Source organism: Rhodococcus sp. 852002-51564_SCH6189132-a (assembly GCF_001665495.1).
Lineage (GTDB): Bacteria > Actinomycetota > Actinomycetes > Mycobacteriales > Mycobacteriaceae > Rhodococcus > Rhodococcus pyridinivorans.
The window spans coordinates 169417-227087 of the sequence record NZ_LZMJ01000070.1; the positions used below are offsets into that span (position 1 = coordinate 169417).

The 57671-nt window shown below is 69.1% G+C and carries 48 protein-coding genes (2 of these 48 only partly in view); 17 read left to right on the plus strand and 31 right to left on the minus strand.

Annotated elements, in window-relative coordinates; all coding sequences use genetic code 11:
* From pstS to A5767_RS17420, 3 genes are all read right to left on the minus strand, one after another.
* Nucleotides 1–781, minus strand: partial view of a phosphate ABC transporter substrate-binding protein PstS gene (gene pstS / locus A5767_RS17410; protein ID WP_006551794.1) — the 5' portion only. The gene continues 344 nt to the left of window position 1, outside the view; the window shows 781 of its 1125 coding nt (coding positions 1–781); its start codon is at nt 779–781; its stop codon lies beyond the left edge, outside the window.
* Nucleotides 782–1057: 276 nt separating this feature from the next.
* Nucleotides 1058–1969, minus strand: a complete 912-nt coding sequence (gene mshD, locus A5767_RS17415) for a mycothiol synthase (protein ID WP_064852790.1) — start codon at nt 1967–1969, stop codon at nt 1058–1060.
* The gene (locus A5767_RS17420; protein WP_064852791.1) at nt 1966–2775 is read right to left on the minus strand and encodes a winged helix-turn-helix transcriptional regulator; all 810 of its coding nucleotides are present in this window, start codon (nt 2773–2775) and stop codon (nt 1966–1968) included. The genes mshD and A5767_RS17420 overlap by 4 nt, the downstream gene beginning before the upstream one ends.
* Before the next feature lie 165 nt (nt 2776–2940).
* Here A5767_RS17420 and A5767_RS17425 point away from each other — a divergent pair, with 165 nt between their 5' ends.
* The 7 genes from A5767_RS17425 (at nt 2941) to A5767_RS17450 (ending at nt 6954) form a co-directional block, all read left to right on the plus strand.
* Complete coding sequence (locus A5767_RS17425) at nt 2941–3723, plus strand: LmeA family phospholipid-binding protein (protein ID WP_024103018.1); 783 nt, start codon at nt 2941–2943, stop codon at nt 3721–3723.
* Nucleotides 3720–4145, plus strand: coding sequence for a thioredoxin family protein (locus A5767_RS17430; protein WP_006551798.1), 426 nt, complete (start codon nt 3720–3722; stop codon nt 4143–4145). The genes A5767_RS17425 and A5767_RS17430 overlap by 4 nt, the downstream gene beginning before the upstream one ends.
* 45 nt (nt 4146–4190) lie before the next feature.
* Nucleotides 4191–4274: a putative leader peptide gene (locus A5767_RS24200; RefSeq protein ID WP_363887211.1), complete on the plus strand. Its 84-nt coding sequence runs from the start codon at nt 4191–4193 to the stop codon at nt 4272–4274.
* A 118-nt stretch (nt 4275–4392) separates the two neighbouring features.
* Nucleotides 4393–4857 (plus strand): DUF4395 domain-containing protein, encoded by a 465-nt coding sequence (locus tag A5767_RS17435; RefSeq protein ID WP_064852792.1) that lies wholly within the window; start codon nt 4393–4395, stop codon nt 4855–4857.
* A 105-nt stretch (nt 4858–4962) separates the two neighbouring features.
* Nucleotides 4963–5799: a sulfurtransferase gene (locus tag A5767_RS17440; protein WP_064852793.1), complete on the plus strand. Its 837-nt coding sequence runs from the start codon at nt 4963–4965 to the stop codon at nt 5797–5799.
* Between the two features lie 2 nt (nt 5800–5801).
* A complete protein-coding gene (locus A5767_RS17445; protein WP_064852794.1) occupies nt 5802–6107 on the plus strand; it encodes a DUF1416 domain-containing protein in 306 nt (101 codons plus the stop codon).
* A gap of 184 nt (nt 6108–6291) precedes the next feature.
* Nucleotides 6292–6954, plus strand: a complete 663-nt coding sequence (locus tag A5767_RS17450) for an FABP family protein (RefSeq protein WP_059384261.1) — start codon at nt 6292–6294, stop codon at nt 6952–6954.
* A gap of 75 nt (nt 6955–7029) precedes the next feature.
* On the opposite strand, the gene A5767_RS17455 is transcribed toward A5767_RS17450, so the two are convergent.
* The 6 genes from A5767_RS17455 to A5767_RS17480 form a co-directional block, all read right to left on the minus strand.
* Nucleotides 7030–8823 (minus strand): BCCT family transporter, encoded by a 1794-nt coding sequence (locus tag A5767_RS17455; protein WP_370684060.1) that lies wholly within the window; start codon nt 8821–8823, stop codon nt 7030–7032.
* A 295-nt stretch (nt 8824–9118) separates the two neighbouring features.
* Nucleotides 9119–10765 carry a thiol reductant ABC exporter subunit CydC gene (cydC, locus tag A5767_RS17460; RefSeq protein WP_197483272.1) on the minus strand — a complete coding sequence of 549 codons (1647 nt, stop codon included), beginning with the start codon at nt 10763–10765 and terminating at the stop codon, nt 9119–9121.
* A gap of 17 nt (nt 10766–10782) precedes the next feature.
* Nucleotides 10783–12510: a thiol reductant ABC exporter subunit CydD gene (gene cydD, locus A5767_RS17465; protein ID WP_064852796.1), complete on the minus strand. Its 1728-nt coding sequence runs from the start codon at nt 12508–12510 to the stop codon at nt 10783–10785.
* A gap of 2 nt (nt 12511–12512) precedes the next feature.
* On the minus strand, nt 12513–13550 hold the full coding sequence (gene cydB, locus A5767_RS17470; RefSeq protein WP_006551807.1) for a cytochrome d ubiquinol oxidase subunit II: 1038 nt from the start codon (nt 13548–13550) through the stop codon (nt 12513–12515).
* A gap of 12 nt (nt 13551–13562) precedes the next feature.
* A complete protein-coding gene (locus tag A5767_RS17475) occupies nt 13563–15062 on the minus strand; it encodes a cytochrome ubiquinol oxidase subunit I (protein ID WP_039587673.1) in 1500 nt (499 codons plus the stop codon).
* Between the two features lie 241 nt (nt 15063–15303).
* Complete coding sequence (locus tag A5767_RS17480) at nt 15304–16158, minus strand: aminodeoxychorismate lyase (RefSeq protein ID WP_006551809.1); 855 nt, start codon at nt 16156–16158, stop codon at nt 15304–15306.
* Between the two features lie 56 nt (nt 16159–16214).
* On the opposite strand from A5767_RS17480, the gene ygfZ reads away from it, so the two are divergent.
* The 4 genes from ygfZ to A5767_RS17500 all read left to right on the plus strand — a co-directional run bounded on the left by ygfZ (nt 16215) and on the right by A5767_RS17500 (nt 19409).
* Nucleotides 16215–17345, plus strand: coding sequence for a CAF17-like 4Fe-4S cluster assembly/insertion protein YgfZ (ygfZ, locus tag A5767_RS17485; protein WP_064852797.1), 1131 nt, complete (start codon nt 16215–16217; stop codon nt 17343–17345).
* Nucleotides 17342–18046, plus strand: coding sequence for an MOSC domain-containing protein (locus A5767_RS17490; RefSeq protein ID WP_033096832.1), 705 nt, complete (start codon nt 17342–17344; stop codon nt 18044–18046). Before ygfZ ends, A5767_RS17490 begins: the two co-directional genes overlap by 4 nt.
* The gene (locus tag A5767_RS17495; RefSeq protein WP_033096833.1) at nt 18043–19023 is read left to right on the plus strand and encodes an asparaginase; all 981 of its coding nucleotides are present in this window, start codon (nt 18043–18045) and stop codon (nt 19021–19023) included. Before A5767_RS17490 ends, A5767_RS17495 begins: the two co-directional genes overlap by 4 nt.
* Nucleotides 19024–19217: 194 nt before the next feature.
* Entirely contained in the window at nt 19218–19409 is a 192-nt protein-coding gene (locus tag A5767_RS17500) for a DUF3073 domain-containing protein (RefSeq protein ID WP_006551813.1), read from the plus strand.
* 225 nt (nt 19410–19634) lie between these two features.
* Here A5767_RS17500 and purM read toward each other — a convergent pair whose 3' ends face one another.
* The 12 genes from purM to A5767_RS17560 form a co-directional block, all read right to left on the minus strand.
* Complete coding sequence (gene purM / locus A5767_RS17505) at nt 19635–20708, minus strand: phosphoribosylformylglycinamidine cyclo-ligase (RefSeq protein WP_006551814.1); 1074 nt, start codon at nt 20706–20708, stop codon at nt 19635–19637.
* 137 nt (nt 20709–20845) lie between these two features.
* The gene (gene purF / locus A5767_RS17510) at nt 20846–22429 is read right to left on the minus strand and encodes an amidophosphoribosyltransferase (RefSeq protein WP_006551815.1); all 1584 of its coding nucleotides are present in this window, start codon (nt 22427–22429) and stop codon (nt 20846–20848) included.
* 98 nt (nt 22430–22527) lie between these two features.
* Nucleotides 22528–22914: a sterol carrier family protein gene (locus tag A5767_RS17515; protein WP_024103011.1), complete on the minus strand. Its 387-nt coding sequence runs from the start codon at nt 22912–22914 to the stop codon at nt 22528–22530.
* An 11-nt stretch (nt 22915–22925) separates the two neighbouring features.
* On the minus strand, nt 22926–23612 hold the full coding sequence (locus A5767_RS17520) for a CPBP family intramembrane glutamic endopeptidase (protein ID WP_082937734.1): 687 nt from the start codon (nt 23610–23612) through the stop codon (nt 22926–22928).
* On the minus strand, nt 23609–25384 hold the full coding sequence (locus A5767_RS17525; RefSeq protein ID WP_006551818.1) for an alpha/beta hydrolase: 1776 nt from the start codon (nt 25382–25384) through the stop codon (nt 23609–23611). The genes A5767_RS17520 and A5767_RS17525 overlap by 4 nt, the downstream gene beginning before the upstream one ends.
* A gap of 2 nt (nt 25385–25386) precedes the next feature.
* The gene (gene purL, locus A5767_RS17530; protein WP_064852798.1) at nt 25387–27666 is read right to left on the minus strand and encodes a phosphoribosylformylglycinamidine synthase subunit PurL; all 2280 of its coding nucleotides are present in this window, start codon (nt 27664–27666) and stop codon (nt 25387–25389) included.
* A 67-nt stretch (nt 27667–27733) separates the two neighbouring features.
* Nucleotides 27734–28324 (minus strand): Uma2 family endonuclease, encoded by a 591-nt coding sequence (locus tag A5767_RS17535; RefSeq protein WP_006551820.1) that lies wholly within the window; start codon nt 28322–28324, stop codon nt 27734–27736.
* An 80-nt stretch (nt 28325–28404) separates the two neighbouring features.
* The gene (locus A5767_RS17540) at nt 28405–29700 is read right to left on the minus strand and encodes a M18 family aminopeptidase (protein ID WP_064852799.1); all 1296 of its coding nucleotides are present in this window, start codon (nt 29698–29700) and stop codon (nt 28405–28407) included.
* Nucleotides 29701–29772: 72 nt separating this feature from the next.
* Nucleotides 29773–30123 (minus strand): VOC family protein, encoded by a 351-nt coding sequence (locus A5767_RS17545; protein WP_024103006.1) that lies wholly within the window; start codon nt 30121–30123, stop codon nt 29773–29775.
* A 346-nt stretch (nt 30124–30469) separates the two neighbouring features.
* The gene (purQ, locus tag A5767_RS17550) at nt 30470–31147 is read right to left on the minus strand and encodes a phosphoribosylformylglycinamidine synthase subunit PurQ (RefSeq protein WP_006551823.1); all 678 of its coding nucleotides are present in this window, start codon (nt 31145–31147) and stop codon (nt 30470–30472) included.
* Nucleotides 31144–31389, minus strand: a complete 246-nt coding sequence (gene purS, locus A5767_RS17555) for a phosphoribosylformylglycinamidine synthase subunit PurS (RefSeq protein ID WP_006551824.1) — start codon at nt 31387–31389, stop codon at nt 31144–31146. The genes purQ and purS overlap by 4 nt, the downstream gene beginning before the upstream one ends.
* A 126-nt stretch (nt 31390–31515) precedes the next feature.
* Complete coding sequence (locus A5767_RS17560) at nt 31516–31911, minus strand: LLM class flavin-dependent oxidoreductase (protein ID WP_064852800.1); 396 nt, start codon at nt 31909–31911, stop codon at nt 31516–31518.
* 188 nt (nt 31912–32099) lie between these two features.
* Between A5767_RS17560 and A5767_RS17565 the strand changes: the two genes are divergently transcribed.
* Nucleotides 32100–32744, plus strand: a complete 645-nt coding sequence (locus A5767_RS17565) for an MBL fold metallo-hydrolase (protein ID WP_064852801.1) — start codon at nt 32100–32102, stop codon at nt 32742–32744.
* 94 nt (nt 32745–32838) lie between these two features.
* On the opposite strand, the gene A5767_RS17570 is transcribed toward A5767_RS17565, so the two are convergent.
* Nucleotides 32839–34482 carry an FAD-binding dehydrogenase gene (locus A5767_RS17570; protein ID WP_064852802.1) on the minus strand — a complete coding sequence of 548 codons (1644 nt, stop codon included), beginning with the start codon at nt 34480–34482 and terminating at the stop codon, nt 32839–32841.
* 58 nt (nt 34483–34540) lie between these two features.
* Nucleotides 34541–35245, minus strand: coding sequence for a DUF2334 domain-containing protein (locus tag A5767_RS17575; RefSeq protein ID WP_024103003.1), 705 nt, complete (start codon nt 35243–35245; stop codon nt 34541–34543).
* A gap of 138 nt (nt 35246–35383) precedes the next feature.
* Between A5767_RS17575 and A5767_RS17580 the strand changes: the two genes are divergently transcribed.
* Entirely contained in the window at nt 35384–37510 is a 2127-nt protein-coding gene (locus tag A5767_RS17580; protein WP_064852803.1) for an oxidoreductase, read from the plus strand.
* Nucleotides 37511–37592: 82 nt separating this feature from the next.
* Here the strand turns inward: A5767_RS17580 and bluB are convergent, their stop codons facing one another.
* The 3 genes from bluB to A5767_RS17595 all read right to left on the minus strand — a co-directional run bounded on the left by bluB (nt 37593) and on the right by A5767_RS17595 (nt 40341).
* Nucleotides 37593–38252: a 5,6-dimethylbenzimidazole synthase gene (gene bluB / locus A5767_RS17585; protein ID WP_019290034.1), complete on the minus strand. Its 660-nt coding sequence runs from the start codon at nt 38250–38252 to the stop codon at nt 37593–37595.
* 1 nt (nt 38253) lies between these two features.
* Nucleotides 38254–38748 (minus strand): glutathione peroxidase, encoded by a 495-nt coding sequence (locus tag A5767_RS17590; RefSeq protein WP_019290035.1) that lies wholly within the window; start codon nt 38746–38748, stop codon nt 38254–38256.
* 228 nt (nt 38749–38976) lie between these two features.
* A complete protein-coding gene (locus A5767_RS17595) occupies nt 38977–40341 on the minus strand; it encodes a cation:dicarboxylate symporter family transporter (protein WP_033096838.1) in 1365 nt (454 codons plus the stop codon).
* A gap of 261 nt (nt 40342–40602) precedes the next feature.
* Here A5767_RS17595 and A5767_RS17600 point away from each other — a divergent pair, with 261 nt between their 5' ends.
* Nucleotides 40603–42156 (plus strand): sensor histidine kinase, encoded by a 1554-nt coding sequence (locus A5767_RS17600; protein ID WP_064852804.1) that lies wholly within the window; start codon nt 40603–40605, stop codon nt 42154–42156.
* Nucleotides 42153–42845, plus strand: coding sequence for a response regulator (locus A5767_RS17605; RefSeq protein WP_064852805.1), 693 nt, complete (start codon nt 42153–42155; stop codon nt 42843–42845). Before A5767_RS17600 ends, A5767_RS17605 begins: the two co-directional genes overlap by 4 nt.
* A gap of 83 nt (nt 42846–42928) precedes the next feature.
* Here the strand turns inward: A5767_RS17605 and A5767_RS17610 are convergent, their stop codons facing one another.
* Both A5767_RS17610 and A5767_RS17615 read right to left on the minus strand, forming a co-directional pair.
* A complete protein-coding gene (locus tag A5767_RS17610) occupies nt 42929–45076 on the minus strand; it encodes a S9 family peptidase (protein WP_064852806.1) in 2148 nt (715 codons plus the stop codon).
* A gap of 6 nt (nt 45077–45082) precedes the next feature.
* Nucleotides 45083–45970, minus strand: coding sequence for a phosphoribosylaminoimidazolesuccinocarboxamide synthase (locus A5767_RS17615; RefSeq protein WP_006551836.1), 888 nt, complete (start codon nt 45968–45970; stop codon nt 45083–45085).
* 108 nt (nt 45971–46078) lie between these two features.
* Between A5767_RS17615 and A5767_RS17620 the strand changes: the two genes are divergently transcribed.
* Nucleotides 46079–47512, plus strand: a complete 1434-nt coding sequence (locus A5767_RS17620; protein ID WP_064852807.1) for an MDR family MFS transporter — start codon at nt 46079–46081, stop codon at nt 47510–47512.
* A 74-nt stretch (nt 47513–47586) separates the two neighbouring features.
* The gene (locus A5767_RS17625; protein WP_006551838.1) at nt 47587–47985 is read left to right on the plus strand and encodes a hypothetical protein; all 399 of its coding nucleotides are present in this window, start codon (nt 47587–47589) and stop codon (nt 47983–47985) included.
* 68 nt (nt 47986–48053) lie between these two features.
* Here the strand turns inward: A5767_RS17625 and entS are convergent, their stop codons facing one another.
* The 3 genes in view from entS to A5767_RS17640 are tightly spaced (at most 10 nt apart) and all read right to left on the minus strand, a layout consistent with a single transcriptional unit that may run on beyond the window.
* Entirely contained in the window at nt 48054–49304 is a 1251-nt protein-coding gene (entS, locus tag A5767_RS17630; RefSeq protein ID WP_024102995.1) for an enterobactin transporter EntS, read from the minus strand.
* Nucleotides 49305–49314: 10 nt separating this feature from the next.
* The gene (locus tag A5767_RS17635; RefSeq protein ID WP_006551840.1) at nt 49315–49536 is read right to left on the minus strand and encodes a phosphopantetheine-binding protein; all 222 of its coding nucleotides are present in this window, start codon (nt 49534–49536) and stop codon (nt 49315–49317) included.
* On the minus strand, nt 49458–57671 hold the 3' portion of the coding sequence (locus tag A5767_RS17640) for a non-ribosomal peptide synthetase (RefSeq protein WP_064852808.1). The gene runs 1164 nt beyond the window's last position; only the last 8214 of its 9378 coding nucleotides appear in the window; its start codon lies beyond the right edge, outside the window; it ends in the stop codon at nt 49458–49460. Before A5767_RS17640 ends, A5767_RS17635 begins: the two co-directional genes overlap by 79 nt.

A 57671-nucleotide genomic window follows, 5' to 3' on the forward strand; every position in this document is an offset into this window, starting at 1 on the left:
CGATGCTCAAACCGTTCTGGTCGGCGAAGGACTTCTCGACGTAGGTGATGGAGTTCGGCGAGCCGGAGACGGCCTGCGCGACACCCGCAGAACCCTTCGCGCCCTCACCGACACCGCCGGTGAAGTCCGAACCGGCACCGGAGGTCCATGCGCCGTTCGACGCGGTCTCGAGGTACTGCTGGAAGTTGTCGGTGGTGCCCGACGAGTCCGAGCGCACGATCGGGGTGATGTTCGCGTCGGGCAGCTCAGCGCCCTCGTTGAGAGCGGCGATGGCCGGATCGTTCCACGTGGTGATCGAGCCGTTGAAGATCTTCGCGGCCGTCTCGGCGTTCAGCACGAGCTCGTCGACACCCTCGACGTTGTAGGCCAGTGCGACCGGGCCGAAGACCAGCGGCAGGTTCCATGCGGGATTGCCGGCGCAACGCTCGGCGGCCTGTGCCGCCTGCTCGTCCTTGATGGCCGAGTCCGAGCCGGCGAAATCGATCTGGTTCGCGATGAACTGCGTGCGGCCGTCACCGGAACCGGTGGGGTTGTACGCGACGTTGACGTTCGTGCCCTTCTCGGAGCACACCGCGATGTAGGTGGAGACGAACTGGTCCATCGCGTTCTTCTGGGCCGACGAGCCGGCACCCGAGAGGTTGGACTTGCCGTCGCAGGCTGCAGCGGACGCGGACGCATCGACGTCGACCGACCCGGCATTGTTGTCGGTACCGCACGCGGCGAGCGTGAGGGCTCCAGCGGCCACAACACCGAGCAGGGCGCCATTGCGCTTGAGGTTCACCTGTTCTCCTCCGGAAGTAACTTCACACGACCGCGGCGCCGAGCGGCGGCGGCATCGAGGCGCGGGCGACGCCGGCGCCGGGTCTGCGGCACTCGACCCGCTAGTGAAGTTAGGAGGAGACGGTGGACACTCGGACTACCGAAGGTTAACGCCGGATGAACACGCCGGATACACCTGGCGATGGTGTTGCGACCATCACTCGAATCCTGACCGCGATCGGCGTGTCGGGTGGCAGAGTCCACCCTTCACGCCGTTCGTCCACCCGATCGGAGAGGGTCACGCCCGGGCGTAGGCGACGTCCACGTGGAACCGCTCGAAGCCGAGTTTGCCGTAGGTGTTCAACGCCGCGGTGTTGTCGCCCTCGACGTAGAGCAGGACACCGGGCAGACCCCGATCGCGCAGATAGTGCAGACCCGCGAGGGTGAGCAGGCGACCGAGCCCTCTGCCCTGCGCGGACGAGTCGATACCCACGACGTAGACCTCGCCGAGCTGCGGGTCGGACGCCGTGGCCGGGTGCACCTTGGTCCAGTGGAATCCGAGCAGCTTGTCGGGCTCGGCGGGATCGAACGCGAGGAACAGGCCTTCGGGATCGAACCACGACTCGCGTCGGCGTTCCTCCACGTCGGCGGCCGTCCAACGCCCCTGCTCGGGATGCCACTCGAAGGCCGCCGCGTTGACGCGGAGCAGTTCGGCGTCGTCCTGCGGGCCGCCGTAGGTGCGCAGCAGCACCGAGTCGGGCACCTCGAGGGCGGGAAGATCGTCCTGCTCGAGGGATCGACGCAACTGCAGGAGTTCGCGGACACCGGTCAGACCGAGACGGCGCGCCACCGCCTGCGCGGCGGGCAGGTCGCCGTGTGCCCACACGCGGGTGCCGTCGCCGCCCTCGGTGAGTGCACGCTCGACGAGTTCGCGGCCGAGTCCGTGCCCGCGCTGCGGCGGGTCGACGACCACCTCTGCCATCGCCGGATGACCGTCCTGGGCAGGCACGACGTTCGCGTAGCCCGCGACCTCACCGTCCTCTCCGAACGCGACGAGATGCCGGGCCGCGCCCTCCCGTCCGAGGGAGTGCACCGCCTGTTCGGAGATCGGCGCGGTGCCGTCGGTCTCCGTCGCCCGCGACACCACGGCGCGTACGGCTTCGGCGTGGTCGGTGGACGGGTGGTCGACGAATTCCGTATCGGTGCTCACGGAACGAATTGTGCCCCGGACTCCCCTGCGCCCGAGTCACCCGCGCCGGATTCCTCCGCACGGGGGTCGTCGAGAAGCGTGTCGTCCACATCGTCGTCGTCGACATCGGGAGTGGCATTGCCACCCTTGCCCACGCGGTTGGAGGGACGCACCGCCTTGTAGCCGACGTTGCGGACCGTTCCGATCAGCGCTTCGTGCTCGGGGCCGAGTTTCGCTCGCAGACGTCGGACGTGGACGTCGACGGTGCGGGTACCACCGAAGAAGTCGTAACCCCAGACCTCCTGCAGCAGCTGGGCGCGGGTGAACACCCGACCCGCGTGCTGGGCGAGGTACTTGAGGAGTTCGAACTCCTTGTAGGTGAGGTCGAGGGGACGTCCGCGCAGGCGGGCGGTGTAGGTGCCCTCGTCGATCGTGAGATCCCCGAGAGTGATCTTGCCGGTGTTCTCCGGTCCCACCGCGACACCCGAGCGGCCCATGAGCAGGCGCAGGCGCGCGTCGAGCTCGGCCGGTCCGGTGCTGGACAGCAGGATGTCGTCGAGTCCCCATTCGGGGTTGACGGCCACGAGTCCGCCTTCGGTGAGCACGGCGACGACGGGCAATGCCGACCCGGTGCTGCCGAGCAGTCGGCACAGTCCTCGCGCGGCCGCGAGATCGGAGCGGGCATCGACGATGGCGATATCCGCCGAACCCGCCTCGAGCAGCGACGAAACTTCTGTAGGAGCCGGCCTGACCGAATGCGGGAGCAGCGCCAAGGACGGCAGGACCGCATCCGGATTCGGGTCGGAGGTCAGAAGGAGCAGCTCCACCGGGCCTCCAGTTCTTCGCGCGACCAGCGCGGATAGGGGTCGTAAACGTCGTGCAACAGACTAACGCCCCGATTGTTACCGCTATGTAAGCACGAGAATTCCGTGGACGGCCTCGGAGCGGACGGGCGCGGCCCGACCGACGGCGCGTCCGACACAATGGTGGGCGTGCGCAAACTGATCTTCGGTCTCGTAGTCCTGCTCGGACTCGCAGTCCTCGCCGACTTCGGCGCGGCGGCGTGGTCGGAATACCGCGTCTCGCGTGCGCTGCGGGAGGGTGGCGTTCTCGAATCCGATCCGGCGGTGACCATCCACGGCTTCCCCTTCCTCCTCCAGGCCCGCGACGGTCACTACGAGAACGTCGAGATCGTGGCCGACAACGTCCACACCGATCTGCTCGGGGACATCACGGTCGAGGCCAATCTGATCGGTGCGCACGCCGAGGCCGGTGAGCTGCTCGACGGGTCGATCCGGTCGGTGCCCGTCGACCTGCTGTACGGCCGCGTCATGCTCGACGCCACCGAGCTCGGACAGCTCTACGGCATCCCCGACCTGCAGGTTTCGGCTCCCCCGGCGAGCAAGTCCGACGGGACGGGCGGATCCGGCGGGTCCGGTCCGACGACCGCCGGCGGGGTCGTCCTCACGGGGACGGTGCCGGTCGGACCGGTGGAGGCGACGGTGAGTGTCCAGGCCGATCTGGTGCTCGACGGCGACCGCGTCCACATCGTCGCGTCGGATCTCTACTTCGGCCCCGAGGGACGCGCCGACTTCTCGGTTCCCGACGTCCTGAAGCCGGCGGTGCTCGGACTGTTCACGACGACGATCGAGCCGCAGAATCTGCCGTTCGGCGTGCGGCCCACCTTCGTCGAGGCGCGGGGCTCCCGGATCGTCATCGAGGGCGAGGCCCGCGACGTCGTCATCGATCTGCAGGAAGTGCAGACGCCCGCATGATCGCAGTGATCGTCCTCGTGGCCGTGATAGTCGCCACACTGGCGGTGGGAACGGCCCTGCGCACCCGTTCCGGCAAGCTCCGCACCACCGGCGCCGGCGCCTCGGCGGGCACCCACGAACTCCATCCCGCGCTGGCCACAGCGGGTGTCGGTGACGGCGTACCGGTGGTCCTGCATTTCTCCGCGCCGTGGTGCGGACCGTGCGCGGCCGTGCGACGGGTCGTCGTGCAGGTTCTCGACCGCGATCCCGGTCGGGCACGCGAGGTCGAGCTGGATCTCGACGAAAATCCGGTCCTGGCACGGAAACTCGGGGTGCTGTCGCTGCCCACTACCTTCGTCTTCGACGGCGAGGGGCGCGAACGGTTCCGCGCGTCCGGCGTTCCGTCCGTCGACGACCTGCGCACAGCCCTGTCGTCGTTGTGATCCCGGGGGTCCACCCCCGAGGGGACGTGCGTTAAACTCCCTCGCGTGCAGAACCGCCACGAGCTGATGCTCACCCGACGCCGCGCAGTCGATCTGTGCCGCCTCGGTGGCTGTTGTTGTCCCTGCTGAACGCATCGACGGGCTGGCCCCGATCCTTGCGGCACCGATGCCGCCGAACCGATGCGTCGCCCCGCGGTCGTATGAATACCCTCCGCCCAGCGAATCAGAATCCAGCAGGAGATTCCCCATGTCCGTATCCACTCCCCGCACGTCCGGTCGGCAGGTCGACGTCCGTGGCCCGCGTTTCGCGGCGTGGATCACCACCGGCGTCCTCGTCCTCGCCCTGGTCGTCGCCACCTTCTCTCCCGTCGCAGCGGCCGTGATCCTGGCCCTGCAGACGATCGTGTTCGCTCTCGGAGCGGCACTCGGCCCGCGACGCAGCCCGTACGGTGCGCTGTTCGCGAGGCTCGTCGCTCCCCGCCTCGGTGCTCCGATCGAGACCGAGCCGGTGGAGCCGCTGCGGTTCGCGCAGCTCGTCGGATTCGTCTTCGCCCTCGTCGGAACGGTCGCGTTCTTCGCCGGCGCGATCGTCGTGGGCTCGGTGGCCGCAGGCTTCGCGCTGTTCGCGGCGCTGCTCAACGCCGCCTTCGGCGTGTGTCTCGGCTGCCGGATCCACCCGCTGGTCGCTCGAATGCGTCGCGTGCCCGCCTGACCGGCGGTCACCGAACTCGACATCCCACACCTCACCCTGGCACGGACCCTCGCACGGGTTCCGGTCACGGAAACCTCCCGGATTCCCTCACCGAAAGGAACACCCATGGCTCGCTCCGACGTCCTGGTCTCCGCCGACTGGGCAGAGCAGAACCTCACTGCGCCGAAGACCGTCTTCGTCGAGGTCGACGAGGACACCTCCGCCTACGACGGCGGCCACGTCGAAGGTGCCGTCAAGCTCGACTGGCGCAAGGACCTGCAGGACGCCGTCCGTCGCGACTTCCTGAACCGTGAGCAGTTCTCCGAGCTCCTCTCGCGCAAGGGCATCGCCAACGACGACACGGTCGTGCTCTACGGCGGCAACAACAACTGGTTCGCCGCCTACGCCTACTGGTACTTCAAGCTCTACGGCCACCAGGACGTCAAGCTCATCGACGGCGGCCGCAAGAAGTGGGAGCTCGACGGCCGTCCGCTGTCGAAGGACGAGGTCACCCGTCCGGCCACCGAGTACAAGGCCGCCGAGCCCGACTACTCCATCCGCGCCTTCCGCGACGAGGTCATCGAATCGATCGGCACCAAGAACATCGTCGACGTGCGTTCGCCCGACGAGTTCTCCGGCAAGATCCTCGCCCCGGCGCACCTGCCGCAGGAGCAGGCGCAGCAGCGCGGCCACGTCCCCGGTGCCATCAACATCCCGTGGAGCACCACCGCCAACGAGGACGGCACCTTCAAGTCGGACGAGGACCTCGAGAAGCTGTACGCCGAGAAGGGCTTCGACGACAGCAAGGAGACCATCGCCTACTGCCGTATCGGTGAGCGCTCGAGCCACACCTGGTTCGTGCTCCAGGAGATCCTCGGCAAGAAGAACGTCAAGAACTACGACGGCAGCTGGGTCGAGTACGGCTCGCTCGTCGGTGCACCCATCGAACTGGAGGTCAACTGATCATGTGCGGAGCCCCTGTCCAGACCCAGACCCTGCCCGCCGGCGTCGACACCGAGAAGGAGACGGTCATCACCGGCCGTGTCCTGAACGCCGACGGTGAGCCCGTGGGCGGTGCCTTCGTGCGCCTGCTCGACGGCACCGACGAGTTCACCGCCGAGGTCGTCGCCTCCGCGACCGGCGACTTCCGTTTCTTCGCCGCCCCCGGCGACTGGAAGATCCGCGCCCTGTCGAGCTCCGGCAACGGCACCTCCACCGTGAACCCCACCGCTCCCGGCGTGCACAACGTGGACGTGACGGTCGCGAAGTAATCCGGCCGGAACACCTCGTCGAAGGGCTCTGCTCCATCAGGAGCGGAGCCCTTCGTCGTACCCGAAAAGACGTTGTCTAGAATGACCGCGTGGTCATCTTCTTCGAAATTCTGCTGGTCGCCGCGGCGCTCCTCATCACCTGGTTCGCGCTGTACACCATCTACCGCGTGGTCTCCGACGGATCGTGACGAACGACGGATCGGACGCCCAGCGGCGTAGCGGCGACGAGGCGATAGCCCGGGCCGCCGAGCGCGCTCGCGTCACCGCCGAGCTGAACCTTCCCGTCCTGGCCGGGCTGCCGGGCGCCGAGGACACCGCGAACCTGCGGCTCGGCCCCGACCTGAGTCCTGCCCTGCTCGCCGTCCTTCCCTTGGTCGGTGTGTGGCGCGGCGAGGGTGAGGCCAACGATCCCGAGACCGGCGACTATCCGTTCGGTCAGCAGATCACCGTCGCGCACAACGGCGGCGCGTATCTGGTGTGGGAGTCGCGCACGTGGCGTCTCGACGACTCGGGTGAATACGTGGGCGAGGATCGGCGCGAGAGCGGCTTCTGGCGCGTGTCCGGAACGGGCGCGCCCGACAGCGACGATCCCGAGACGCTCGAACTGCTGCTGACGCACAGCTCCGGCGTCGTCGAGCTGTACTACGGCACCGCACTCACCCAGTCCTCGTGGGAGCTCGCGACCGACGTCGTGATCCGCACCAAGTCCGGTGAGGTCGTCGGTGGCGCCAAGCGCCTCTACGGCATCGTCGACGGCGGCGACCTCGCCTACGTCGAGGAGCGCGTCACCGCCGACGGCGAACTGAAGCCCCGGATGTCTGCCCGTCTGTCACGCCACATCGGCTGACCGAGCCTCTTTCTTCCGAGATTCGAACGGTCCGTGTCTGTTCCCCTGTGGAGGAACAGACCCGGACCGTTTTTCTCAGTTCTCCTCGACGACCGTCGTGCCGGTGGTGCTCTTCTTGTCGGCATGCTCACCGTCGCCTCGTGCACGGAGCGCATCGGGTTCGCCGGCATGGACCCGGTGGACGCCGACGTCTTCGGCATCCTCGGCGGCGTTCTCGTTCTCGTTCTCGTCGGGGATGGCCCTGGTCTGGACGACGACCTCGGGAGCGGGCAGTTCCTCGGCCGCCTCGAGTTCCTCGGCCGATCGCACCTCGGGCCACTGGCGGGTGACCGGTTCCGGCCGCTCGCCCAGGTCCTCGCGGATGCCGCGTACCAGGCTGTACATCATGATGAAGCCCATCACGAAGAACGGCAGGCCCACCACGGTGATGACCTGTTGCAGGGCGTCGAGCCCGTCCTTACCGGTAGCGACGAGCATGGTCGCTGCGACCAGGCCCATGAGCACCGCCCAGAACAGGCGCTGGTGGATGGGCGCCTTCTCCTCGTGCCCGGAGGCCATCATGTCGAGCACCATCGACGTCGAGTCCACCGAGGTGACGAAGAAGATCACCACCAGGATGATCGCGATGCCGGACACCAGGCCGGTGAGCGGGAAGTTGCCGAGGAACTCGAACAAGGCACCCGGGATGTCGCCGGCGTCCACGACACGTTCGACGAGTCCACCCTCGCCCTCGAGCTCGATGTGGAACGAGCCCATCCCGAAGATGCTGAACCAGATCACCGAGAACAGCACGGGCAGACCGAGGACACCGCCGACGAACTCGCGGATGGTGCGGCCTCGCGAGATGCGAGCGATGAAGATACCGACGAAGGGCGACCAGGTGATGGTCCACGCCCAGTAGAAGACGGTCCAAGTGTTCTGCCAGCCCGAGTCGGCGAAGGTGTCGTTCCAGAACGCCAGACGCGGCAGGGCCTCGGCGTAGATCCCGGCAGACTCGATCATGCCCTTGAGCAGGAACAGACTCGGTCCGGTGACGACCACGAAGACCAGCAGCATGACGGCCATGCCGATGTTGATGTTCGACAGGCGTTTGATGCCCTTGTCGAGACCGAGGGCGACCGAGATGCCGGCCATCACCGTCACGAGCGCGATGAGGGCGATCTGGACGACCCCGGATTCCTGGATGTCGAACAGCTGCGCGAGACCGGCGTTGATCTGCAGGGTGCCCAGGCCGACCGAGGTCGCGACACCGAAAACCGTGCCGATGATCGCGACGACGTCGATGGTCTTGCCGATCGGGCCGTAGATGCGGCCCCCGAGCAGGGGCGCGAAGATCGAGCTGACGCGCGGCGGCAGGTGCCGCTTGTAGATGAAGTAACCGAAGCCCAGGCCGGGCAGGGCGAAGATCGTCCAGGTGTGCAGTCCGAAGTGGTAGAGCGCGAAGCCCATGGCCTCTTCCGCGGCCTCCACGGACTCCGGCTCGACGTCCTGCATGGGCGGGTTCGCGAAGTGGGAGATCGGCTCGGCGACACCCCAGAACATGAGGATCGTGCCGATACCGGCGGCGAACAACATGGCGAACCACGCCAGAGTCGAGTGCTCGGGTCGCTCGTCGTCACCGCCGAGCCGGACCCGACCGTAATGAGTGAAGGCGATTCCGACGAGGAAGAGCAGGAAGGTCGTGACGCCCAGGATGTAGAACCATCCGAGGTTCGTCATGATCCAGTTGGACGCGGTACTGAAGATCGAATCGACGCCGTCGGTGAACAGGATCGTGAGTACGACGAAGAGCAGCGCGATGAGCGCAGAAGAGAAGAAAACCCCCGGTGACGTGCGCAATCTTAACGAATCGTGAGCTTTTTGAAGTATCGGCACCAAACCGGTGTACCCAAAACGGACGAACTTGCACACCCGAAACGCCGATCTTGCCCGAAATGCGAACAGCCCCCGAGCCGCACCACCGCACGGATCGCTCCGCAGTCGGCGGTCCCGATCGGACGGACCGGGGACTCGGGGGCCGGGTGACTACCTGGGATTCGCCAGCCGCGCGCGGTCGGTGAATTCCGTCGTCTCGAGCAGCTAGCGGGTAGCCACCTCACGCGTCCGAATATCAATCACTTCCAGACCACCTCCTTCCTCGTGTACCAGCGAAACTACGCTTCGTTCACGAGGCGGGCAACGCATTTTTCTCGACGCGAACGACCAGGTCGGCGGCGGTATCCGCGGGCAGACGGTGGGTGACCACCACGACGGTGCGCTCGGGGCCGACCAAGCGTGCGTCGCGGTCCAGGAGGAGTCGCTGCATCAGGTCGGCGCTCTCGTCGTCGAGATGTTCCGTGGGTTCGTCGAGCAGCAGGATCCGTGCGGGCGACAGCAGAGCCCGGGCCAGCAGGAGGCGACGGCGCTGCCCACCGGAGACCGTGCGGGCTCCGGCCCCCAGGACGGTGTGGACTCCCTGCGGGAGTCCGTCCACCCACTCCCCCAGCCCCACGGTGCCGAGGGCGGCCAGTGCTTCGCCCTCGTCCACGTCGCCCCGCGCGACACGCAGGTTCTCGAGGATCGACGTGTCGAACAGGTGGGCGTCCTCCGCGAAGAAGCCGATCTTCCGGCGCAGGGCCGCGGGATCGATGTCCGCGAGGTCGACATCGTCGAGCGTCACTGCGCCTCCGCGTGGGGCGAGCAGGCCCGCGAGCGTCATGAGCACGGTGGTCTTGCCGCTGCCGCTGCCGCCCACGATCGCGACGCGACAGCCCGGCCGCAGGTCGAGGTCGACCGGTTCAGTGGACGGTCCGCCGGGCCATCCGCCTCGCAGACCCACCGCACGTAGCCGGCCGGGTCCGTCGGCCGGTTCGGTGCCGTGCGGCACCGTCCTGTCGGCGCGGTCGAGCATCTCCGTGACGCGACCGGCCGCCAGGCGTGCGCGGTTGAGGGTCTGCGCGGCTGCCGGGAGGACGGCGGTGGCCTCGAACGCCGACAGCGGCAGCAGGACGAGGATGCCGAGTGTCGTCGGGCTCATGGCCGCCGGACCGGAGCCGAAGACGGCGATACCGACGAGGAGCGCACCGAGCACACTCGCGCCGACCGCGAGGGGTGCGGCCGCCTCGGCGAACGCCGCGGGGACCGCGGAACGGTCGGTGGCACGGACGGAGGCGACGTTCGCGGCGCGGGCCCGCCGGGTGAGCGTGTCGAGCCGTCCCGCGACCCGCAGTTCCGCCGCGTGGTCCAGCACCGTGACCGCGTCCTCGGTGAACCGGGTCCGTGCGGCGTTCGCATCGGCGTCCGCACGGGCCGCGGCGCGGGCGGACAGCCACGGTGCGAACAGTCCGGCAACGAGCAGCGCCGCGGCGAGGACCGCGCCGGCAGCGGGAGCGATGACGGTGAGGGTCACGACCGCCGCGAGGGAGAGCACGGCCGCGACGGCGATGGGCACGAGTGCGCGCACCACGACGTCGCCGAGAGCGTCGACGTCGGCACCGGTGCGCGCGAGCAGGTCGCCGCGTCCCACGCCCAGGGCGGCGGCCGGGTCGCCGTCCGCGAGTCGCCGGTAGAGATTCGCGCGGGCCGAGGTGGTGCCGCGCAGCGCGGTCTCGTGCGTTGCGAGTCGTTCGAAGTAGCGGAACAACCCGCGGGAGATTCCCAGCGCCCGCACCGCGACGACCGCGACGGTCAGGTCCAGGACGGGCGGCATCTCCCATGCCCGCACGATCAGCCACGCCGAGAGACCGGCGAGCAGCAGGGCACTGCCGAGGGTCGCGACACCGGCGAGGACGGCGAGCAGCACTCGGCGCGGCTCGAGCTCGAGCAGGGCCATCGCCCGGCGCAGATCCTTCACCGGGACACCTCCGTCGGTGCTGCGTGGACGGTGACGACCTCGTCCGCGATGGCGAGCAGGGTGGGGCGATGCGCCACGACCACCACGGTGCGGCCGGCCGCGGCGAGCCCGCGCAGCGTGGACAGGACGGTGGCCTCGGTGTCCTCGTCGAGGTGGGCCGTGGGTTCGTCGAGCAGCAGGACCGGGCGCGGGGAGGCGAGGGTGCGGGTGAGCGCCAGTCGCTGACGTTGGCCGAGCGACAGGCCCGTGCCGCCGGCCCCCACGACGGTCCGCCAGCCGTCCGGGAGTTCGGCGAGCACGCTGTCGAAGCCGGTGGCGGCGCAGACGTCGTCGAGTTCGGTGGCCTCCGGGTCGACACCGGTGAGTCGCAGATTGTCGGCGAGCGTGCCGGGCAGCAGCACCGGCCGCTGCGGAAGCCACGCCATCTGCGACCACCAGTTCTCGTCGCCCGCGACGGGACGTCCGTCGACGGTGACGGTCCCCTCGCTCGGCTCGGCGAGCCCGAGCAGCGCCAGCAGGGCGGTGGACTTGCCGGCCCCGTTGGCGCCGGTGAACGCGGTGATCCGGCCGGGACGGCAGATCGCGTCGAGCCGGTGCGGGGCGCAACCGTCGCGGCCGGGCACGGAGACGCCGTCGAAGACGATCTCGCAGTTCGCGACCCGGTCGGTGCCGATCGTGTCCGTGGAGGTGCGACGCGAGGAGGCGCGGCGAGAGGAGGCGGCGTCCGGCACCGAGTCGAGCACGGCGAATGCCTTGTCGGCCGCCGCCATCCCGTCCTCGGCGGCGTGGAACTTGCTGCCGACGGTGCGCAGCGGGAGGTAGGCCTCCGGCGCGAGGATCAACGCGATGATGCCGGCTTCGAGGGGCATGGATCCGTAGACGAGGCGCATACCGATGCTCACGGCGACGAGGGCTACGGACAGCGTCGCGAGGAATTCGAGGACCGTGCCCGACAGGAAGGCCACGCGCAGGGCCGACATCGTAGTCGCGCGATGCTCGTCGCCGAGTTCGCGCACGCGATCGGCGGGCCCCTTCTCACGACCGAGGGCGCGCAGTGTGGGAAGACCCGCGAGGAGGTCGAGCAGTTGTGACGACAGTGTCGTCATCGCGCGCAGGGTGCGGTCGGCCTTGCCTTTGGTGAGCAGGCCGAGGAGGATCATGAAGATCGGGATGAGCGGCAGCGTGATCACGACGATGACCGCCGAGGTGAGGTCGTGCAGGGCGATCACGACGATCGTCACCGGGGTGAGGATCACGGCCAGCAGCAGCGCCGGCAGATAGCCGGTGAGATATTCCTTCAGCCCGTCGAGTCCGCGGGTGAGAACCACCGCGATCTCGTCGCGTCGCGGGTCGAGTTCGCGCGGGGGCAGATTCGCCGCGGAATCGAGGACCTCGTGTTCGAGTTCGGCGACCACGCGGGTCGCGGACCGGTGCGCGTACCGCGACTGCAGCCACGTCACCGCGACCCGCACGACGATCGCCACCGCGAGGATCGCCAGTTCGGTCGTCCAGTCGCCGACGGACCGGGCGTCGGTGGTGATGACGCCCGCGAGGACCCGTCCGATCATGAGTGCGGTGACGACGACCATCACGACATCGACCACCGAGGTGACCACGGTCAGGACGAAATATCCGCGGGCTGCGGCCGAGTAGCGCCACAACCGCGGGTCCACCGGCCCCCGCCGCCGCGCGGGCGGGGGGGCGGGGGCTGCGGACTGCGTCATGCTCACTTCGAGCCGATCTTCAGACCGATCGAGTGCGGGATGTGGTCGGTCGACAGACGCTGACGGAACACCCAGTACGTCCAGCCCTGGTAGGCGAGGACGACCGGGGTCATGAACGCTGCGGCCCACGTCATGACCTTCAGTGTGTACGGGCTCGACGACGCGTTCTCGATCGTCAGCGACCAGGACGGGTCGAGGGTCGACGGCATGACGTTCGGGAACAGCGACGCGAACAGCAACACCGAGGTCGCGGCGATCGCGACGGTGGTGAACACGAACGCCCAGCCCTCACGCGCGACGATGGTCAGCGCGACCACCGCGAGCAGGGAGATCGCCGCCACGGCGACGAGCGCGATCGTCCAGCCCTTGCCGTAGGCGAGTTGGGTCCACACCACGAACGCACCGGCCACGAGGACGGCGGGCACGGCCAGCTTCCGCGACATCGCCACGGCATCCGTCCGGACCTGTCCCTCGGTCTTGAGCGCGATGAACACCGCGCCGTGCAGCGCGAAGACCAGCGCCGTCGTCGCACCGCCGAGCAGGGCGTACGGGTTCAGCAGGTCGAAGAATCCGCCGACGTACTGCTTGTCGGCGTCGATCGCCACGCCGCGCACGATGTTCGCGAACGCCACACCCCACAGCACGGCGGGCACCCACGAGCCGAAGATGATCCCCCAGTCGCAGCGGCGACGCCAGGTCGGATCGTCGACCTTGCCGCGCCACTCGATGGCGCACACCCGCACGATCAGGGCGAGCAGGATCAGCAGCAGCGGGAGATAGAAGCCGGAGAAGAGGGTCGCGTACCACTCGGGGAACGCCGCGAACAGCGCACCACCCGCGGTGATGAGCCAGACCTCGTTGCCGTCCCAGACCGGACCGATCGTGTTGAGCAGCACCCGGCGCCGGGTGTCCGCCTCGACGGTCCTACCGCGGCCGAGCACCGGGAAGTGCATGCCCACACCGAAGTCGAACCCCTCGAGGACGAAGTAGCCGGTGAACAATACTGCGATGAGAATGAACCAGATTTCCTGAAGTCCCATGTCCGCCCACTCCTAGTACGCGAAGGACAGCTGTTTCGGCTGCGTGTCGTCGGTGTCGTCGTCGGAGCCCGGCGGTTGCGCGTCGTGCTCCTGCGGGCCTTCCATCGCGTACTTGCGGATGAGCCAGAACCACACCACGCCGAGCGCTGCGTAGACGAGGGTGAAGGCGATCAGCGAGGTGAGCACCGTTCCTGCCGCATGATCGGAGACACCCTGGTCGACGGTGAGCCGGATCATGTCCACGCCCGTGGGATTCGGATGCACCACCCAGGGCTGCCGGCCCATCTCGGTGAAGATCCAGCCCGCACTGTTGGCGAGGAAGGGCGTGGGGATCGCGACGAGCGACAGCGTCGAGAACCACCTCTGGTCGGGCACCCGGCCGCCGCGGGTGACCCACAGCCCGGCCAGGGCCAGGGCCGCGGAACCGGCGGCGAGGCCGATCATCGCGCGGAACGACCAGTAGGTGACGAACAGGTTGGGCTTGTAGTTGCCGGGGCCGAATTGCTGTTCGTACTGCGCCTGCAGGTCCTCGACGCCCTGGAGGGTCACGCCGCTGAACTCGCCCTGCGCGAGGAAGGACAGCACGTAGGGCACGTCGAGGACGTGGATCACGCCGTCGCAGTCGTTGTGCGTGCCGATCGTGAGGATCGAGAAGTTGGGGTCGGTCTCGGTGTGGCACAGCGACTCGGCCGAGGCCATCTTCATCGGTTGCTGCTCGAACATGAGCTTGGCCTGGACGTCACCGGTGACGAACAACCCGATGCCCGAGATGATCATGACCATCAGGCCGAGGCGGGTCGCGGGGCGGAACAGTCTGCGGGCGTCGTTCTCGAGGCGCTGGGCCTCCTCGGGTTCCGAGGTGCGGATCTCGGCGGCGCGTCGCATGTTGCGGACCATCCACCAGCCACCGATGCCGGCGACGAAGGTTGCGGCGGTGAGGAATCCGCCGGCGACCGCGTGGGGGAAGGCTGCGAGCGCGGTGTTGTTGGTGAGCAGTTCCCAGATGCTCGTCAGCTCGGCGCGGCCGGTCTCGGGGTTGTAGGTGGCCCCGACGGGATGCTGCATGAACGAGTTCGCCGCGATGATGAAGAAGGCGGAGGCGTTCACGCCGATCGCGACGAGCCAGATGGTCGCGAGGTGCACGAGTTTCGGCAGGCGCGTCCAGCCGAAGATCCACAGGCCGAGGAAGGTCGACTCCATGAAGAAGGCGACGAGACCTTCGAGGGCGAGAGGTGCGCCGAAGACGTCGCCGACGAAGCGGGAGTACTCGCTCCAGTTCATGCCGAATTGGAATTCCTGCACGATGCCGGTCGCGACACCGAGCGCGAAGTTGATCAGGAACATCTTCCCGAAGAACTTCGTGAGGCGGTACCAGTGATCCTTGCCGGTGACCACCCACATCGTCTGCATGATCGCGACGAGCGGCGCGAGGCCGATCGTCAACGGCACGAGGATGAAGTGATACACCGTCGTGATCCCGAACTGCCACCGGGACAGATCCAAGACGTCCATTGCCACTCCGAGTGAGGCCCGGTCGATACGGAGATCCAGAGCGGGGCCGACGCTGCGGTTCTCGTTCGCGAAGACACGCCGGTAGTACTGCTCCGGCCTTGCTACTACCGAATGTAGTAGCGATTGCGCGAAGTGGGACAGGTTCGTGTCGCCCGACACATCGGACTCACGTCACATCGGATACGGATCACCCGCGAGGGCACACCCGCCGCCACTCAGGAAGCTGCATCGACCGATTCGCTCACGAAGCGGCGTCGACCGCCTCGTCGACGAGGCCTTCGATCTCGCCCTCCTGGACCCGCGGGACCAGCGCGTGCCCGTTGAGGGTGTGCACCCGCACCGCGAGCGCCACGCTGGAGATCAGCCAGAGACCGTCGGCGACGACGAGATCCGCCGGGCGCAGCGGCTCGTACCGGACCGTGAAGTCCCGCTCCCCCGCCAGGTCGAACAGTGCCTGCTGCGTGGTGCCGGGGAGGATCCCCTGCTCCGGCGGCGGAGTGAGCAATGTCCGGCCACGCGCGACGAGCACCGTCGACCGCGGACCCTCGAGCACGTAGCCCTCGGCACTGACGAAGATCACGTCGTCGGCGCCGACCGACTCGGCGTGACGCAGTGCCGCCATGTTCGTCGCGTACGACAGCGTCTTGGCACCGAGGAGCTGCCACGGCGCCTTCTGCGCCAGATCGGTCGAAAAACCCCGTTCGAGGGTCACCACGGACACGCCGTCGCGCCGTGCGATGCCGACACGCTCGGCCACCGGCGTCACGAGCAGGAAGGCCGTCGGCGTGTCGGCGCCCTCACGACCACGCGTGTAGACCAGGCGCAGCACGCCCTCCTGCTCGGCGCCCCACTGTTCGAGTGCCACGTCGACGGCGAGCCGCCAGTCGTCGCGATCGGGTTCGGGCAACTGTGCGGCGGCCGCGGACGCCGCGAGCCGGGCGAGATGCAGTTCGAGCGCACGCGCCCGGCCGCCTCGAACGAGCAACGTCTCGAACACCCCGTCGCCACGAAGAACACCGAAATCGTCGGCGTGCAGAAGGGGTGCGTCCGCATCCCTCACCTCGCCGTCCAGCGTCACCAGCACCCGCTCAGCCATGGCGCTCAGCCTAGCCACTGGCAGACCTGTCGGCCGGTTCCCCATAGACTGGTGTCGTGACCGAGTCTCCGATCGTGTCCGAAAGCGCCCTTCTCGCACTTCCCGGCGCAGTCGCCTCGCCTTCCGGCGGGTCCGATGCCGGACTTCCCTGGCATTACGGCGACCCGCTCGGCGAGCAACGTGCCGCCGCCACGTCCGCCGCCGTGGTCGACCGTTCCACCCGCTTCGTCCTCGCTGTTCCGGGCGACGAACGCCTGAGCTGGCTGCACACCATTTCCAGCCAGCACATCGCGTCGCTCCCGAACGGCACCTCCGCCGAGAACCTGAGCCTCGACGCGAACGGCCGCGTCGAACACCACTTCGTGCAGACCGACCTCGACGGCGTGACGTGGATCGACACCGAAGCCGACCGCGGACCCGACCTGCTGGCCTTCCTGAAGAAGATGGTGTTCTGGGCGAAGGCAGAACCCCGCGACGGCAACGAACTCGCGGTCCTGAGCCTCCTCGGGCCGGACGCCGGCAGCCCCGCCGTGCTCGCCGTGCTCGGGATCGACGCGCTGCCGGCCGAACCCTATGCCGCCGTCGCCCTGCCCGCCGGTGGCTTCGTCCGCCGCATGCCGTGGCCCACCGAGCACTCCTTCGACCTCCTGGTGCCACGCGAGTCGCTCACCGCGATCTTCACCGCCCTGCGGGACGCCGGCGCGCGTCCGGCCGGCAGCTGGGCGTTCGAGGCCCTGCGCGTCGAAGCGGTCCGTCCCCGGATCGGTGTCGACACCGACGAGCGCACCATCCCCCACGAGGCCCGCTGGGTCGGCGGACCCGAGCAGTACGGCGCCGTCCACCTCGACAAGGGCTGCTACCGCGGTCAGGAGACCGTCGCGCGGGTCCACAACCTCGGCAAGCCCCCGCGACATCTCGTCCTTCTCCATCTCGACGGCTCGGCCGACGGACGACCCGAGACGGGCGACGACATCACCGCCGGAGGTCGCGCGGTCGGACGCATCGGCACGATCGTCGACCATCACGAACTCGGGCCGATCGCGCTCGCGCTCGTCAAGCGCACCATCACGCCCGACACGGCCCTCGTCGCAGGACCGTGCGCGGCGTCCATCGACCCCGACTCCATCCCTCCCGACGACGGCATCCAGGCAGGAAGGGCGGCGGTCGACCGATTGCGCGGCCGGTGACCGCCGAGACGGCCGGCACGCGGCCGGCGACCTCGGGGACCGTCGCAGCGGTCTGCGTCGTGCACACGCTGCACGAGACCGGACTGCGGCGTAATCCCGTCACCGCGATCGACAAGCGTCCCGTCGACGGGCCGGTGCACGTCGGCGAGCTCGGCTTGACCGGCGACCGCCAGTGCGACACCGCCAACCACGGCGGCGTCCACAAGGCCGTCTACGCCTTCTCGCAGGACGAGTCGCGCCGCTGGGGCACCGAACTCGACCGGGAACTGCCCATCGGCTGGTTCGGCGAGAATCTGCACGTCGCCGGGTTCTCCCCCACCGACGCCGTCATCGGCGAGCGGTGGCGCGTCGGCGACGGCGGTCTGCTCCTCGAGGTGACCGGCCCCCGTACCCCTTGCCGCACCTTCGCGATCCGTTCGGAGGAAGTCGACTGGGCCACCCGGTTCGTCGCTCGCGGCGATTGCGGCGCGTACCTGAAGGTGATCTCCGAGGGACCGGTGGCCGCGGGCGACCGCATCGTCGTCGAGCACGTCCCCTCCCACGCGGCCACGGTGCGCGATCTGTTCACCGGGCAGGGCCACGAGCGGGTCGCCGCGATGCTCGAGCAGCAGGCCGACATCGCTCCCAGCGTCGCCGACAAGGCTCGCCGCCTCGCCGGACGACCACAGGAGGGGCGGGCACGGAAGGGAGAGAGTCGTTGAGCGTCGAACTGGTCGAGGTGGTGCGCTCGGGCTTCCGGGAGTGCATCCACCGCGGCTCGCTGATCGTTCTGGACCCGGACGGCGAGGTCCTCGTCTCGCTGGGCGAGGTGCACACGCCGATCTATCCGCGGTCGTCGAACAAGCCGATGCAGGCGGTCGCGCTGCTGCGCGCCGGCTTCGTCCCCCGCGACTCCGCCGAACTCGCGATCGCCACGGCGTCGCACGAAGGTGAGGCCGACCACGTGGAGGCCGTCGAGCGGATCCTGTCCGGTGCCGGTTTCACCGAGAAGGACCTGCGCTGCCCGACGGATCTGCCCGGCAACGAACTCACCCGCGCCGAGGTGCTCGCCGCCGGACGCACGCCGCGGTCGATCTACATGAACTGCTCGGGCAAGCACGCGGCGATGCTCGCGGCGTGCGCGGCGAACGGCTGGGACACCGACGGCTACACCGACGCCGGCCACCCGCTGCAGCAGCTGGTGACCGAGACGATCCTCGAACTGACCGGCGACATCGAGGACACCGATCTCGGAATCGACGGCTGTGGTCTGCCGATCGTGCCCGTCCCCCTGTTCAATCTCGCCCGCGCCTACTCGCGGCTCGCGACGGCGGAGGTCGGCACGCCCGAGCGCGCCGTCGCCGACGCGGTGCGCGAGCATCCGTTCCTGATCTCCGGCACCGGCAAGGACGATCTGAAGCTCATGCGCGCGGTGGGCGGTCTGCTGTGCAAGGCGGGCGCCGACGGGATCCACGCCGGCGCGCTGCCGGACGGCACATCCTTCGCCTTCAAGATCGACGACGGGCACGAGCGGGCACGCCTCCCGCTCACCGCGGCCCTGCTCCACCGCCTCGGAGCGGGTGCCGCCACGAACGCCGCGACCTTCGATTCCGAACGGCTGGCGGTGCTCTCGTCGGCACCGGTCTTCGGTGGTGGCGTGCGAGTCGGCACCGTCCGGGCCGTCCCGGGGGTGTTCTGAAGGGCATCTCTATCACATTTCAACAGCATTCATGCAGGTCGGGTCGTTATGAGGCGTAACGGACACCGGCCCAGCCGGGTGTGTGGAGGCGCAACCGAAGTTTCCACGCTAAAGTGGGCGTCAGGAAAATACTCAACACACCGGGGCCGCCACTTTTCCCCAGGCCGCCCCGTCAAAGCGCGAGGGGGTTGGCCATGGGCCGCGGCCGGGCTAAGGCAAAGCAGACCAAGGTTGCACGGCAACTCAAGTACAGCTCGCCGTCCACCGACTTCGAGAGCCTCCAGCGAGAGCTGTCTGGCGGAGCAACCAACTCGCAGCGGGACGAAGTCTTCGCCGAGCAACGTTCCGGTTGGGACGACGACTACGACGACGACTGGCGTCGCTGACCTGATATCACTCTCCGACGGAGGGGGAGGCCGACTTTCGGCTCCCCGCCCGCCGGTGGTGTGGTCGGCGTTCGACGCGAGGCCGGACGGCGCTCGTCACCGTCCGCAGCCTTCGAGCCTGTGACTTCCGAGTTCACAACACGGCAGTAGCCGAGAGGCCGGTTCCCCCATTCATCCTGGGGGAACCGGCCTTTCGTCGTGTTCGCGTCGGGCGACGCGCGCCCGTCAGAAGCGCGGGTGGTCTCCGAGCAGCACCGCGCGCTCGTCGGCGCCGTCCTGCGCCTTGCGGACCGTGCCGAGCGTCCAGCAGTCGATGTGCCGGGCGGTGAGCACCGCCAGAGCCCGGTCGACGTCCTCGGGGGCCACGATGGCCACCATGCCGACGCCCATGTTGAAGGTCTTTTCCATCTCGACCCGCTCGACCCGTCCGCGCTGCGCGATGAGGCCGAAGACCGGAGCCGGGCTCCAGGTGGTGCGGTCGAGCTCTGCGACGAGCCCCTTGGGCATCACGCGCGCGAGGTTCGCGGCGAGACCACCACCGGTGACGTGGCAGAAGGTACGCACCTCGGTCTCGGCGGCGAGCGCGAGGCAGTCCTTGGCGTAGATACGGGTGGGCTCGAGCAGCTCCTCGCCGAGGGTGCGACCGAACTCGTCGACGTGCGCCGTCAGGCTCATCTTGCCGATGTCGAGCAGCACCTTGCGGGCGAGCGAGTAGCCGTTCGAGTGCAGACCCGAGGCGCCCATCGCGATGACGACGTCGCCGGGGCGCACGCGGTCGGGTCCGAGCAGCTTCTGGGCCTCGACGACACCCACGCCGGTCGCGGACAGGTCGTAGTCGTCGGCGGCCATGACGCCCGGGTGCTCGGCGGTCTCGCCACCGAGCAGCGCGCAACCGGCCTGGACGCAGCCCTCGGCGATGCCGGCGACGATCTCCGCGACCCGCTCGGGCACCACGCGGCCGACGGCGATGTAGTCCTGCAGGAAGAGCGGCTCGGCGCCGCAGACCACAAGGTCGTCGACGACCATGGCGACGAGGTCGAGACCGACCGTGTCGTGCTTGTCGAGTGCCTGCGCCACCGCGAGCTTGGTGCCGACACCGTCGGTGGACGCCGCGAGCAGCGGCTCCTTGTATCCGTCCTTGAGCGCGAACAGACCGGCGAACCCACCCAGGCCGCCCATGACCTCCGGGCGGGTGGCCCTCTTCGCGTGCGGGGCGAACAGTTCGACGGCTCGGTCACCGGCCTCGATGTCCACGCCCGCCGCGGCGTAGGAAGCTCCGGGGGTTGCGTCCTCGGTCATGAGTTGTCGGCTCCAGCCTCGAGTTGTGTCTTGTCGTGAAATATCTGGCTACATGCGGGCAGGCACACCTGCGTCCGGGCATGCGAAACGCACGCCGAACCGTGCCGACCGCGGCACTTACGGTACCCGACCAGCTTCTACGGCCGACTGAGAACGTCCGCGTTGTCGTTGTCCAACACGGTCGGGGTGGCCGAATCGGTGTCGACGACGCCGGCGAGGACGTCCTTGCCCGCCTGATGTTCGCTGGGGAGGGCGATCGGGTAGTGGCCGTCGAAACATGCAGCGCACAAACGGGATGCGGGCTGCTCGGTGGCGCCGATCATGCCGTCGATCGAGATGTAGCCGAGCGAGTCGGCACCGATCGACCTGCGCACCATCTCGACCATCTCGTCGTAGTCGTGCCCCTCCTCGACGGTGTCGCGGGTACCTGCACCGTTGGCGATCAGCTCGGCCGGCGACGCGAAGTCGATGCCGTAGAAGCAGGGCCACTTGACCGGCGGCGAGGCGATGCGCACGTGGATCTCGAGAGCACCGGCCTCGCGCAGCATGCGGATCAGGGCGCGCTGGGTGTTGCCACGCACGATCGAGTCGTCGACGACGACGAGGCGCTTACCGCGGATCACCTCGCGCAGCGGGTTGAGCTTGAGCCGGATACCGAGCTGGCGGATGGTCTGGCTGGGCTGGATGAAGGTGCGGCCGACGTAGGCGTTCTTCATCAGGCCCTGGCCGTACGGGATCCCCGAGCCCTGCGCGTAACCGACGGCGGCCGGGGTGCCCGACTCGGGTACCGGGATGACCAGATCGCCGTCGATCGGGTGTTCCTTCGCGAGCCGGCGGCCGATCTCCACGCGGGTCGCGTGGACGGAGCGACCGGCGATGGTCGAGTCGGGGCGCGCGAGGTAGACGTACTCGAAGACGCAGCCCTTGGGTTCGGGGTTCGCGAAGCGCGACGAGCGCACACCGTCCGCGTCGATCGCGAGCAGTTCGCCGGGCTCGATGTCGCGAACGAAGGAGGCACCGACGATGTCGAGGGCGGCGGTCTCGCTGGCGACGACCCAGCCGCGGTCGAGGCGTCCGAGGCACAGCGGGCGGATACCCCAGGGGTCGCGGGCCGCGTAGAGGGTGTGCTCGTCCATGAAGGTCAGGCAGAACGCGCCGCGCAGCTGCGGGAGCAGCTTCATCGCGGCCTCTTCGATCGTGCTGTCCTTCGCGCCGTGAGCGAGCAACGCACCGACGGTGTCGGAGTCGGAGTTCGCCGCACCGGGCCGTGTGGGATCGAGCACGCCGAGACGACGTCCGCGTTCGGCGAGTTCGGCGGTGTTGACGAGGTTGCCGTTGTGGCCGAGCGCGACGCCCGAGCCGGCGGCGGTGGTGCGGAAGATCGGCTGCGCGTTCTCCCAGGTCGTCGACCCGGTTGTGGAATAACGGCAGTGGCCGATGGCGATGTGGCCGGTCATCGCGGCGAGCGTCTGCTCGTCGAAGACCTGGCTGACGAGACCGAGATCCTTGAACACGAGCACCTGCGAACCGTCGGCCACGGCGATGCCCGCAGCTTCCTGCCCTCGGTGCTGCAGCGCATAGAGACCGTAGTAAGTGAGCTTCGACACGTCCTCGCCGGGAGCCCACACTCCGAACACTCCGCACTCTTCGCGGGGTTCGTTCTCGGGTTCGGTGGAGGCGAGAAGATTACGTGTGTGGACCGACAGATCGGCACTGGTCACGGACGTGCTCCCTGAGGCTGGACAAGCGGGGCTCCCCCCATTCTACGGGCAGCGCGGGGTGCTTCTTCCCGGACGCCCGGCGTGAACCCCGGCAAACGTCAGAGTCGGGCGATCGGGAGCAGCCGTCCGATCTCCGCTGCGCGCCCACCCGACGCCTCCACCGCACCCGAGTCCACGGCCCCGGCGAAATCGATGCTGCCGACCACCAGACGCAGCCACGTCCGCGGATCGGTCTCGACGACGTTCGGTGGTGTCCCCCGCGTGTGACGCGGGCCTTCGATGCACTGGACGGCCACGAAAGGCGGCACCCTAACCTCCACACTCGACCCAGGGGCTATCTGCTCGAGGCTGCGGGCACTGAGCCGCACAGCGGCGGCGAGATCGGAGCGCGGCGGTTTCTCGTCGCTCTCCCCCCTCATCCACGGACCCACCCGTTCGAGAGCTGCGCGCAGTTCGGCGGGGTCGACGGGTCTCCGGGGTGCCATGGCAGCACACCCTAGCGACGCGCGTCGCGCTCGGAAGTACGCAGCCTCGTCGCGATGCCCACGGCGACGGCCCCGCCGGCGTTGATCGCCAGGTGCAGGAGCATCGGCGCGACGACGCTGCCGGTCCGTCGTCGCAGTTCGTCGAACACCACCCCGCTCAGGGCGGTGAGCGCGACGGTTCCGGGCACCGAGTCCCCGGCGTGCCGGGCGGGGGCGACGTGCCAGAGCCCGAAGGCTACCGAGGTCAGCACCCGGTGCCACCTCCGTGACTCGCGGCGGGTCAGGGCGTACAGAACCGATCGGAACAGCAGCTCCTCGGCCAGGACCGTCCCGAAGGGGATGTGCACGAAGACCCACTCGGTGTGGTCGGCGCGTCGCGCTCCGGCGGCCATCCGCCGTCGTACGGGTGGGACGGCGAGCATCACCGTGTAGGCCGCGACGGGCAGGACCACCGACGCGGTCCCCCACCGCAGGCCCTTCCCTGCCCCGCGCCAGCCGAGCTCGGTTGCGGAGACCCCGGCCGCGCGGGTCGCCGCGGCGAGCGCGACACCGAATCCGACGTTCGCTGCGGCCCGGCCGCGCGGACCGAGATCCATCGCCGGGAGGACGAGGTTGTTCCACGCGACCAGCGCGGCGGCACATCCCGCAGCGGTGCAGCTCATGGCGGTACCGGTCACTGCAGCGACTCGCGATGTCATTTCTCGGGCCCGTCGTCCTCCGCGAACGCCTCGAGGGCGATGCGCACCCGCTCGGTGTCGTTCTCGGTCCAGCCCTCGGGCTGGGTGATCTCGATCCATCCCTCGAGCACCGCCGACCCGTAGTTGTGGCCGTGTCCGTCGGGGACGCCGGCAGCGTTGGTGAGGTCTGCGGAGACCTGCCAGAAGGTGACGAAGGGGAACCACCGCATCTGCGGCAGCCGGTCGCGTCCGGGCGGCTCCGACAGCCAGTCGGGGCGGGAGAACAACAGGTCCGGCGACCACCAGACGACGGGATCCGAGGCGTGCTGGATGTAGAGCACGCGCGGCGACAGCCACGGTGTGTCGGGCTCGTGGATCGCCTCCCGGCTGTCTGCGAAGCGCACGACGAGACCGTCCGCGTACACCGGTTGCACCTCGGTCGTGCCGGGATCGCGGCGCTCGACGAGCTGCCGCCACAGACGGTTGGAGTTGGGCGGGCCCACCCACAACACCCCGTCCATCTGGGCGCGGATCTCGGCAAGGCTGTCGAAGGCACCCTCCCCCGACTGCGTGCCGAGGCTCTCGCCGTAGAGGAACAGATCGGGGCGGTCGTCCTCGGGCAGCTGCGACCAGCGTTCGTGTACCCGCTCGATCAGCATCTTGCCTGCGGCCGCAGCCTTCTCACGGTCGGCGAGGAAGGAGATCCAGCTCGGGAGGTAGGAGTACTGCCAGGCCACCATCGCCAGGTCGCCGTTGTGCACGAGCTCCATCGCGCGGGCCGCGGTGGGATTGACCCAGCCGGTGCCGGTGGTGGGGATCAGGACGAGCGTCGAGCGGTCGAAGGCACCGGTCCGCTCGAGTTCCGCGAGGACGAGGTCGATGCGTTCTTCCGGGGTGGGTGCGGTGTCGAGACCGACGTACACGCGGATCGGTTCCGGTGCGGGACTGCCGTTGACGGCGGTCAGTTCCTCGGCGTCGAGTCCTCGCGAGACGAAGTTGCGACCCTCGAATCCGAGCGTCTCCCAGGCCGCGAGGGACTCGGGACTGCCGGACTTTGCGGGGTCGACCGGTTGGATCGCCCCGGGACGAGTGGTGTCGTCCTCCAGGCCGAACGCCTGATTGACGATCGCGTAGGAGCCTCGGACGAGCACGCCGTCGATGAGCATGAAGGTCGCCAACACGACGACGAGAACGCCGAGCGTGCGGGCGAGACCGAGCGGCATCCGGGTACGGCGCATGAGCAGCATCGACACCCAGCGGACGATGTCGCGCAACCCGCGCCACAGAGCGATGAGGGCGGCAGCGACCGCGACGCTCAGCACGATGGTGCGCAGATATCCCGAGGTCGTGGTGCCCTCGACACCCATCAGGGCGGCGAGCTGGCGTTGCTCGCCGGCGGAGAGCACGAGCGCGACGAGCGACGCGAGAACGGCCGCGACCGGAACCGCGACCTTGATGGCACGCAGCACAGGCAGCGGCGGCGGCCACCATCGCCACGCGGGGAGCAGGAAGCGGGCCACGGGCCAGCCGACGACGCATCCGACGCCGTACCCGATCGTGGCGTTGATACCGCCGATCAGGCCCTGGAAGAGCCAGTCGCGCGGAAGCAGCGACGGCGTCAGCGACCAGCAGAAGAACAGCGCGGCGAAGGCGACGCCCGTGAAGTCCAGGCCGAGCCACCCCCACACCCGCGCGGTGAGGGGGTGGCGCTCACCGAAGTCGGTGACCGCGGCGATGATCCGGCCCTGCCGGGCCTCGAACGCCGCCAGTCGATCGACCTGGGTGGCCGGCACGGTTACCCGAACAGGGCAGGCAGGGTCCCTTCCCACACCTCGCGCAGCTCGGTCATGGGGATCGAGAACAGGCCCTGGATCTCGACGGAGTCGGATCCCTCGTCGACGACGCCGATGCGCACCCACGGCATGTTGCGTGCGGTGCACATGCCCGTGAAGCGCGATTCCTCGGTGCGCGGCACGGCCACGAGCACGCGGCCGGCCGATTCGGAGAACAACGTCACGAACGGATCGGCGCCCTCGGGGAGCAGCACGCGGCAGCCGGTCTCGCCCGCGAGTGCGGCCTCGACGACGGCCTGCGCGAGACCACCCTCGGACAGGTCGTGTGCGGCGGAGATCAGGCCGTCGCGCGAACCGGCGGTGAGGATCTCCGACAGCAGCCGCTCACGGTCGAGATCGACCTTCGGCGGGACACCACCGAGGTGGTCGTGTTCGACCTGCGCCCAGATGGAGCCGTCGAACTCGTCGCGGGTCTCGCCGAGCAGGATCAGCGTCTCGCCCGGCTCGAGGCCGACGCCGGTGGGGATGCGACGGTGCACATCGTCGATCACACCGAGCACCGCGACGACCGGGGTCGGCAGGATCGCGGTGGCGCCGGTCTGGTTGTAGAAGCTGACGTTGCCACCGGTGACGGGGATGCCGAGCTTCGCGCAGCCGTCCGCGAGGCCGCGCACGGCCTGCTGGAACTGCCACATCACGCCGGGGTCCTCGGGCGAACCGAAGTTCAGGCAGTTCGAGACGGCCTTCGGCGTCGAACCGGTGACGGCGACGTTGCGGTAGGCCTCGGCGAGGGCGAGCTGGGCGCCCGTGTACGGATCGAGCTGCGTGTAGCGGCCCGAAGCGTCGGTCGCGAGCGCGATGCCGCGGCCGGTCTCCTCGTCGATACGGACCACACCGGCGTCGGCGTTCTCGGCGAGCACCGTGTTGCCGCGCACGTAGCGGTCGTACTGCTCGGTGATCCACTTGCGGCTGCACAGCGCCGGCGACGCGAGCATCTTCAGCAGCGTCTCGCGCAGCTCGTCGGCGGTCTCCGGACGCTTCAGGCCGGCGGTGGTGTTCGCGATCAGCTCGTCCTGCGAGGCCGGGCGCTCGACGGGGCGCTCGTAGACCGGGCCCTCGTGCGCGACCGTACGCGGCGGCACGTCGACGACGGTCTCGCCGTGCCAGTCGATGACCAGGCGGTCGCCGTCGGTGACCTCACCGATGACGGTGGCCAGGACGTCCCACTTCTTGCAGACGTCCATGAAGGCGTCGACGTTGTCGGGCGTGACGACCGCGCACATGCGTTCCTGCGACTCCGAGGACAGCACCTCGGCCGGGGTCATGCCCTTCGCGCGCGTCGGGACACGCTCGAGGTCGATGTGCATGCCACCGTCGCCGGCGGCGGCGAGCTCGGAGGTCGCGCAGGACAGACCGGCACCGCCGAGGTCCTGGATGCCGACGACGAGCTTCTCGCGGTAGAGGTCGAGGCAGCACTCGATGAGCACCTTCTCGGTGAAGGGGTCGCCCACCTGCACGCTCGGGAGCTTCTTGGGGCGGCCGCCGGCGCTGTCGTCGAAGGTCTCGGAGGCGAGGACGGACACGCCGCCGATGCCGTCGAGGCCGGTGCGGGCACCGAACAGGATGACCTTGTTGCCCGTGCCGGAAGCGTGGGCGAGGTGCAGGTCCTCCACGCGCATCGCACCCGCGCACAGCGCGTTCACGAGCGGGTTGCCCTGGTAGGAGGCGTCGAAGACGGTCTCGCCACCGATGTTGGGCAGGCCCAGGGAGTTGCCGTAGCCGCCGACACCGCGCACGACACCGTCGACGACGCGACGGGTGTCGGGGTGATCGGCGGCGCCGAAGCGGAGCTGGTCCATCACGGCGATCGGGCGGGCGCCCATGGCCATGATGTCGCGGACGATGCCGCCCACGCCGGTCGCGGCGCCCTGGTACGGCTCGATGTAGGACGGGTGGTTGTGCGACTCGACCTTGAAGGTGACGGCCCAGCCGTCGCCGATGTCGACGACGCCGGCGTTCTCACCGATGCCCGCGAGCATCGACTCACGCATCTCGTCGGTGGTGGTCTCGCCGAAATAGCGCAGGTGCACCTTCGACGACTTGTACGAGCAGTGCTCGGACCACATCACCGAGTACATGGCGAGTTCGGCGTCGGTGGGGCGACGGCCCAGGATCTCCTTGATCCGGGTGTACTCGTCTTCCTTCAGACCCAGCTCCCGATAGGGCTGAGCGGCGTCGGGGGTTTCGGCGGCGTGGGAGACGGTATCCACGTGCGGTGACACTGGGCGTCGGGTCCCTTCACTCTGGGATCGAAAACGGCAGGCCGGGCGGGAACTGCCGCGGATCAGTCTATCGTTGTGCAGGCGCGACGGGGTTCACCGGTGCGGGCACGAACCCCGACGGTGTGACGGCCACCTCGGTGCCCAGCGCATCGAGGGTGACGGTGCCCGAGTGCTCCCCGTCGAATCGGTACCACCCGTCGACGAGCGTGAAGGTCGCGATCACCGGCGGTCCGCCGAGATCGACGATCCAGTACTGCGGGACGCCGGCCTCCGCGTATTCGGAGAACTTCGTGACGCGGTCGGTGCGGGCCGTGCCGTCGACGGTGACCTCCACGACCAGCTTCACCTCGGAGATCGGCGCCCGATCGGGATCGGCGTCGACGAGGGAGCGTCCCACGACGATCACGTCGGGGCACCGCACCGTCAGCGGCTTCTCCGCGACCAGCACCTCGACGCCTCCGAGCGCGCACCATTCGTCGGGCAGCTTCTCGTCGAGGAGCAACGCCAGGGTCACCGCGGCATGATCGTGCGCCGCCCCCGGCGCGGGCGCGGCGAGGAGCACGCCCTCGCACACCTCCACATGGTGCCCGTCGGATTCGGGCAGGGCCGCCCACTCGTCGAGGGACAGCAGATGATCGGGGTAGGACGGGACGTCCACTGCATTCCCCCGTTCTCTCCGACCGGACACGACCGTCTTCAGTGTGTCACCGGCGGGTGCTTCGGGGCGGGCGAACGCGGTCACGATGCCGGGGTCAGGAAAGCGGTCAGGGCCTGCGCATAGCTCGCCACGTCGTCCGCGCCCATGAACTCGCGCGCCGAGTGCATGGCGAGCTGCGGAGCGCCGACGTCGACGGTCGTGATGCCGGTCCTCGACGCGGTGATCGGGCCGATCGTCGAGCCGCACGGCAGGTCGGCGCGGTGCACGTACCGCTGCAGCGGGACCCCCGCCTGCTCGCAGGCCAGCGCGAAGGCTCCGGCACCGGTCGCGTCGCTCGCGTAGCGCAGGTTCTGGTTCACCTTCAGGACCGGTCCGCCGTTGACCGCGATGCGGTGGGCGGGTTCGTGCCGCTCGGGGTAGTTGGGGTGCGTGGCGTGCGCCATGTCGCCGGACGCGACGATCGAGCCGGCGCGGGCGCGGAGGAACTCCTCTCGGCCGCCACCCCGGAGCAGGACGATCCGTTCGAGGACGGTGTCGAGCAGTTCCGAGAAGGCGCCGCGGTCGGACATGCTGCCGACCTCCTCGTGGTCGAACAGGGCGAGGAGCGGCATCGGGCCACCGTGCGCTGCGACGTGTTCCGCGGCGGCGAGAAGGGCGTGCAGTCCGGCGTAGCAGGTGCCCTGGTTGTCGAGACGCGGTGCGCTGACCAGGTCGCGGCCCGGCCCGACGACCGCGCTCGGTGCGAGGTCGTGGGTCATCAGTTCCCAGCCGAGCACCGCGCCCGGGTCGATTCCGTGCTGCTCGGCGACCCACGCGATGAACGAGCGCGGTTCGGTGCCGACTCCCCAGACGCCGTTGACGTGGCGCTGCGGGTCGAGCTGGACGCCCTTGCGGTCCTCGGACAGGTGGATGGCGAGCTGCGGGACACGCAGGACCGGCGCGTCGACTCGGACGAGGACGTCCTCGGTCGTCTCCGCCGCGCGCACGGTGAAGCGGCCGGAGATGCCGAGGTCGCGGTCGAGCCACGAGTTGAGCCACGCACCGCCGTACGGTTCGAGTCCCACCATCCGCCAGCCCGCCGATGTGAGGTCGGGATGCTGCTTGACGCGCAGGTTGGGGCTGTCGGTGTGCCCGCCGACGATGCGGAAGGGTGCGGCCGGATCGTCGGCGACACCCTCGGTGCTCCATGCGATCAGCGACCCGCCGCGTATCAGGAAGAAGCGTCCCGGTTCGGAGGGCCAGGCCTGCTGCTCGTGCAGTTCGACGAAGCCCGCCTCGGTCAGCGCCGCGGCGACGGTGGCGCAGACGTGGAACGGCGACGGCGACAGGTCGACGAAATTACAGAGACCCCGAGCATCAGCACGCGTGGAAGACATGACTGCATCTTCGCATCACGGACAGCGGGAGCGCCGACCGAAAGCGCCGGCCCGCTCTCCTCGTACCGAGTGTCAGTGCCCCTCGGCGACGCAGAACAGGTTGCCCTCGGGGTCGGCGAGCGTCACCCAGCGGAAGTCGTCGCCCATGTCCTCACGGTGGACCTCCTTCGCGCCGGCCTGCACGAAGCGCTCGACCTCGGCGTCGAGGTCGGGGGCGGCGAGATCGAGGTGCACGCGGTTCTTCCCGGGTGTCGGATCGGACACCTTCTGGAAGCCCAGCCTGATGCCCTGTGGCAGGGCGACGATGAAGAACCAGCCGTCGTTCTCCTGCTCGATGCGGCCGCCCGTACGCTCGGCCCACCATCTCGCGATCGGAGCCGGATCGGTCGTGTCGAAGGTGATCATCGCAATGGTCGCTGTCATGGCGCGACGGTACCGCCGGGGACCGACACGCAACGCCCGTCGACGGACAGGCCCGATTTGGGTAGTCCTACTCAGGACAGGACGATTCGGCTCCGGCAGACTGATCCGCGATGTCGCGCATGGGGGATGACGACGACATCGCGCCCGGGACTTGATCGGGGGGTCGAGCTCCGGGTTGTAGGGACGAGGGATTCCGCAGCCGATCGGGACGGTGGCGGGGTCCCTCGTTCCGTCTCTCCTGTTCCGGAACTTCGGTTCGAAGGATTCCTCGAGCCCGCCGGAACGAGCGACGCCCCCACGACCCGGGGGGCGATGGGGGCTTCGCCGGAAAATTCCGGTCAGGCGGTCACGCGTTGACGACCGCGTCCAGCACGCTGTAGAACATGCCGAGTCCGTCATCGCTGGGGCCGGTGAGCGCCTCGGTGGCGTGCTCGGGGTGCGGCATGAGACCGACGACCCGGCCGTTCGCCGACGAGATGCCGGCGATGCCGCGCTGCGAACCGTTCGGGTTGTCGCCCGCGAAGCGGAACACCACGCGACCTTCACCCTCGAGCTCGTCGAGCACCTTCTCCGATGCCTGGTAGCGGCCCTCACCCGACTTGAGCGGGATGAGGATCTCGGCGCCGGCCTCGTAGCGCGAGGTCCACGCGGTGGTGTTCGACTCGACCTTCAGCCACTCGTCGCGGCAGACGAAGTGCAGACCGGCGTTGCGGGTGAGCGCGCCGGGCAGCAGACCCGCCTCGCACAGCACCTGGAAGCCGTTGCAGATGCCGAGGACGGGCATGCCCTTCTGCGCGGCCTCGACGACCTTGCCCATCACCGGTGCGAACCGTGCGATGGCACCGCAGCGCAGGTAGTCGCCGTAGGAGAAGCCGCCGGGCACGATCACCGCGTCGACCCCCTTGAGATCGGCGTCTCCGTGCCACAGGCTCACGGCCTCACCACCGGCGAGCTTCACCGCGCGGGAGGCGTCGACGTCGTCGAGCGTGCCCGGGAAGGTGATGACTCCGATGCGTGCGCTCATGCGTCACCGTCGATCCGCCGGATGGCCCAGTCCTCGATCACCGTGTTGGCGAGCAACGACTCGGCGATCTTCTCGAGCTCCTCGTCGCCGACGCTGCCGTCGACTTCGAGCTCGAAACGCTTACCCTGACGGACGTCGGTCACGCCCGCGAAGCCCAGCCGCGACAGCGCCCCGGTGATGGCCTGACCCTGGGGGTCGAGAATCTCGGCTTTGGGCATGACTTCGACGACGACACGCGCCACGTGCTGCTCCTCGGTAGTAGTGCTGGCGCCCGGGGACGGACACCGGACATCCAGCAGTTTACCGGCCGTGGCCACCGGGAAGGGCATCGGCCGAGGTCCCGCTCGTGCGAGACCCGTCACCCCCGTTCAACGCCGCTCGGCAACAACGAGTTCGCGCACGCGGGGCGCGACCTCACCGGCGAAACGTTCGAGGTCGGACCGCGACCCGTCCGCGGTCTCCGCGAAGGTGCCGGAGATGTTGTAGAGCCGGCGGATCGCGGCGGGATCACGCCCGGCACGGTGCGCACCCTCGTCGACGCGGGCGCTCATCTCCCCCAGCTTCTCGGGCCCGGCGGCGAACGAACTCGGCAGCCATCCGCCGGCGAAGCGGCCGGTGACGTCGAGCATCCGCTTGCCGTAGGCGCCGAGCCAGATGCCGAGAGCGTGCGCGGGGAACGGGCCCCGCTTCGCGCCGGTCAGCGGGTAGTACGTGCCGTCGATCCCGGCCGCGCCCTTCTCGTCCGACCACAGAGCGCGGATCACTTCGATCGCCTCGATCAGTGCGTCGACCGCTTCGCCGGGGCTGCGATGCGGTCCAGGCGCTCTCCGACACCACGGCGAGGTCGACGACGCCCGCCGGATCGGCAGCGGACGGCGTGAGGAAGCTGCCGAAGCGGAGTTCCTGTCCGTGAGTCGGTCATCGGGCTCCTCCCGACGGCATACTCGACGACATGCAACTGACCCATTTCGGCCATTCCTGCATCCTCGTCGAACACCTCGGCGCGAAGCTCCTTTTCGACCCCGGAAATTTCTCCCACGGGTTCGAGGGCATCACCGGACTCGACGCGATCCTCGTGACCCACCAGCATCCCGACCACGCCGATACCACCCGGCTGCCCGCGCTCCTCGAGGCCAACCCCGGAGCGCAGTTGTTCTCCGACCCGCAGTCGGCGAACCTGCTCGACGGCGACTGGACCGCGGTGCGTCCCGGCGACGCCTTCTCGGTGGGTTCGCTGACCGTACGCGGCACCGGCGGACGGCACGCGGTGATCCACCCCGACATGCCCGTCATCGACAACACGGCCTTCCTCGTGGGCGACGACGAGAATCCGTCGCGGCTGCTGCACCCCGGCGACTCGCTGTACATCCCGCACGAGCGCGTCGACGTGCTGGCCCTGCCGTCGACCGCGCCGTGGCTCAAGATCTGGGAGGCGATCGACTACCTGCGCGCGGTGAATCCGCGGGTCGCCGTGCCGATCCACCAGGGCATCGTCAACGACAACGGTCGCGGCATCTTCTACGGCCGGTACAGCGAGATGGCGCCGGAGGGCACCGAATTCCGCGTGCTGCCGCACGAAGACGGCGTCGAGGTCTGACGCTGCGGAGCGCGAAACGGTCGTCGGCGCGGGATGTTTCGCGCTCCTACGACCGTTTCGCGCTCTGCTGTCCCAGTCGACGCCGACGGGAGGTTCAGCGGGCGGCGGCGCGACCCGCCGCCCGGCCCGAGAAGATGCATCCGCCGAGGAAGGTGCCCTCGAGCGACCGGTAGCCGTGGACGCCGCCACCACCGAAGCCGGCGACCTCACCGGCGGCGAAGAGGCCGTCGAAGACCGACCCGTCCGACCGCAGCACGCGCGACGACAGGTCGGTCTCGAGCCCGCCGAGCGTCTTGCGGGTGAGCAGGTGCAGCTTGACCGCGATGAGCGGTCCGGCCTTGGGGTCGAGGATCCGGTGCGGCGCCGCGATGCGGACGACGCGGTCGGGTGCGTAGGCCCGCGCCGAGCGCACCGCCGCGACCTGCAGGTCTTTGGTGTACTTGTTGTCCATCTCGCGGTCGCGGGCCTCGACCACCGAACGCACCTGCTCGTAGTCGAGCGGCGCCTCGGGGGTGAGTTCGTTCATGCCCGCCACGAGATCGGCGAGCGTGTCGCGGACGACGAAGTCGACACCGCGCTCCTTGAAGGCCTCGACCGGTCCGGGGGCACCCGATCTGACCCGCTGCAGCAGCAGGCGGAGGCTGCGCCCGGTCAGGTCGGGATTCTGCTCGGAGCCGGAGAGCCCGAATTCCTTCTCGATGATCTTCTGGTCGAGCACGAACCAAGTGTGGTCGTAGCCGGTGCTCACGATGTACTCGAGGGTGCCGAGCGTGTCGAAGCCGGGGAACAACGGCACCGGCAACCGCTTGCCGGTGGCGTCGAGCCACAGCGAGGACGGGCCGGGCAGGATGCGGATGCCGTGATCGGGCCACACCGGGTCGTAGTTGGTGATGCCCTCGGTGTAGTGCCACATGCGGTCGCGGTTGACGATGTTCCCGCCGGCCTTCTCGGTGATCTCGAGCATCCGGCCGTCGACGTGCGCGGGCACACCGCTGAGCATGTGCTTCGGCGGCTCCCCCATCCGCTTCGGCCAGTTCTTCTTCACGAGGTCGTAGTTGCCGCCGATACCGCCGGAGGTGACGATGACGGCTCCGGCGGAGAACTCGAAGTCCCCGACGACGGTGCGGGAGGACGCCACGCCGCGCGCCGCGTCGGCGGGCTCGAGGATCGCTCCGCGCACACCGGTGGCGGCGCCGTCGGTGACGACGAGTTCGTCGACCCGGTGGCGGTGCTTCAGCGTGACGAGACCGCGTTCGACGCCTTCGCGGAGCTTGCGCTCGAAGATCTCGACGAGGCCCGGACCGGTACCCCAGGTGATGTGGAATCGCGGGACCGAGTTGCCGTGCCCTGCAGCGTCGTATCCGCCGCGTTCGGCCCAGTTGACCATCGGGAAGATCTTCAGCCCGCGCTGCTTGAGCCAGGCGTGCTTCTCCCCCGCGGCGAACTCGACGTAGGCCTGGGCCCAGCGCCGCGGCCAGCGGTCCTCGATCTCGCGGTCGAAGCCGGCGGTCCCCATCCAGTCCTGCAAGGCGAGTTCGTAGGAATCCTTGATCCCGAGTCGTCGCTGTTCGGGACTGTCGACGAAGAACAACCCACCGAACGACCAGAAGGCCTGCCCACCAATGTTGTTCGAGTTCTCCTGATCGACCAGCAGAACCTTGCGACCGGCGTCGATCAGTTCACCGACCGCCACGAGCCCCGCGAGTCCCGCCCCCACCACGATCACGTCAGCATCCATGGCCGCCAACATTACCGAGCGGATGCGGCGACCGGGAGCACCGGCGGGCCAGGCGGGATCACGCCACGCGGCTGTTCGACGGACGCGGCCGCCAGGCGTGGACGGTCGGTTCGGCACCGTGGTGCAGCGCGAGGTCGACGGCGTCGAGGATCGCCTGCCGGGGTCCGGACTCGGCGAGCCGGGGAGCGGCGATCGCCAGACGCAGCAGCTCCCCGCGCCGCGCCGTCCGCGACGCGCCCATCACCATCGCGCGGCAGCGCCACACGTCCGACCCCGCACCGTCACCGAGCGCGTACAGCCGCGTCTTCGTCACGGTGCCCGCCACCAGATCGTGGATCCCCGCGTTGTCCGCCATCATCCGGAAACCGACCTGCGGAAGTGCTGTCACTGCGCCCGGCGACGCGCGCCATCGCGGTGGTGCGAACAGCCGGGTGCGCAGTCCGGTCTCCTCGAGCACACGGTCGGCGGCGAGCAGGCGCAACCGTGCTTCGTGCTCGGGCAGCGTCGCGAACTCGGCGCGACGTCGCTTCGTCGCCGCCTGGTCGTAACCGTGCAGCACGATCGCGTCGCCGCCCTCGCGTCGCTCGAGCAGCCACTCCTGCGTCGCCGGATCCCGCACGAGGCGGTAGTGGTCTTTCAGGCGGGGTGCGACGAACAGCGACAACGGCACTCCACGCGCGTCCGTTTCACGGGCGAAGGCGTCCACGAGGTCGCGCGTGACGTCCCGGATCCCCGACACCGACACGATCATCCGTCCGCTCATGCCCCCGAGCCTGCTGCACTCGGGTGAACGGCGTCCTGCCCGACCGGGAAGTCCGGATGAAGACTCGGGCCGGCGATCCGCATCCCGTTCATCGGGACAGTGTCGACGGCCACACGGAGCCGGGCATACCGTCCGGGCGTGGCAGTCCCGAACCAGACCTATACGCGCCTTCTCTCCCCCGGCACCATCGGGCCGATCACCCTGGAAAACCGCGTGGTGATGCCCGCCATGGACATGAACCTCTGCGAGGACGGGGAGATCGAGCAGGGCGACATCGATCATTTCGTCGCCCGCGCGGCCGGAGGCACCGGGCTGATCGTCACCGGATGCTGCGCGGTCGCCTATCCGGCGGGATGCACCAGCACGAAGGAACCCGGCCTGTCCGAGGACCGGTTCATCCCCGGCCTCCGCGCACTGACCGACGCCGTCCACGAGGCCGGCAGCAAACTGTGCGTGCAGATGGTGCACCACGGCAAGGTCGCCCGTATCGACACCCTGCAGGGCCGGCCGCAGCTCGTGCCGAGCATCCCGAAGCCGCCGAGCGACATGAGCGCCATGGCCGACTGCACGCCCGCGGAACTGCAGCGCATGGCATCGATCCAGGGTGGCGCGCAGGCCACCTACAACGAGGCCTCCGAGAGCGACATCGAATGGTTGATCCGGATGTTCGCCGAGGCCGCGGGCCGGGTCGCCGCCGCCGGAGCGGACGCCGTCGAGATCCACGCCGCCCACAACTACGTGCTCGGCGCCTTCCTCAGCCGCTACACGAACCAGCGCACCGACGGATACGGCGGGTCGCTGGAGAACCGGGCCCGGCTGACCTGCGAGGTGATCCGCGCGGTCAAGGCCGAGGTCGGCGACCGCCTCGCCGTCATCGTGCGGCTGGCAGGGCAGGAATACGGTGAGACGGACGGCCTGTCCGTCGAGGAATCCGCTGCTGCCGCAGTGCTGTTCGAGCAGGCCGGTGCCGATGCACTCCACGTCACTGGCACCGCGCTGAACGCGTTCGCGAATTTCACCGACGGCCCGTTGCCGGACAAGGTCGGCTACTACACCCACAACGCGGCGGTCATCAAGCGTGCGGTGTCGATCCCCGTCATCACCGTCGGCCGCATGCTGCCGGAGGTCAGCGAGCGAATGATCGCCGAGGGCGTCACCGACTTCGTCGCGATGGGACGTCAGTTGCTGGCCGATCCCGCGCTCGTCGCCAAGCTCAAGCAGGGCCGCAGCGAGCAGATCCGCCCGTGCATCAACTGCTATGTGTGCGTGCAGGAGAACTTCTGGGATGCCACGCCCATCTGTGCGGTCAATCCGGCGCTGGGCAACGAGACACTCGTGCCGTTCGTCCGCACTGCGGCGCCGAAGCACGTCGTCGTGGTGGGTGCCGGGCCGGGCGGCCTCGAGACTGCGCGGGTCGCCACCGAGCGCGGGCACCGCGTCACCGTCCTGGACAAGACCGACCGGCTGGGCGGGACCCTGTGGTTCTCGACCCTCACCACCCCCGACAACGAGCGGCTGCTGAAATGGCTGACGGCCGAGGTCACCCGCCTCGGCATCGACGTGCGGCTCGGCGCCGAGGCCACCTCCGCATCGATCCGCGCCCTGAAGCCGGACGTGGTGGTCGTCGCGACGGGCGCCGTGCGGGAACGTCCCACCGTGCCGGGCGGGGACTTGCCGCACGTGCACACCGGCGACAGCATGCGTGCGCTCATGACGGGTGCGGGCGACGTCTCCGATCAGTCCCCGGTGCTGCGGGTGATGGGCCGGGTGGGCAGGCTCGCCGGTATCACCACGAGCCCTCGGAGGATCCGTGATCTGAGCCGGCGGTTCCTGCGTTTCCTGCCGATGGCGAAGGACGTCGTCGTGATCGGCGGGTCGCTCGTCGGGCTCGAACTCGCGGAGTTCATGGCCGAGCGGGGAAGCCGGGTGACGCTGCTCGCCGAGGGGAAGCAGCTCGGGGTGCCGATGGCGATGCCGCGCCGGTGGACCGCCGTCAAGCACGCGCGCGAGGTCGGCCTCGAGGTGCATCGTGGTGCGACGGTTCAGCGCATCACCCCGAAGACGGTGGAGTTCACCGTGGGTGGCGAGACGAAATCGGTACGCGCCCGCATGGTCGTGGTCGCGTCCGGTGTGTCGGCGGCAGCACCGCTCGCCGACGAACTGGCCGGCTCGGACATCGATGTCCGCGTCGTCGGGGACGCGGGTCGGGTCGACTACATCGAGGGCGCCATCCACAGTGCCTGGAAGGTCGCGACCGAACTCTGAAAACAGGCAGGTGACGACCGATCTGTGAAACAGCGGGTGGCGGCCGGCTCGCGCACTCACGAACCGGTCGCCACCCGTCGGATCAGGCTTCCCGGTCACCCGGCGCCGCGAACCTGTCGCGGTGCACGGCCTCCTCGAGCTGGCGCCCCTTGCGCCAGCCGAACCGTTCGAGGTCGGGTATCTCCTGGAGCCGCGTGACCGGCCCGACACACAGCCACGCGATGGGACGCACGGGTGCGCTCACTCCGACGAAGTCGGCGAGGAAGTCCTCCTCGTAGAACGACACCCATCCCACGCCGAGACCCTCGGCGGTCGCGGCGAGCCACAGGTTCTGGATCGCCAGCACGGCCGAGAACAGGCCGGATTCGTCGATGGTGTGACGGCCGAGGATGTGCTTGCCGCCGCGTTCGGGGTCGTAGGTGACGACGACGCCGGTCCCCGATTCGACGATGCCTTCGATCTTGATGGGGTCGAAGGTGCTCTTCCGGTCCTCGGGGAGCGAGTCGGCGAACGCCTGCCGGCAACCGGCGACGTGCTCGGCGAACTCCTTCAGCCGCTGTTCGTCCTGTACGACGACGAAGTCCCAGGGCTGGGTGTTGCCGACACTGGGTGCGTGATGGGCGGCCCGCAGGATGCGCATCAGCGTGTCCTCGTCGAGCCGTTCCCCGCTGAATTCTGCACGGACGTCGCGACGCATGCGGATGATGTCGTACAGCGCGTCCCGCGCTTCTGTGCCGAACATGTCAGGCCGGCAGGATCTCTTCGAGGGCGTCGAGGATCTCGGGCGCATCCGGTTCCGTGCGGGGACGGAAGCGCGCGGCGACCGTGCCGTCGGGAGCGATGAGGAACTTCTCGAAGTTCCACTGGATGTCGCCGGCCTCGCCGGAGGCATCCGGGTGCTTGGTGAGCTCGGCGTAGAGCGGATGCCGGTTCTCGCCGTTGACCTCGATCTTCTCGAGCAGCGGGAAGGTCACGCCGTAGGTGGCGGAGCAGAACTCCTGGATCTCCTCCGGCGTTCCGGGCTCCTGACCCATGAACTGATTGCACGGCACGCCCACGACGAACAGTCCGCGGTCGCGGTATTCCTGCGCGAGCTTCTCGAGTGCCGTGTACTGCGGGGTCAGGCCGCACTTGGACGCGACGTTCACGACGAGTACCGCGTGGCCCTCGTACGAGCCGAGATTCGTGGGTTCACCCGAGAGGGTGTTGATCGGGATGTCCTGGAGAGGCGTGGTCATGCATCCAAACTATCGTGTGCCCGATCACTCCCCCGAACATCGGCGTGCTACATCTTCTCCCCCGGCAGCGCGGCGGCCTGTCTCACCCACTTCCGGACCTTCTCCTCGTCGAGGTCCTCGAGCCGGCGGATGTCGTGATAACGCCGCCGGCGCGTAGTCGCTACAGAAATAGCTGTCCGCTACGGAAAATTTCCGTAGCGGACAGCCATTGTCGTAGCGGATGCCGGATCAGACGGACACCTTCTCCAGCTTCGCCGGTTCGCGCTCGGGAGCGGGCTCGTGATCGTCGACCATCATGCTTTCGTCGAACGGCAGCCGTCCGCTGAGCACCTCGTCGACGCGGTCACGGTCCACCGACTTGGTCCACGTGCCGATGAGCAGGGTCGCGATGGCGTTGCCGGAGAAGTTGGTGACGGCACGCGCCTCGGACATGAACCGGTCGACACCGACGATCAGGCCGACACCGTCGAGCAGGTCGGGGCGGTGGCTCTGCAGACCGCCGGCCAGCGTCGCCAGACCGGCACCGGTGACCCCGGCCGCACCCTTCGAGGCGACGATCATGAACAGCAGGAGCGAGATCTGCTCACCCATGTTCAGGGGACTGCCCATCGCGTCGGACACGAACAGGGCGGCCATCGTCAGGTAGATCGCGGTGCCGTCCAGGTTGAACGAGTAACCGGTGGGCACGACCACGCCGACGGTGGTGCGCTGGACACCGAGGTGCTCCATCTTGGCGATCAGACGCGGCAGCGCGGACTCCGACGACGACGTCGCGAAGATGAGGAGGTACTCGCGGGCGAGGTACTTCACGAGCTTGAACACCGAGACACCGGAGACCGCTCGCAGCAACGATCCGAGAACACCGAAGACGAACACGACGCACGTGAGGTAGAAGGCGATCATCAGAACACCGAGCTGCAGGACCGCGCTCAGACCGGTCTGGCCGACGACGTTGGCGATGGCACCGAAGGCACCGATCGGGGCGAGCCACAGGATCATCGTCAGGATGCGGAAGACCAGCTTCTGCAGGTGGCCGATGCCCCGCAGGATCGGTTCACCCGACTTGCCGATGCCCTGGATGGCGAAGCCGACGAGCAGCGCCACGAACAGGGTCTGCAGGACGCTGCCCTCGGTCAGTGCGGACAACAGGGAGGTGGGGATGATCGACGCGATGAAGTCGACGGTGCCGCCGGCGGCATGCGCCTTCTCGGCGAGTTCGGCACCCGAGCCGGCGTTGGCCGGATCGAGGGTGAGCCCCGAGCCCGGGTCGAGCAGGTTGCCCACACCCAGGCCGATTGCGAGGGCCACGGTCGACATGCCCACGAAGTAGATCAGCGCGAGTCCACCGATCCGGCCGACGCTCGCCGCTGCCCGGACCGACCCGATGCCGAGCACGATGGTGCAGAAGATCACCGGGCTGATCATCATCTTGATCAGGTCGACGAACATGGTGCCGAGGACACCGAGCGACTTGCCCGTCTCGGGGGCCAGCCATCCGACGGCGATACCGGCGACGACGGCGATGATGACGCCGATGTACAGCCAGTGGGTACGGTCGCGGCGTTTCTCGCCCCGCACGGTTGTGGTGCTCATGGAGTGCCCTTCGATCATGCGCGGGCTCGTCGCGCGATGTTCACGGATAACGGGATGCGGTGACGCACCGGCGAGGACTCGGGAATCGACCGTGGTTCGGTCGGGTACTACGGGACCCTGGTAGGGCCGCTCCGCGCCCGGGTGGTGACCGGCATCACGTCCACATAAGGACATGGTGGTGGCCGGGTCGCCGCGGGAGAAGTTTGTGTACATAGTGTTCACGGGAGGTGAACGGTGAACCGTCGCCAGGCGAGACCGCCGATGAGCGTGGCGGGCCAGCTGCTCATCCTCCAGCTGGTGGTGTTCACGGTGATAGCGATCGTGGCGGGTGCGCTCATCGTCGTCGACGAACGCCGCGACGCCGACGAGGCCACGCGCCGCACCGTGACGGATATCGCAGTGACAGCCGCGCTCTTCCCGGAGGTCGCGGACGGGTTGCTCTCCCCCGATCCGACCGCAGCGCTCCAGCCCCGCGCCGAGCAGATCCACGAGGCGACAGGGGTGGACTTCGTCGTCGTCGTGGACCCCGAGGGCATCCGCGTGACACATCCGGTGCCGGAGCAGATCGGGTTGCCGTACACGGGCCACACCGATGAGGCCCGTTCGGGCACGCCGTTCACCGAGACGTACACGGGCAGCCTCGGATCGTCGATCCGCACCATCGCGCCGGTCTACGACGACGGCACGCTCGTCGGATTCGTGTCGGTCGGGGTGACACGGGAGAGGATCGCCGAGAACTTCGTGCGGAGCCTTCCGGGCATCGTCGGCCTGGTGGCGGCCGGGCTCGTGGTCACCGCGGCGGGCGGATACCTGATCGCGCGGCGCCTGCGCCGTCAGACCCTCGGGCTCGATCCCGACCAGCTGCGGCGCATGTACGAACACCACGACGCCGTCCTGCACTCGATCGGTGAAGGGCTGCTGGTGTTCGGTGGAGCACCCGGCGCCTCACCGCAGGTCGACGTCGTCAACGACGAGGCACGCCGCCTGCTCGGCCTTCCCCCGACCGGGCCGGTCCCCTTCGACGCCCTGCCCGAGACACTGCGCGAACTCGCAACCACCGGCGAGGCACGCGACGAGGTGCACCTGACGCGCGACCGCACCCTCGTCGTCAACAGCGACGCGGTGAACTGGAACGAGCGCCGCATCGGCACCGTCGTCACCCTCCGCGACCACACCGAGTTGCGCGGTGTCCTCGGTGAACTCGACTCGGTCCGCGGATTCGCCGAGTCGCTGCGGGCGCAGGCCCACGAGTCGGCGAACCGTCTGCACACCATCGTCACGATGGTCGAACTCGGCCGGACGGAGGACGCGGTCGCGTTCGCGACGCAGGAACTGGCGGTCTCCCAGCACCTGATCGACAGGTTGACAAGTGCCATCCACGAGCCGGCGCTGTCGGCGTTGCTGCTCGGCAAGATCGACGAGGCGGCCGAGCGAGGTGTGGAACTGACCGTCACCGACGACACGGAACTGGGCCCGGTTCCGTCCATCCCGGCGCGCGATATCGTCACCCTCGTCGGGAATCTCATCGACAACGCCATCGACGCCTCCCATGCGTCGGACGACCCATGGGTGGAGGTGACTGTGCGTCGGGACGATTCGTCGATGATCGTCGAGGTCGCCGACAGCGGGCCGGGGATGTCGCCGGAGGTGCTGGCCCAGGCCATGCAGCGCGGCTACTCAACCAAGTCCGAGCAGCGCGGCCTCGGACTCGCACTCGTCGCCCAGGTCGTGGCGCGTCACGGGGGAACTCTGCGCACCGAACCGTCGCTGGGTTCGATGATCGTCGCCGTGATCCCCTTGGAGAGCCGGTCGTGATCCGGGTGCTCGTCGTCGAGGACGAACCGCTCATCGCCGAGGCCCACCGCGAATACGTCGGGAGGGTGGACGGGTTCGAGGTGGTAGGTGTCGCGCACACGGGTAGCGACGCCGTGCGGGCGGTCGCGTCGGCTGCGCGGGTGGGCACACCGGTGGATCTGGTGCTGCTCGACATCGGGCTCCCCGACACGAGCGGCCTCGAAGTGGCTGCACGCCTGAGCGCCGGTCGTCCGAGTCCCGACATCATCGCCGTCACGTCGAACCGCGATCTGGAGGTCGTGCGGACGGCGGTCGCGCGGGGTGTGGTGCTGTATCTGCTCAAGCCGTTCACCTTCGCGGCACTGCAGGACAAGCTCGAACAGTACGTGGCCTACCGCTCGGCGTTGCGCGACGCCGAGACCGCGGCGGGCCAGCACGATATCGATCGCGCCATGTCGGCTCTGCGCGCGAGCAGTTCCCGTCCGTCCACACCCAAGGGCATCTCCCCCGACACGCTGTCGAAGATCACCGATTTCCTTCATCACGCCGACGGGCCGCGAACCGCTGCGGAAGTCGGATCGGCCGTGGGGGTCTCACGCGTGACGGCGTGGCGTTACCTCGAACGGCTCGCCGACGACGGAGCCGCGACCCGCATCACCGAGTACGGCCGCGCCGGCCGGCCTCAGGTCCGGTACGAACTGCGCAGGTGAGCGGTCTGCTATCGGCTACACAGTTCGTCATTCGCGTCGGCAATTGCTGCGGCGAATAGCGAGAACGCGAGCGGATACCGAGCTCAGCCCGCAGAGGTCTCCGCGCGGCAGGCGCCCGACGTCTCGAGCACCCACGCGAACTCGAACGCGACCTCGCGCCACTTCTCGTACCGGCCCGACACACCGCCGTGTCCCGCGCTCATCTCCGTCTTGAGCAGCAACGGCGCATCGCCGGTCTTCGTCGCGCGCAGCTTGGCGACCCACTTGGCGGGTTCGACGTAGAGCACGCGCGTGTCGTTGATGCTGGTGATCGCGAGGATCGCCGGGTAATCCTTGGCCTCGACGTTCTCGTAGGGGCTGTACGAGCGCATGTACTCGTACACCTCTGGGTTCTCGAGCGGGTTGCCCCACTCGTCCCATTCGATCACCGTGAGCGGCAAGGACGGATCGAGGATCGACGTGAGCGGGTCGACGAACGGGACGTTCGCGAGGATGCCCGCGAACAGCTCGGGTGCGATGTTCGCGACCGCACCCATGAGCAGGCCACCGGCACTGCCGCCGTCGGCGACCAGCTTCTCCGGGCTCGTGACGCCGGCGTCGATCAGGTGCCGCGCGCACGCCACGAAGTCGGTGAAGGTGTTCTTCTTCGTCAGCGACTTGCCGTTCTCGTACCAGTGCCGGCCCATCTCGCCGCCGCCGCGCACGTGCGCGACCGCGAAGACCATGCCCCGGTCGAGCAGCGACAGGCGTGCGACGGAGAAGGCCGGGTCGATGCTCGCTTCGTACGAGCCGTAGCCGTACAGCAGCGTGGGCGCGTTCTCGGGGGTGCCCTTGCGCGCGACGATCGACAGCGGGATCTTCGTGCCGTCCTCGGCGGTCGCCCACTCGCGGCGCTGCTCGTAGAGCGTCGGGTCGAACTCGCCGAGCACCGGCTGCGACTTGAGCAGCTTCAGCTCACCGGTGCTCACGGTGTAGTCGTAGACCCGGCTCGGGGTGATGAACGACGTGTAGCCCAGACGCAGTGTGGGCTGGGTCCATTCGGGGTTCGCGCCCGGTCCGACGGCGAAGAGTTCCTCGTCGAACTCGAGTTCGGTGAGCTTGCCGTAACCCTCGTCGGTCAACGGCCACACCGCGAGTCGGGTGAGGGCTTCGCGGCGGTAGCCGAGCACGAGGTGTCCCTCGAACGCGTCGACGTCCTCGAGGCGCACGTCGTGCCGGTGCTCGATCAGGGTGCGCAGCGCGGACGGGTCGTCGACGGGAGCCTCGGCGAGGACGAAGTTCTCGGCCTTCTTCCCCGTCTCGGGGTCGACGTCGTTGTGCAGGATCAGGAAGCGGTCCTCACCGGCGATCACGGCGTGCTCGGCACCGTACTCGACACCTTCGCGGCGCGGCAGGATCACACGGAATTCGCCTGTGGGGTTCTCGGATTCGAGCACCCATCCCTCGGTGGTGATCTTCGAGCCGACCCAGATCATGAGGTACTTCTCGCTGCGGGTCGAACCGATCGACACCCAGTACCGTTCGTCGGGTTCGTGGAAGACCTTCACGTCCTCGTCGACGGAGGTGCCGAGCTTGTGCCGCCAGACGGTGTCGGGCCGCCACGACTCGTCGACCGTCTGGTAGAAGACGTGGCTGTGGTCGAGCGCCCACGTCGCTCCCGGTGCGGTGCCGGGGATCTCGTCCGCCCGCATCTCACCGGTGGTGAGGTCCTTGATGCGCAGGGTGTAGCGCTCGTCGCCCACGACGTCGGTCGAGTACGCGAGCAGCGTGCCGTCGTGGCTGATCGAGAACGCCCCGAGCGAGAAGAACTCGTGCCCTTCCGACTCGACGTTGCCGTCGAGGAGCACCTGCTCGCCGGGGAGTTCCACACCAGGCGTGACGTCGGGCGGTGTCCAGTCGTCGGCGTCGGCGATCGGGCACCGGCACTGGATCGCGTACTGCTTGCCCTCGACGGTGCGGGCGTAGTACCACCAGTCACCCATCCGGGTGGGGACCGACATGTCGGTCTCCTGGGTGCGCGACCTGATCTCCTCGAAGATCGCCTCACGCAGCGGAGCGAGATGTTCCGTCTGCGCCTCGGTGTACGAGTTCTCCGCTTCCAGGTACGCGACGACCTCGGGGTCGTTCTTGTCGCGCAGCCATTCGTAGTCGTCGACGAAGGTGTGCCCGTGATGGGTGCGCTCGAGCGGCACCTTCTTCGCGACCGGCGGAGTGATCTTCGAGGAGGTCATATGCGGTCAGCCGATCCAATCGTCGAAGGACAGTCCCGAAATACGTTCGTACGCCTCGATGTAGCGAGCTCGCGTCTTGTCGACGACGTGCTGCGGCAGCGGCGGGGGCGGGGTGTCGGAGGCGCGGTCCCAGCCCGATTCGGGTCCGGTGAGCCAGTTCCGGACGATCTGCTTGTCGAAGCTGGGCTGAACCTTGCCCTCCTCGTACTCGTTCGCGTCCCAGTAGCGGGACGAATCGGGGGTGAGGACCTCGTCGGCGAGCACCAGATTGCCGGCCTTGTCGAGACCGAACTCCAACTTGGTGTCGGCGAGCAGGATGCCGCGGTCCGACGCGTACATGGCGGCGCGGTCGTAGATATCGAGCGTGTCCTGGCGCAGCTTCATCGCCAGGTTCAGACCGACCTTCTCGACGACGTCGTCGAAGGAGATGTTCTCGTCGTGGTCGCCGAGCGCAGCCTTGCTGGCCGGGGTGAAGATCGGTTCGGGCAGTCTGCTGGCCTCGACGAGCCCCTGGGGCAGGGTGACACCGCAGACGGAGCCCGTGGCTTGGTAGTCGAGCAGGCCGGAGCCGGTGAGGAAGCCTCGGGCGACGCACTCGACGGGCACCATCTCGAGGCGCTTGACCACGAGTGCGCGGCCGAGGACCTCCTCGGGGATACGCTCGTCGTCGGGTTCTCCCGCGAGGTGGTTGTTGGTGGCGTCGAGCAGCTTGAAGAAGAACACGCTCATCGCAGTGAGGACCCGTCCCTTGTCGGGGATCGGGGTCTCGAGCACGTGATCGTAGGCCGAGATCCGGTCACTGGCGACGAGGAGCAGGTGCTCGTCGTCGATCACGTACAGATCACGCACCTTGCCGCCGGCGAGGTGTTGGTAGGACTCGAGTGAAGGACGCACGCTGACACCCTAGTGCTCATCGAGTGGGCGTACCGCACCCCGTGGCGGATATCCCACTCGTTCACAGCCGGGTGGAACAACGAACGTACGAGTGGGAACAGGAGTGGCATGGCCGCATCGTCGCGAGTGGACGTCGGGTTCGGGTCCGAGCGGGGCCCGATCCTCATCGCTCTGATGCTCGCCACCTCCCTCGTGGCGCTCGAGAGCACCATCCTGGCGACCGCGATCCCGACGATCGTCGCGGACCTGGGCGGCTTCACGCAGTTCCCGTGGTTGTTCTCCGCCTATCTGCTCACGCAGGCGGTGCTCGTCCCGGTCTACGGCAAACTCTCCGACGTCTTCGGCCGCACTCCGCTGTTGTTGTTCGGGATCGGGGTGTTCGCGGCGGGTTCGGTGCTGTGCGCGGTGGCGTGGAGCATGCCGGCGCTGATCGCGTTCCGCGCGGTGCAGGGACTCGGCGCCGGTGCGGTGCTGCCGATGGCACAGACGATCGCCGGGGACATCTACACGGTCGCCGAGCGCGCCAAGGCGCAGGGCTATCTCGCCAGTGTGTGGGGCATGTCGGCGGTGATCGGCCCGGCCGTGGGCGGTGTCTTCGCAGACTTCCTGTCGTGGCGGTGGATCTTCTGGATCAACCTGCCGTTGTGTGCCCTCGCGGCGTGGGTGCTCGTCCGCAACTTCCGCGAGGACACGCCGTCGGGACCGCGACCGCGCGTGGACTGGGCCGGCGCGGCGACACTCGCGGTAGGCGCCGCCCTGCTGATCCTCGGCCTGCTCGAGGGCGGGCAGTCATGGGCGTGGACGTCGGCGACCGGGATCGGCATCTTCGCCGCCGGTGCAGCCCTGATCGCGGTGTTCGTGTGGATCGAGTCCCGCGCCGCCGAGCCGATTCTGCCGATCCGGCTGTTCACGCGACGTGTGCTGGTCACCACCAGCGCGGTGTCGTGCCTGGTGGGCGCGGTCGTGCTGGGTCTGACCTCGTACGTTCCGTCGTTCGTGCAGGGCGCGCTGGGGACCACGGCGCTCGTCGCGGGCTTCACGCTGGCGACGATGACGATCGGCTGGCCGATCGCGGCGGCGCAGTCGGGCCGGCTCTATCTGCGGATCGGTTTTCGCAACACCGGTCTGGTGGGTGCGGTGCCGCTGTTGGGCGGCGCGGCGCTGTTGACGCAGGTCGGGGTGGATTCGGCTCCCGGGGAGGTGGCGCTCTGCTGCGTGCTCGTGGGACTCGGGATGGGGTTGATCGCCAGTCCCGCGCTGATCGCGGCGCAGTCCAGCGTCGACTGGTCCGAGCGGGGCGTCGTCACGGGCGCGAACGCCTTCGCACGTGCGATCGGCAGCGCGGTGGGCGTGGCGGTGTTCGGTGCGCTGGCCAATGCAGCCCTCGGGGGCGCAGCGGCGGACGAGACTGTCACCGGAACTCCCGGTGCGGCGCAGTTGGCGGACTCGGTGGCGCCGGTGTTCGTCGCCGTTCTGGTCTGCGCCGTCCTGCTGGTGTCGTGCGTGTGCCTGATCCCGAACCGTCCGGCGGCGGCCGGGTAGGCGACACGCCGCGTGCCTATACCGTTACCTACGAGCTGTTTCGTATTCGCTCGAGATCGGGCACCATCTCTGCGGTGAGAACGACAAGCGGCGGCAAGGACACCATCGACGACGTGACGTACTTCCCCGTCGGAGCTGCGGAGCATGCTCTGCAGCGACTGGCACACGCTACGGCGATGCAGGACACGACGGATTACGAGTCGCTGCGCTCTGCCATGGACGCGGAGTACTTCTGGCGCGGTGTCGCCGAGACCTTCCGGATCGCCGACGAGGCGTTCCGGATCGTGTCGTCCGCGACACGCGACCGGCAGGACATCTGCGCGCACGTCATGGCACGCGCTGCCGACTGGGTGGGCACCATCGAGCTCGCCACCGAGGGATCCCGGTTGTACGGCGCGCTCGTCGCTTACACCCAGGGCGTCAGCGAAGGGTATTCGGCCGTGGAGGCCTGGGCGCGCGACGGACGGGTATGACGCGAAAGCGCTGATCGACGCGAAGGCGGGGCCGGGGATCACCCCGGCCCCGCTCGTCGACCCGCAGGTCAGCCCACAGCTTCGAGATCGCCCGTGTCCTCGAACCGCCGCAGCGTCGGGGTCGCAACGAACATGATCGCGATGATCACCACACCGGCCACGCCGTAGATGGTCAGGGCCATCGAGATCGGCACCAGCGAGGCCACGACGCCCGCCGCGACCGCGCCGACGGAGGTACCGGCCGTCACCTGCGCGCCCCACACGGCCGCGATCCGTCCGCGGTACTCGTCGGAGGTGTTGCGCTGGACGGTCGCGTACCGCACGACGTCCGCGAGCGAGTCGCCGAAACCGTGCGCGGCCAGACCGAGCAGCACGACGGCGAGGACGCCGGTCGCGCCGGCACCCACCAGACCGGCGGCAGAGACCGCCATGAGCAGGTACACCACCAGCCCGTACCGGCGGATCGAGCCGGTCCAGCCGCTGGTCAGCGAGCCGACCACGGCTCCGACGGCGGGTGCGGTGTAGAGCAGGCCGACCACCGACGGTCCGACGCCGAGCACCTCGTCGGCGAACTCCGGGATCAGCACGGCCCAGCCGGACAGCAGCATCGCGAGGAATCCGACGATCAGCACCTGCCCCACCACGCGGTTGTGTGCCGCGTACCGGAAACCCGACACCACCGACTTCAGCGGTGATTCCTCCGCCACGTGCGTCGGCGGCAGCGACGGCAGGCGGGTGATGCAGAAGGTGGTGATCGCCGTGGTGAACGCCGCGAGCGCGTAGGCCACACCCACACCACCGGCGGCGATGACGACACCGCCGAGCGCCGGGCCGATCATGGAGCCGAGGTCGGCGGTCAGCGCCATGAGCGCGCCGGCCGCGGCGAGCTTGTCGCGCGGGATCAGGCTGGGGGTTACCGCCATGAGCGCGGTCGACGAGATCCCGCCCGCGATGCCGTCGACGACGGCGAGCACGTAGATCGCCCACATCTGCGGTTCGGGCAGGAACGCGTTGATCGCCAGCAGCGCGAAGGCGACGCCCGCGGTGCCGCGGGCGAGGGCGATGACGTTCCGCCGGTCGTACCGGTCGGCGAGCACCCCGCCCGCGAAGGTGGCCCCGAAGGTGGTCACACCGATCACCGCGGAGACGGCGGCGACCTGCGCCGTCGAGCCGGTGAGCTGGTACACCTGCACGGGCACGGCCACGATGAGGAAACCGAGACCGAACAGCGACACGACGCGTGCGGTGAACAGGTACCGGAACTCGCGGCTGGTCCGCAGCGGGTCGAGGTCGATGAGGAGCTTCTCGAAGACGGCCACGATCACCCGCTCATCCGCGGGTGAGCAGCGCGATCCACTGCTCGAGGTCGGGGGCGGAGGCGAGGTCCACGAAGTCGACCTCGACGCCGGCGCTACGCCACTGTTCCACGAGGGCCATCAGCCGGACGGAGTCGAGTCCCTGGTCGACGAGGCTCACCGAGGGGTCGAGTTCGTCGACGTCGATGTCCAGGATCCGGGCGGTGTCGGCGAGGACGGTAGTGCGATCGAGCATGGTGTTCTCCTTGTTTCGATGTGTGCAGGCGCTGTGCCCTGGTAAGCGGTGCCGGTGAGTTCTTTCGCGGCGACGACGACCTGCACCGTCTCCTGCCAGATCCGCGCGATCTCGGCGAGCGTGTCCGCGTCGATCACGTCCGCTGCGGCGGCGAACTCGCATTCCAGAACCGCGCCGTCCGGGGTGTCCTCGGTGATCGCGTCCACCTGCAGGACGTGGTCGAGCGGCATGTCCGGATCCACCGAACCCCCGATCGCAGCGGCGCCCGGTGCACCCGACCACGGGCTGCCCGACGCCTCGCCGAGCGTGAGCCGACCGAGGTAGTTGAAGACGACGGCCGGCGGCACGTACCGGGCGAAGCGGTCGCCGAAGTCCGGGTTCAGTCGACGCAGCAGGCCGAAGCCGATGCCGTTGTCGGGTCGTTCCCGCGACGCGCGGGCCACCGCACGCAGCGCCGCGCCCGCGGCGTCGGTGTCCCGGGACGCGGACGCCACGTCGACCTCCGCCAGATCCACCGTCACCGGATACATCGACGTGAACCAGCCGACCGTGCGCGACAGGTCGGCACCGGGGACCACCTGCTCCTCCCGGCCGTGTCCCTCGAGGTCGATGCGGACCTGGTCGCCACCCCGGACCGACGCCACCGCGACGGCGAGGGCCGAGAGCAGGATGTCGTCGACGACGTTCGCGGCCAGGACCCGCTCGGTGACATCGACGGGCAGCTGCACGCGGGTCGACCGGGTCGAGAGGACGGTGTCGCGTGCCGGGTCGAGCGGGCGCGAACCGAGCATCGGTTCGTCGGCGTCGACGGCACGCTGCCAGGCCGACCACGACGCGGTGATCCGCTCCGAGCGTGCCGCCTTCGCGAGTTCGTCCGCCCACACCCGGAAGGGTGTGCCACTCGACGACAGGGTCACCGTCTCCCCGCGTTCGGCCTGTTCGACGGCGTCGGCGAGGTCGGGGACGAGGATCCGCCACGACACGCCGTCCACCACGAGGTGGTTCACGACGATCAGGACGCGTCCGGCCTGCTGCGGCCCGAAGTCGAACCACACGATCTGCACCATCGTCCCGTTCTCGGGATCGAGTGCGGCGTACGCGTTCTCACGCTCCTCGTCGAACAACTCGTCCCAGTCCCGGCCCGTGGCGTCGACGCGCCGCACGGCTGCGGTGAGGTCGGGAACGGTCTCGGGGACCGTCCACGACGGTCGGCCTTCGTCGTCGACACGGAAGGTCGAGCGCAGCATCGGATGGGCGGCCACGAGTGCCTCGACCGCGGTACGCAGGGTGTCGAGCGTGAGCCCGACCGGCGCAACGAGCAGTCGCGCCTGCGAGAACCGGGACAACCCCGTCCACTGCTCGAGGGTGTCCCACACGATCGGCGTGACGGTCACCTCGCCTGCCACGTCGCCGACGGCTGCCGGACGGGTCTGTCCGCCGCCACTGTCGATCGCGGCCGCGAGTGCCTCGACGGTGCGCAGTTCGATCACCTGACGCGTGGTGATCCACAGCCCGGCCGCCCGGACCTTCGACACGAGCTGGATCGAAACGATCGAGTCGCCACCGAGGGAGAAGAAATCGTCGTCGATCCCCACCCGTTCGAGTCCGAGCACGTCCGCGACGAGTCCCGCCAGGACCCGCTCGGTGTCGGTACGCGGTGCACGCGCCCCGACCAGCGACGAGAAGTCCGGCTCGGGCAACGCCTTCCGGTCGACCTTGCCGTTGGCAGTGACGGGGAAGGCGTCGAGTACGAGCACCACGGCGGGCACCATGTAGTCGGGCAGACGCTCGGCAACGGCGGCACGGACGACCGCCGGATCGACGGCACCGTCCGGGGTCACGTAGCCGACCGGACGCGTCACTCCACGACTGTCGGTGTGCGCGTCCACGACCGCGTCCCGCACCCCGCGCACCGCGGTCAGCGCGGCCTCCACCTCACCGAGTTCGACCCGGAAGCCGCGGATCTTGACCTGATCGTCGCCGCGGCCGAGGAATTCGAGCACGGGCCGGCCGTCGGCACCACGCACCCGCCGGACGAGGTCGCCGGTGCGGTACATACGGGTGCCGTCGTCGGCGAAAGGATTCGGCACGAACCGCACCGTCGTGAGGTCGGGTCGGCCGAGATATCCGCGGGCGACACCGGCACCGGAGACGTACAGTTCGCCGACCACACCCATCGGGACGGGCCGGAGCATCGCGTCGAGGACGTACGCGCCGGCGCCGTGCACGGCCCGGCCGAGGCACGGTGTGTCGGCGTCGGTGACGGCCCCGATGAGCGAGTCCACGGTGCATTCGGTCGGTCCGTAGAGGTTGAAGGCGCGCCCGTCGGTCAGCTCCCGCAGTCGCTGCCACGACGCCGGATTGACTGCCTCGCCACCGAATCCGACGGAGGCGGGGCGGTGTCCGCTCTCGTACAGTCCGGCAGCGAGCATGCGGTCGAGGAAGGACGGGGTGACCTCGAGGAAGTCGAGTTCGTGCTCGAGCGTGTATGCGACCATCCGTTCGGGATCACGCATGGTGTCCTCGTCGAAGACGTGCACCGTGTGTCCGTCGAGCAGCCACAGGGTCGGCTGCCACGAGGCGTCGAAACCGAACGACCACGCGTGCCCGACGCCGACGGAATCGCGTCCGGACGCCGCTACGGTCGGGACGTAGAGATCCGCGCGGTGGCTCTCGAACAGGTTGAGCAGGTTCGCGTGCGTGACCGCGACACCCTTCGGCAGTCCGGTCGAACCGGAGGTGTAGATGACGTACACGCCGTTGTGCGGGCGCAGCGCACCGCGGCGGTCGGCATCCGTCAGTGGGGCGGTGGAGAATTCGCCGAGTTGCAGGTCGGGGTCGTCGAGCACCACGATCCTCGTGTCGCCTGCGATGGGGACGATACCGTCGAGAACCGAGGCGACCGTGACGATCACCTGTGGTCGAGAGTCGGACACCATGTGCGCCAGTCGATCCTGCGGATAGGACGGGTCCATCGGCACGTACACGCCACCCGACGAGATCGCCGCCGCGATCGCGACGACCATGTGCTCGGACCGCGGCAGCGCGAGTCCCACGACCGTCTCCGGTCCGACTCCGGCGTCGACGAGGAGCCGCGCGAGTCGCGCGGAGCGCCCGCCAAGTTCCGCGAACGACAGTGTCGTGCCGTCGGCGACCACCGCAGGTGCGTGCGGGGTGCGAGCGATCTGCCGCGCCAGGAGATCGGCGACGGTCGCCGCTCCGCTCGACGGGGCCGCGGGGGTCGTCGACCGGTCGCTGCGCAGACCGGCCCGCTCGGCGGTCGTGAGCACATCGAGTTGCGCCACGGTGCCGGGGTTCTCGGCGACGAGCTGGTCGAGGATGCGGACGAGGCGCTCCCCCAGTGCGGTGGCGTCGTCCTCGGTGAACAGATCGGTCCGGTACTCGAGGCCGAGGTGCAGTTCGTCCTCCAGTCCCGCGACCAGCACGAGCGGGAAGTTCGTGGCGTCCGAACCCCCGACCGACCCGACCCGCACGCCGCCGTCCCGTTGCGCCGCGTCGAGGGCGTCGCGGTCGACGGGGTAGTTCTCGAAGACGAGGAGGGTATCGAACAGTTCGCCGATCCCGACGGCACGTCGGATGTCGGCGAGACCGACGTACTGGTGGTCCATCACGCGGTTCTGGGTGCCGTGCGTGCGAGTGACGAGATCGGTGATCGACTCCCCCGCCTGCGTGCGGACGCGTACCGGGACGGTGTTGATGAACAGGCCGATCATCGATTCCACGCCCGGCACGTCGGGGACGCGCCCGGAGACGATCGCACCGAAGACGACATCGGTTCTGCCGGTGAGCGACCCGACGAGAAGGCCCCAGGCGGTCTGCACGAGTCCGTTGACCGTGACGCCCTGTGCGCGGCTCGCTTCGACGAGCCGCCGCGACAGCCCGTCGGGCACGGCGACCGTCAGTTCGGCGGGAAACTGCGGTCGCAGCGCCGTACCGGACGGTGTGACGAGGGTGGGTTCGTCCACGCCGTCGAGCAACTCGCGCCACACTTCGACACCGGCCGCGACGTCCTGTTCGCCGAGCCAGTCGAGGTAGTCGGAGAACGGCACGACCGGCGCGAGTCCGGCGGCGGAACCCCCGGCGGCGTAGATCTGCAGGAGTTCCTGCACGAGCAGCGGGGTGGACCAACCGTCGGAAACGAGGTGGTGCATCGTGAACAGCAGTCGCGCACGCGTCGGTCCCGCGACCACCAGCGTGAAGCGCACCAGGGGTGCGGCCGCGAGATCGAATCTGCGGGTGCGGTCGGCGGCGAGCAGTTCCGCCACCCGCGTGTCGAGTTCGCCGGGCTCGACGGTCCCGAGATCGACGACCTCCCAGTGCGGTTCGGCGGCGCGACGGACGACGCCGATCGGTTCGCCCGCTGCGCCGAGTCGATAGCCGGTGCGCAGAACGGCGTGCCGGTCGACGAGTGCACGCACCGAGCGCTGCATCGTGCCGGCGTCGACGCGGCCGTCGAGGGCGAGGTCGGTCTGCATCGTGTAGACATCGACACCCTCGGCGACACTGCCCGATCCCGACGGCTCGTCCAGTCCGGCCAGGAAGTACATGCCGCGCTGCAGGGGTGTCAGCGGCACGACGTCCTCGATGCCGTCCGGATTCTCGGCGTGCAGTGCGAGCACCTCGTCGACGGACAACCCGGACGCCGTGAGCACCGACGGCACGGGGACGCCCACGGCACCGCCGGAGACCGTGTCGGTGAGGAGGTGCAGTGCCGCGAGCCAGCGCTGCCCGATCCGGCGGGCCCGATCGGCGTCGAGAGCACCGGTGGCGTAGGTGAACACCGCCGAGAGAGCGGGTCCGTCCGGTCCGTCCTCCGTGATCGCGTTGACGTCGAGGACGTGGTCGAGGGGCATGGCCGGATCGACGGAACCACCGAGCGCGGCCGCCTCGGGTGCGGCCGACCACGCGGAGTCGGCGGTATCGCCGAGGGTCATCCGGCCGAGGTAGTTGAACATCACCTCCGGGGTCCGGTAGCCATCGAAGCGGTCGCGGTCGTCACCGAGGAAACGCAGGAGACCGAAGGAGATTCCGTTGTCGGGAATGCGTTTCAGTGATTCGGTCGCGTGGGCGACGGCCCGGAGCGGAGCACCGCCGTCGAGTGCACGGTCTCCGCCGAGTTCGACCGTCACGGGGTACAGGGAGGTGAACCATCCGACGGTACGCGACAGGTCGGCACCAGGCACGATCTGTTCCTCGCGTCCGTGACCCTCGAGATGCACTCGCAGGGCGGATCCGCCGCAGACGTCGGTGACGGCGAGTGCGAGGGCCGCGAGCAGCACATCGCCGGTGCCGATACCGAGGGCGGACGGCACCGTGGTGAGGATGCGTTCGGTGACGTCGACCGGTACGTCGATCTCGACGGACGCCGAGGTCGACACGATGTCGCGCTGCGGGTCCAGGGCGCGGCTTCCCACCGCGGGCGAACTCTCGGCGGCGAGGGCGGATTCCCAGAGCGGCCACGATCCGGTGATCCGCTCGGACGAGGCCGCTTCGACGAGCGATTCCGCCCACTCCCGGAAGGACGTCCCGGTGTCCTCCGGCGCTGGCGTCTCCCCGCGGGTGGCCGCGGAGACGGCACCGGCGAGGTCGGGCACCAGGATCCGCCACGACACGCCGTCGACGACGAGGTGGTGCGCGACGACGACGATCCGTCCGGCCTGCTGCGGTCCCGGGTCGAGGAAAACCACGCGGAGCATCACCCCGGCTTCGGGGTCGAGTGCGTCGACAGCCTCCGCCGACGCTTCAGCGATGAGGTCGTTCCACGAAATTTGTTCCGTGGTCGAGTGATCCACTCGCCGGACGAGCGTCGCGGCCTCCGGGATGTCCTCGGGCACGATCCATGTCGCACCGCGACGAGTACGCCCCGACGGTCCCGAGTCGCCGACGGTGAACCGCGAGCGCAGCATGGGGTGGGCCGCGAGCAGTGCCCGCACACCCGTGACCAGATCCGTCTCCCGCAGGCCGACGGGGGCGACGAGCGTCCGGGACTGGGTGAATCGGCGCAGCAAGTCGAACGACCCGGACGCGAGGGATTCGTGCACGATCGGCGTGACGGGCACCGGGCCGGTCGCCGCCGTCCGGGCTCGCCGGGGTTCCTCGGCGGGTGCCTCGCACGCTGCGGCGAGTGCGGCTGCGGTGCGCAGTTCGAAGACCTGACGGGCGGTCACGCGCAGGCCGGCCGCGCGTAGACGCGACACGAGTTGGATGGAGACGATCGAATCGCCCCCGAGGGTGAAGAAGTCGTCGTGGACACCCACGCGGTCGAGGCCGAGGACGTCGGCGACGGTGGCGCACAGCGTCCGCTCGGTCTCGGTGCGCGGTTCGCCGGCACCCGCCAGGGACGAGAAGTCCGGTTCGGGCAACGCCGTCCGGTCGACCTTGCCGTTGGCCGTGATCGGAAGGACGGGAAGAGCGACGAGCACCGCCGGGACCATGTAGTCGGGCAACCGGTCGGCGAGCGCGGCCCGCACCTCAGCGGTGTCGGGTCCGTCGCCGACGATGTACCCGACGAGGCGGGTGGTCCCCCGGTGGTCGGTGTGTGCGACCACCACGGCGTTCCGCACGGCCGGATGCGCGGTGAGCGCGGTCTCGATCTCGCCGGGTTCCACTCGGAATCCGCGGATCTTGACCTGGTCGTCGTCGCGGCCGACGTATCCGAGTGTGCCGTCGTCCGTCCAGCGCACGACATCACCCGTGCGGTACATGCGGGCACCCGCGGCCCCGTAGGGATCGGCGACGAAGCGTGCTGCGGTCAGGTCGTGGCGGCCGAGATATCCACGGGTGACACCGTTTCCGGAGACGTACAGTTCACCGGCCACTCCGATGGGCACGGGACGCAGCCAGTGGTCCAGGACCCGCACGCTCGTCCCGGGAGTGGGGCCGCCGATCGTCACGGTGTCCCCCGCGATGTGCGCGGAAGTCGCGTCGACGGTGCATTCGGTGGGTCCGTAGCAGTTCGTCGCCACCACGTCGCTCGCGGCGAGTCGCTGCCACAGCGCGGTGCTCACCGCTTCGCCGCCCACGGTGACGATCGCGGGAACGTGCCCACCCGGTTCGAGGAGACCGGCGTCGAGCAGGCGGTTCATGAGCACGGGCACGGTGTCGACGTAGTCGATGCCGTGGGTGCGCACGTAGTCGACGATGCGGTCGACGTCGGCACGGTTGTCGTCGGGAAGCACATGCAGCACATGGCCTTCGAAGAGCCAGGTGAGCGCGGCGACCGCCGAGTCGAAGGCGAACGGGTAGGTGAGCAGGACGTGCCACTGCCCGTCGCGCGGCGCACGACCGGCGGCGTGCATGGGCCCGGCGGCCTGTGCGGCGTGCAGGTCGGCGAGATTGGCGTGCGTGACGGCCACGCCCTTCGGCAGACCCGTGGAGCCGGAGGTGTAGACGACGTAGGCCAGATGATCCGGGCGGAGCGGAGCGCGCCGGTCCGCGTCCGTGAGCGGAGCCGACGACAGCGCCGACAGTGTGGACTCGACATCCGGGTCGTCGAGGACCAGCACGTCGACCCCGTCGAGCACCTCACCGAGACCCGCGCGCACGGCCTCGGTGGTGATCACCAGACGCGGTGCGGCATCGGTGATCATGTGCTTCAACCGGTCGGCGGGATAGGACGGGTCGAGCGGCAGATAGGCGCCTCCGGCGGTGAGGACGGCAACGATCGCGTCGACCATGGCGCCGGTCCGGGAAAGCGCGAGACCGACCCGGTCGTCGGGTCGCACGCCGCGGTCGACGAGCAGCCTCGCCAGTCGCGCCGAGGCCGCGCCGAGTTCACCGAACGACGATTCCTGCTCACCGCACACCACTGCGGGTCGGTCGGTGCCGGTGGTGAACCGGTGCGCGAGCAGGTCGGCGACGGTGCCGCTCGACGGTGCCGCGGGTGCGGTGGACCAGGTGCCCAGTACACGTTCCCGTTCCGAGGACGGCAGGATGTCGAGGTCGGCGACAGGCGCATCGGGCCGGGCACACAGGGCCTCGAGGATCGCGACGAGGCGGGCGCCCAGGGCGGCGGCCTCGTCCGCGTCGATCAGCGACGGGCGGTGGTCGAGCTTGACGACGAGCCGATCGGACATGCCGGCCGTGAGGACCAGCGGATAGTTGGTGGCGTCGCG

Excerpts from the sequence above, each read along its gene's own strand:
- cydB (WP_006551807.1), bottom strand. The coding sequence starts at position 13,550 with ATGGGACTTCAGGAAATCTGGTTCATTCTCATCGCAGTATTGTTCACC.
- A5767_RS17600 (WP_064852804.1), top strand. The coding sequence starts at position 40,603 with ATGAGCGTGGCGGGCCAGCTGCTCATCCTCCAGCTGGTGGTGTTCACG.
- A5767_RS17520 (WP_082937734.1), bottom strand. The coding sequence starts at position 23,612 with ATGACATCGCGAGTCGCTGCAGTGACCGGTACCGCCATGAGCTGCACC.
- A5767_RS17475 (WP_039587673.1), bottom strand. The coding sequence starts at position 15,062 with ATGGACGTCTTGGATCTGTCCCGGTGGCAGTTCGGGATCACGACGGTG.
- A5767_RS17620 (WP_064852807.1), top strand. The coding sequence starts at position 46,079 with ATGGCCGCATCGTCGCGAGTGGACGTCGGGTTCGGGTCCGAGCGGGGC.
- A5767_RS17545 (WP_024103006.1), bottom strand. The coding sequence starts at position 30,123 with ATGACAGCGACCATTGCGATGATCACCTTCGACACGACCGATCCGGCT.
- purQ (WP_006551823.1), bottom strand. The coding sequence starts at position 31,147 with ATGAGCGCACGCATCGGAGTCATCACCTTCCCGGGCACGCTCGACGAC.
- cydC (WP_197483272.1), bottom strand. The coding sequence starts at position 10,765 with ATGGCCCTGCTCGAGCTCGAGCCGCGCCGAGTGCTGCTCGCCGTCCTC.
- A5767_RS17500 (WP_006551813.1), top strand. The coding sequence starts at position 19,218 with ATGGGCCGCGGCCGGGCTAAGGCAAAGCAGACCAAGGTTGCACGGCAA.
- purM (WP_006551814.1), bottom strand. The coding sequence starts at position 20,708 with ATGACCGAGGACGCAACCCCCGGAGCTTCCTACGCCGCGGCGGGCGTG.
- A5767_RS17610 (WP_064852806.1), bottom strand. The coding sequence starts at position 45,076 with ATGACCTCCTCGAAGATCACTCCGCCGGTCGCGAAGAAGGTGCCGCTC.
- A5767_RS17430 (WP_006551798.1), top strand. The coding sequence starts at position 3,720 with ATGATCGCAGTGATCGTCCTCGTGGCCGTGATAGTCGCCACACTGGCG.
- A5767_RS17575 (WP_024103003.1), bottom strand. The coding sequence starts at position 35,245 with ATGAGCGGACGGATGATCGTGTCGGTGTCGGGGATCCGGGACGTCACG.
- bluB (WP_019290034.1), bottom strand. The coding sequence starts at position 38,252 with ATGTTCGGCACAGAAGCGCGGGACGCGCTGTACGACATCATCCGCATG.
- A5767_RS17480 (WP_006551809.1), bottom strand. The coding sequence starts at position 16,158 with ATGGCTGAGCGGGTGCTGGTGACGCTGGACGGCGAGGTGAGGGATGCG.
- A5767_RS17635 (WP_006551840.1), bottom strand. The coding sequence starts at position 49,536 with ATGCTCGATCGCACTACCGTCCTCGCCGACACCGCCCGGATCCTGGAC.
- A5767_RS17565 (WP_064852801.1), top strand. The coding sequence starts at position 32,100 with ATGCAACTGACCCATTTCGGCCATTCCTGCATCCTCGTCGAACACCTC.
- A5767_RS17515 (WP_024103011.1), bottom strand. The coding sequence starts at position 22,914 with ATGGCACCCCGGAGACCCGTCGACCCCGCCGAACTGCGCGCAGCTCTC.
- A5767_RS17440 (WP_064852793.1), top strand. The coding sequence starts at position 4,963 with ATGGCTCGCTCCGACGTCCTGGTCTCCGCCGACTGGGCAGAGCAGAAC.
- A5767_RS17590 (WP_019290035.1), bottom strand. The coding sequence starts at position 38,748 with ATGACCACGCCTCTCCAGGACATCCCGATCAACACCCTCTCGGGTGAA.
- A5767_RS17595 (WP_033096838.1), bottom strand. The coding sequence starts at position 40,341 with ATGAGCACCACAACCGTGCGGGGCGAGAAACGCCGCGACCGTACCCAC.
- A5767_RS17540 (WP_064852799.1), bottom strand. The coding sequence starts at position 29,700 with ATGTCTTCCACGCGTGCTGATGCTCGGGGTCTCTGTAATTTCGTCGAC.
- A5767_RS17445 (WP_064852794.1), top strand. The coding sequence starts at position 5,802 with ATGTGCGGAGCCCCTGTCCAGACCCAGACCCTGCCCGCCGGCGTCGAC.
- A5767_RS17570 (WP_064852802.1), bottom strand. The coding sequence starts at position 34,482 with ATGGATGCTGACGTGATCGTGGTGGGGGCGGGACTCGCGGGGCTCGTG.
- cydD (WP_064852796.1), bottom strand. The coding sequence starts at position 12,510 with ATGACGCAGTCCGCAGCCCCCGCCCCCCCGCCCGCGCGGCGGCGGGGG.
- A5767_RS17435 (WP_064852792.1), top strand. The coding sequence starts at position 4,393 with ATGTCCGTATCCACTCCCCGCACGTCCGGTCGGCAGGTCGACGTCCGT.